This is a genomic window from Qipengyuania algicida, assembly GCF_009828025.1.
Lineage (GTDB): Bacteria > Pseudomonadota > Alphaproteobacteria > Sphingomonadales > Sphingomonadaceae > Qipengyuania > Qipengyuania algicida.
In genome coordinates this window covers 1-54091 of record NZ_WTYA01000001.1, presented here as the reverse complement: position 1 = coordinate 54091, position 54091 = coordinate 1, and the positions used below count along the sequence as shown (strand labels likewise).

Here is a 54091-nt window from a genome sequence, read left to right as displayed (position 1 = left end):
TTGCCGCGCGGACGATCCTGCCCGGACGGACGCGCGCGGACCTTGTCGCCCCCGTGTTGTTGGCCTCCGTGTTTCCGGCGATTTTCGCGCGCTTCGATTCTCGGCCCCTCGGGTGCAGCCTCGATTGCGATTGCATCCTGCTCATCGTCGCCCGATGTTGGCTGTGCCAGAGCGGCGGCAAAGCGCTTGGCAACACCACGGGGTATCTGGAACCAGCTTTCATGCTGCCCGATGCGAATGGCGCCGATCTCGTTACGGGTAATCTGCCCGCGGCGGCACAACAGCGGCAACAGCCAGCGCGGCTCTGCATTCTGGCGACGACCGATGGCGATGCGGTACCAGGTCACGTCTTCGAAGCCAGGGCGATGCATCGCCTTCTGCATGGCCTTGTGGCCTTCCGGTGTATTGGGCAGCAATTCTTCAGGTTGCGGCAATCTTGCGCGATGCGCGTGCACCAGTGCGGCGGCGATGTCGTCCGCCGACATCCTACCCATCAAATCGGATGCGAGGGCGCGGTCGTCGTCTTCAAACTCGACCGGGGCGGTGAGTTGCTCCATCAATCGTTCGCGGTCCCGCTCGGCAATGGCTTCGGCGCTGGGGGCGTCGATCCAGTCGGCGGAGATGTTCGCGCTGCGCAGCAGGGTTTCGACGCGGCGACGGCGATTGAAGGGGACGATGATTGCCGCCGTTCCCTTCTTGCCGGCACGGCCGGTACGGCCCGAGCGGTGCTGCAACGCCTCGGCATCGCGCGGGATTTCCACATGGATGACGAGGCTCAGCGAGGGCAAATCGATCCCGCGCGCGGCGACGTCCGTGGCGACACACACCCGAACACGCCGGTCACGCAATGCCTGCAGAGCCTGATTGCGTTCGGATTGCGAATGCTCGCCGGAAAGTGCGACGACGCCGAAGCCGCGTTCCTGCAGCGTCGCATGGAGGTGGCGCACGTTATCACGCGTGGCGCAAAACAGGATTGCCGTCTCGGCTTCGTGAAACCGCAGGAGGTTGACGACCGCCTTTTCTATTTCGGCCGGGGCGACGGTGATCGCCTGATAGGCGATATCGCCATGGCCGCGCTTTTCGCCAGCCAGCGCCAGCCGCAAGGCATCGGTCTGGTAACGCTGCGCCAGCGCGACGATGGGCCGCGGCATGGTGGCGGAGAACAGCAACGTACGACGAGTCTCAGGCGTCGCGTCGAGGATCGCTTCGAGGTCTTCGCGGAAGCCCATGTCGAGCATCTCGTCCGCTTCGTCGAGCACTACGCCGGCAAGCTGCGACAAGTCGAGCGCGCCGCGTTCGAGATGGTCGCGCAAGCGACCGGGCGTGCCCACGACTATCGCCGGACCACTCCGCAAAGCGCGGCGTTCTTTGCTCGCATCCATGCCCCCGACGCAAGTCGCGATCTTGAGGCCGACGCCTGCGTAAAGCCAACCAAGCTCGCGGCTCACCTGCAAGGCCAGTTCGCGCGTGGGCGCAACGATCAGTGCGAGCGGATGGCTCACCAGCGGCAGCTTCGTGGTTTCGTCCAGCAGTTGTTCTGACAGCGCCAGCCCGAACGCGACCGTCTTGCCCGAGCCGGTTTGCGCCGAAACGATAAGATCGCGACCTTTGGCCTCAGGCGAAGTGACGGACGCCTGCACGGCGGTAAGGGCGGAATAGCCGCGCTCGGCCAGAGCCTGACCGAGTACGGGCGGAAGATTTTCGAACGTCATAGCACTCACGGATAATCGCGGCGCTCGCACGCGGCGGTGGGGGGCAGGAGAGGCGGTGCGACCGATTTGCCGGACGAAGTCCGGTGAGGGGGCGAGGTCGGTCGTATACCGCGCTGGAACCGCCCATAGCGCAATTTCGTGGCCAGCGCTTCAATTATTTTTTGCGAGTGCGAAATGACCGGGCTTAGGAGCCGGAAGCCTCGCTTTTCCGTAAGCGCTGTCGCATCATGCCTTCCTGCGCGACGCTGGCTACAAGTTCGCCCTCACGATTGAAGATCTGACCCCGGTTGAAGCCACGCCCGCCGCCTGACCACGGACTGTCGGTGACATAGAGCAACCATTCGTCGGCGCGCGGTTGTTTGCCCTTGGGCGAGTGGAACCAGATTGCATGGTCAAGGCTCGCGCCGACCAGTTCGCCTCGCATCCATGACAGGCCGTGGGGCAGGGCAGCGGTGCCGAGCAGGGTGTAGTCGCTGGCATAGGCGATCACCGCGCGGTGTAGCGCAGGATCGTCTGGCAGTGGCGCGACGGTCCGGAACCAGCTTTGCGCGCATGGCGGCGCGGGCTCGCGGTTCATCCAGTGGAGCGGACCGACCGAGCGCATTTCGATTGGGCGGGGCCGCAGGACAAGCGCGCGCTGCGCCTCGGTCATGCGATCACCTGCGCGCTGTACGACCTTGTGGCGTTCGGCCATGTCGCTTTCCAGCTCTTCGGGCGGCGGCACGTCGGGCGTGGCCGCGTCCTGATGCTCCAGCCCGCTTTCAGGACGTTGGAAGCTGGCCGTAAGGTTAAGGATGGCGGTGCCGTCCTGTCGCGCGACCACGCGGCGATTGGTAAAGCTGCGCCCTTCGAAATCGCAGGCGGTCGCGTACTCGGTCGCCAGCCCTTCGGTGCCGCCACGCAGGAAATAGGCATGCAAGGAATGGGCGGTAAAGCCGTCGGGCGCGTCGGCCTGAGCAGCCTGCAGCGCCTGCGCCACGATCTGGCCGCCGAAGACACGGCCCTTGCCGCCTGGCTGAGGAATACCGGTGAACAGATCATTGCCTGCAGGCACGACCGTCAAAAGGCGAACCAGTCCATCGACAAGGGCTTGTGGGCTTGGCTGTTCAATCATGGCCACAGGCTTAGCGAAATGGAGGCAAAGAAAAAGCCCCGCCCGGCGAACCGGACGGGGCGTGCCTGCAATTCAAGGTTCGATCAGCCGACGGCGTGACCCGCCAAAGCCGCGAGCAGCAGCAGCGCGACGATATTGGTGATCTTGATCATCGGATTGACCGCCGGACCGGCGGTGTCCTTGTACGGATCACCCACCGTGTCACCCGTCACCGCAGCCTTATGAGCTTCGGAGCCCTTGCCACCGTGATTGCCGTCCTCGATGTATTTCTTGGCGTTGTCCCACGCGCCGCCACCGGCGGTCATGGACAGCGCCACAAACAGCCCGCCGACGATCACGCCAAGCAGAAGCGCGCCGAGTGCGGCAAAGCCGTTTTCCTGACCCGCGATCAGTGTGACCACGAAATAGACCACGATCGGGGCGAGCACCGGCAGGAGGCTCGGCACGATCATTTCCTTGATCGCCGCCTTGGTAACGAGGTCCACCGTGCGGGCATAGTTGGGCCGCGAAGTCCCCGCCATGATCCCCGGATCGGCGGCGAACTGATCGCGCACGTCCTTGACCACATCGCCCGCCGCACGGCCGACGGCGGTCATGCCCATCGCACCGAACAGATAAGGCAGCAATGCGCCCAGCAGCAGCCCGACGATGACGTAGGGGTTCTGCAAGCCGAAATCGACCGTTAGGTTCGGGAAGAACTCTTTCAGGTCGGTGGTGTAGGCGGCGAACAGCACCAGCGCGGCAAGCCCCGCCGATCCGATCGCATAGCCCTTGGTCACGGCCTTGGTGGTGTTGCCCACGGCGTCGAGCAGGTCGGTCTTCTCACGCACGCTGTCGTCGAGACCAGCCATTTCGGCAATGCCGCCGGCATTGTCGGTCACTGGGCCATAAGCATCGAGCGCCACGACCATTCCGGCGAGCGCGAGCATTGCGGTCGCGCCGTAAGCGATGCCGATAAGACCGGCGAGCTTGTAGGCGACAATGATACCCGCAACGATCACCAGCGTGGGCAGCGCGGTCGATTCAAGGCTGATCGCCAGACCCTGGATCACGTTGGTGCCGTGGCCCGTCTCCGAAGCCTTGGCGATCGAGCGGACCGGTCTGAAATTGGTGCCGGTGTAATATTCGGTAATCCAGATGATGAGGCCGGTGATGACCAGACCCACCATCGAGCACCAGAACAGGTCCATCCCGGTGAAGGCACCGAGGCTGGTCTCACCGGTGCCGATAACCGCACCCATGTCGCCAAGAGCGGTGTTGATCGCGAAATAGATCAGCGGGATCGACAGGACCGCGGTGACAAGGAAGCCCTTGTACATAGCGCCCATGACATTCGTGCCACCGCCCAGACGCACGAAATAGGTGCCGATGATGCTGGTAACGATGCAGGCGCCACCGATCAGCAGCGGCAATGCCATCATTGGCAGCAGCAGCGCGCCGAGGCCTTTGAGCAGCAATGCCGTCAGCACCATGGTAGCGCCCACGGTCACGACATAGGTTTCGAACAAATCGGCGGCCATGCCTGCGCAGTCGCCGACGTTATCGCCGACATTGTCCGCGATCACTGCAGGGTTGCGTGGATCGTCCTCAGGAATGCCCGCTTCGACCTTGCCGACGAGGTCGGCGCCGACGTCGGCTGCCTTGGTGAAGATGCCGCCGCCCAGACGCGCGAAGATCGAAATCAGCGATGCGCCGAATGCGAGCGCGGTCAGCGCCTCGATCACGGTGCGGCTGTTCGGGGCCAGCGCCATCGGGCCGATCAGAACGTAAAAGAACACCGCAATTGCCAGCAACGCGAGCCCGGCCACCAGCATCCCGGTGATCGCACCGGCACGAAAGGCGAGGGTCAGGCCCTGTTGCAGGCCCTTCTGTGCCGCCGCTGCAGTCCGCACGTTCGACCGCACCGATATGTTCATGCCGATAAAGCCCGCTACGCCCGACAGTATCGCGCCGATCACGAAGCCGACTGCGCTGATAGGCGCGAGGAAGATTGCGACGAGGATCGCGACCACGACGCCCACAATCCCGATCGTGGTGTACTGGCGCTTGAGGTAGGCCTGTGCCCCCTCCTGAATTGCCCCGGCGATTTCTTGCATTTTTTCGTTGCCGGCGCTTTGGCTGAGCACCTGGCGGCTGGTCACGAAGCCGTAGATCACGGCGAGCAGCCCCAGCGCTATGGATATAAGGACTAGATTCACGGAGTTCTCCCCCTGGGTTTTATCGTTGAGTTTATCTCTTCGGCGCAGGATGCGCCGCTCCCAAGGGGTGCAGGGTATAATGACAGCAAGAGGGCTGACAAGGGCCGAAACGTCGCGATTCCTGGCTCTGTTGAAAGATTCTAACCGTGAACGTAGCCAAGACTGTGCTTGGAGGTCAGAAATTCACCGTCCAGCGAAATGGCTGAACCGCCTTTGGCAACAACCGCGCCGATTCGATGGGCCGGGACGGGCGGTTGCCGATCCGGCGGGAAGGTGAACAGCAACTCATAGTCATCGCCCCAGCTCAGGCATTCGCGCCGTCGGTTGGGCTCCGCAACCGGAATGGCCTGCGCATCCAGCGCCAGCGTAACGCCGCTTGCCTCGCCCATGCGCCAGCCATCCAGCAGCAAGCCATCCGAGATATCCATCATCGCGGTTGCCTCAACGGCCAGCGCCTGACCTTCGGCAAGGCGCGGGCGCGGGCGACTGTACGCGGTGTGGTCGGCTCCGTTCCTGTCTCTGAGCGCTTCGAAGCCGAGCAGGGCCTTGCCCAGTGTGCCCGTCACGAAGATGTGATCGCCGACCCTTGCGCCGCTGCGAGAGGGAACCGGGCGATGGGTTGCGCGACCGATGGCGGTGCAGCCCCAGCTGCGCGGCCCTTGCGCAGCGATGGTGTCGCCGCCGAGCAGTGGGACGCCATATTCCGCGAGCACCTCGCCAAGACCGGCAAGGAAGCGTTCGTCGCCTGCGCCGAGCGTATGGCCCAGCAGCACACCGAGCGGTTCTGCGCCCTTGGCGGCGAGGTCCGACAAGTTCACCGCCACCAGCTTCCACGCAATATCAGCCGGGTCCTGCTCGGGCAGAACGTGGACACCCTCGGCCAGCACATCGTGGGTCAGGACGAGTGCTTCGCCGCCGAATTGGAGAACCGCGGCATCGTCCGACAAGCCGCGTGCAGCCGGATTCGTGGCCAGCGCGCGCAGGGCGGCGATGAAGGCAGGTTCGTCTATCGCCCTTTCTCCGTCGCCACCGCGTCGAGGATGCCGTTGACGAATTTGGCTTCGCGGTCGTCGAAGAAGGCCTTGGCGACATCGACATATTCGCTGATTGCCGAGGCCTTCGGCACGTCGGCGCGCGCGATCAGCTCATAAGTCCCGGCGCGCAGGATCTGCAGCATAGTCTTATCGAGCCGGGCGATGGTCCAGCCCTGCGCCAGTCGCCCGGTGAGAAGCACGTCGATCTCTTCGCGCCGCGCATCGACGCCGCGCACGATATCGTCGAAGAAATCGACTTCCGCATCGGCGAATTCGATATCCTCGATTGCGGTGCTGAGACGGTGCTGGTGGAATTCATCGAGCAAGCGCGTCAGCGCGGTCTTTTCCATCTGCTGCTGGTAGAGCGCCTGGACGGCGGCGAGCCGCGCGACGGATCGGGCTTGGGAACGGGTGCTTTTGGTCACTTCAGTCTCAATTTCACGGAAAGGGCATGGGCGGGCAATCCCTCGGCTTCGGCAAGGGCGACTGCGGCGGGGCCGATCGCGGCCATCGCGCCAGCGCTCGCATCGATGAAGCTGGTGCGCTTCATGAAATCGAGCACCGACAACCCGCTGGCAAAGCGCGCGCGACGCCCGGTGGGCAAGACGTGGTTGGGCCCAGCGACATAATCGCCCACCGCTTCGGGAGTATGCTGGCCGAGAAACACGCTGCCGGCATGATCGAGCAGGTCGAACAGTGCCTGTGGGTCTTTCACGGCCAGTTCGACGTGTTCGGCGGCGAGCCGGTTGGCGATGGGGATTGAGTCTTCGATCTGATCGACAATCACGATCATCCCGTGCTGTTCCCAGCTTGCCCGCGCGGTCTTGCCGGTGGCGAGCTGCATCAGCTGGAGATCGACGTGATCTTCCACTTGCCGCGCGAACGGCAGGCTGTCGGTGATGAGGATCGATTGACTGGTGGGATCGTGTTCGGCCTGGCTCAAAAGGTCGGCGGCGATCCATTCGGGATCGTTGTCCTTGTCGGCGATGACCAGAATTTCGCTGGGTCCGGCGACCATGTCGATTCCGACAACTCCATAAAGCTGGCGCTTGGCTTCCGCGACCCACGCATTGCCGGGGCCGGTCACCACATCGACCTTGGCGATGCGATTGGTGCCATAGGCCAGCGCCCCGATAGCCTGCGCGCCGCCGATCTGCCAGATTTCCTCGATCCCGCAGAGATGCGCGGCGGCAAGCACCAGCGGATTGGCCTCGCCCTTGCGCGTGGGCGTGGTGACGACCAGCCGCTTCACTCCGGCAACCTTGGCCGGAATCGCGTTCATCAAAAGGGAGGAGGGATAGGCCGCGCGTCCGCCCGGAACATACAGGCCCGCCGCATCGACCGGACGCCAGCGCGCGCCCAGCCGCATTCCGATATCATCGGTCCAGTCGCGGTCGCGGGGCAATTGGTCCTCGTGATAGGCGCGGATGCGATCGGCGGCGAGCTGGAGTGCATCGCGCGGGCCTGCGTCGAGCGCGTCATAGGCCGCGCTGCAGGTTTCGGGCGATATCCGCCAGTCGCGGTCATCGGTCAGCGCGTGGTCGTCGAACCGCATGGTGTATTCCACCAGCGCGTCATCGCCGCGCTCGCGCACTTCGTTGAGGATCGCGGACACGTCGCGTCCGATGCCGGGATCGCTCTCGCGCCGGTCGCGCACGACGCGGCGGAAGGTTGTCTCGAAGCCTTCGTCCGATGCCTTGAGGAACTGCATCAGGCCGCCGTTTCGCTGTCGGCATTGCGCCGGAAGGCTTCGACCAGCGCGGCGACACGCGGGTCGGTCTTCATCGCGGCGCGATTGGCGATCAGCCGCGCGGAAACCTGCATGATGGTGCTGGTTTCGATCAGCCCGTTTTCAGCCAGCGTGCGCCCGCTCGACACCAGATCGACGATGCGACCCGCCAGCCCCAGTGCGGGGGCTATTTCCATCGCACCGTTCAGCTTGACGCATTCGGCCTGGATGCCGCGCGCTTCGAAATGGCGACGGGTGATGTTGGGATATTTGGTCGCGACGCGCAAATGGCTAGCCCGTGAGGGCGTGGCTGCGCCAGATTCAGGTTCGGCCACGCAAAGGCGGCAATGGCCGATCGAAAGGTCGACCGGGGCGTACAGATCGGGGTAGTCGAATTCCTCGATCACGTCCGATCCGACGATGCCGAGCTGGGCCGCGCCATGCGCGACGAAGGTCGCGACATCGAAGGCGCGCACCCGGATCAGTCGCAAGTCTTCGCGCTCACAAGCGAACGTCAGCGAACGGTTGTCCTTGTCGTGGAAGGCCGCTTCGGGCACGACGCCCGCGCGAGCCATTACGGGCAGGGCTTCGTCGAGAATCCGGCCCTTGGGAATGGCGAAGGTCAGTGGCGCGTTCATATTGGCGTGCGAGATAGCAGCAGGAGGACAAAGGGCAATGGCCGTTGCGGATGTAAAATATAACGCGATCGATCCATTGGCCACGGGCGCTGATGCCATCGTGACGGCGTTCGAGAACCAGGTCGCCTATTGCCGCGACAACGGCGCACCCAATACTGCATTGATCTGTCAGGCCTTGGCCGAGATCGTTCCGGGCGAGCGCGGCGGCACGGTGATGCTGCGGATCCGTAAATGGGCCGGCCAGCCGCTGGCCGACGCGCTGCCGCTGAGGATCGCGGGCGGCCTGCACGCGATTTACCTCAAGGGGCTGGAGCCCGAGCTCAGTCCGATTTACGAAGGCCATGCGCCGACCGATGCAGCCGAGCGCGTGGCGGACGCGCTCGAACGGCACGAAGCTTTCCTGATGCCGTGGCTCGACGGGCCGCCGCAGACCAATGAGGCGGGGCGGTCATGGGGCTTTGCTGCGGCGATGCTGTGGCTGGGCGCGAAGGGTCTGCCCCGTCAGTTCGCATTGTGGGAGCTGGGATCGAGCGCAGGCATCAATCTGATGATGCGGCGCTATAAATTCGATCTCGGCGGGGTCGAGGTCGGCCCTGAAACCTCGCGGATGCGGATTACCCCCGAATGGCATGGCGATGCACCGCCTGCGGGCGATTTCGATATCGTCGAGGCGACCGGCTGCGACGTGGCTCCGGTCGACCTGACCGATGAGGCGCAGGCGCTGCGACTCAAGGCCTATATCTGGCCCGAACTGACCGAGCGTTTCGCGCGTTTTGATGCCGCGGTAGAGGCGGTCAACCGCTTTCCGCCGGAGATCGAGCGTTGTCGCGCGGGTGACTTTGTCGAGCGCGTGCTGGCACGCGAGCCGCAGCCCGGCGTGACGCGGATGATCATGCATTCGGTCGTGTGGCAATATATCCCGCAGGAAGAGCGCGAGCGGATTACCGCGATGATCGAGGATGCCGGCAAGCAAGCGACGGCGGAGGCTCCGCTGGCATGGGTATCGCTGGAAGCCAATCGCGACACCCACCGGCACGAGCTGATGGTGCGGTACTGGCCAGGTGGTGACGAGGCGGTGAAGCTTGCCACCGCCCATCCGCATGGGAGCAAGGTGAGTTGGGAGCGATGATTTCCCGAAGCATGAGTCCGTTCGTGCTCGACAAGCTCAGCACGAACGGGCTTGGAAATCAGGCGGTGCGATCCAGAAATGAATCCATCGCCGCATTGACCTTATCCGGCGCTTCCCACGGAACGAAGTGCCCGCAGTCACGCACTTCGACGAGGGTATAGTCTCGGATGATCTGATCGAGCCCTTCGAGATTCTCGGGCGGCAGCGCGAGGTCGTCCATCGCCCAGATCACCAGCGTGGGAATCGTCAACGGGGGTAGGGCGGGCTGCTCCCACCCGTCGGGCAATTCGAACGGCGCGTCCATCGGTGGGATGTCGATGGGGCTGGCACGATACCAGTTGAGCATCGCGAAGGCGGCGTCACGGTCCTGCCATTCCTCCATCAGAGCGGCGCGTTCCTCCGGCTCCATCACATCGCCGCTGTCCCAGCTCACTTCCTGCCGAAGTATTCCGATCAGTCCTTCTTCGCGGACGAGTGCGTCGTTGGCAGGATCGCGGAAGCCGCGCATATACTGGCTCGCCTCGCGCTGGACGCGGTTTGTGTACAGCAGCTTCTGGAAAATCGCCGGATGGGGAGCGTTGGCGACGATCGCGCGCGTGACGCGACCGTTCATTTGTCCGCCCAGCGCCACACCCCAGGCGATTGCGCCGCCCCAGTCGTGGCCGACGATGGTGAAGTTTTCCACGCCCAGCGCGTCGGCGAGCAGGAAGATGTCGCCGATCAGCTTGTCTGGCGTGTAGTCCTCCAAAGCAGGCGGTTTGGACGATCCGCGATAGCCGCGCTGGTCCGGTGCGATACAGCGGAAGCGGTCTGAGAAATGAGCGATCTGGTGGCGCCAGGTGCGATGGCTTTCGGGAAAGCCGTGGAGGAAGATCAGCGCGGGTGCATCGCGCGGCCCCTCATCCACCACATCGAGTTCAATCCCGTTCGCCAGCGTAACCCGCTTCTGCTCGCCCATATCAATCCTCCGCTTGCATTTTTTCCATGTAGCCGGACGCGACCATGGCCGCGACCTGATCCAGCAATTGATCGGGCGTACGGCGCATTTCGCCCATTGCCTCTTCCATGCCGCGCGCCACCACGATCTCACGCTGGTTGAGGGCAATGGCGTCGACGATGGCCTTGGCGGCATCGGCGGGCGGAATGCCGTTGTCGATTGCCTTGTCGCTGCGCCCGCGCGCGGTGCCATCGGCGGTCAGGGCGTTGCGGCTGACCTCGGTCGCGACCGAGCCGGGGCACACGACATGCACCTCGACTCCACTCTGCGACAGCTCTGCGCGCAGCGCATCGGCATAGCCGATCAGCCCGAATTTCGCGGCGCAATAGGCGGTGCGCATCGGTACGCCGACTTTGCCCGCGATGGAGGAGATGAACACCAGTCGCCCGCTGCCGCGCGTCGCCATGTGCCCGATCAACGCCTGGCTCGCGGCGATCTGCGCGGTGAGATCGACGTCGATGATGTCGCGATAAACGTGCATCGACGTTTCGAGGGCCGGACTGCGCTGGGAAATCCCGGCATTGGCAACGAATACATCGACGCCGCCGTGCCATGCGAGTGCTTTGGATGCGGCATCCTGCAACGCATCCTCGTCCCGCACGTCGAAGGGCAGGATCAAGGTTTCCGTGTTGAGATCCCTGGCCACTTCGGCCAGTCGCTCCTCGCTGCGGCCCGAAAGGATGATCCGCGCTCCACGCGATGCCCATTCGCGGGCCAAAGCCGCGCCGATGCCGCTGGAAGCGCCCGTGATCCAGACTGTCTTTTGCTCGAAACTCATGGGTAGCTCACCGTTTTTGGAACTTCAGGAAGGGGGATGAATTCGTCGTCGCCCGGGACCATGTCAAACCGGCCTTCGCGCCAGTCGCGTTTGGCCTGATTGATCCGCTCTCTGTCCGAACTGACGAAGTTCCACCACACATGGCGCTTGGTGGCGAAGGCTTCACCGCCCATCAGCATGACCCGTCCGCCATTTTCGGAAGTCAGCGTCATGGCATCGCCGGGCTTGAGCAGGGTCAGTTCGTACAGACCGAGCGGTGTGCCATCGATAGTCGCTTCGCCGCCCACCAGCATAACCGCGCGCTCGTCCGCCTCGGCGTCGACCGGAATCGCGCCGCCTGCGGCCAGCATGATCTCAGCATAGATCGTGTCGGCATAGGTAGTAGTGGGTGCGCGGTGGCCCCATAGTTCCCCCATGATCACCCTGGCCTTAGCGCAGCCATCCTCGACTATCGGTAGATCATCCACTGCCTCGAACGCGGGGTCGATCTCTTCGCGTCCGTCGGGCAGCGCCAGCCATGTCTGCATTCCATAAAGCTTCGGACCGGTAACGCGCTCGGTCTGGGGGCTGCGCTCCGAATGCACGATGCCGCTCCCGGCGGTCATCAGATTGACCTGTCCGGGACGGATGGTGGCGAAGCTTCCGATACTGTCGCGATGGTCTATCGCCCCTTCGAACAGCCATGTGACTGTTGCGAGATTGATATGAGGATGCGGCCGCACATCCATCCCCTTACCCAAATCGAGCTGCGCAGGGCCGAATTGGTCGACGAAAATAAACGGCCCGACCATCGCCAGATCGCGAGATGGGATCGCTCGGCGGACCTGAAACTGGCCGAGGTCATGGGTAACGGGGGTAACGGTCAGTTCGATGCTCATGTGTTTTCGAGCTCCGGATAGTGGCGGAAAATCCCATCGGTGTTGAACGCGATCCGTCGGTCGGATGCGCAATAGGCCTTGATCCCGTCAAGCTCGGCCACGGCATCATGGCACGCGACAAGCGACGGATAATCGCCTTCAACCTCGGCCATGCGCTGCGGAAACATATAGCGCAAACCTTCAACCAGCTGGAACAGAGAGGTATCGACGTGGCTCCATTTTGCGCCCAGCACGAACGGCCCCGAATTGGCGGACAGGGCATCCTCGAAATAGCCAAGAAACTTCGGGATGCGCTCTTCTCGAAAATGCCTCGCCGCGTCGGCGGCAGCGTGCTTCTGATCATCGTAGTAGAGACTGCCCGCAAGCGGATGATGCACGTTGTGGACCTCGGCTGCGACATCGCTGACGGTCAATTGCAGCATGATCAGCTCAAGGTCGCGATCCAAGTCGCCGGCGCCAAAGCCATGACGCTCGCCCAGCCATGCGAGGATGTGAGCGACCTGCCCAAGCGTCAGGCTGCCATCGTCGACATAGGGCGGGGCGAAAGGCCTGATGCCGGGCCGCTTGTCCATATCGGCAAGCAGTGCTTCCACACCGTCTTCTCGGGCGCGGTCACGATAGGGCACGCCCGCGGCTTCCAGCGCCAGTCGCACGAATTCGCCGCGACCTTGAATATTCGGCCAATACCAGAGGTGGTATGGTTTCTTGCTCATGGTGTTGGTGCCGAAGCCTGAATGGCCAGCGCATGGACGCGCTCACCCGGGATGTCGCCCAGCGCCTTGTTGACCATGCGCTGGCGCTCCAGACGGTTCTTGTCGGCGAAGGCGGGCGCTTCGATGACCACGGTGAAGTGCGATTCGCCGCTGCCATCGTCGCCGGCATGGCCGTGATGGCGCGCGCTGTCGTTGATGACTTCCAGTCGCGTGGGGGAAAATGCATCGGCCAACAGCCGCTCCATTTCCTGCTGGACGGGTCCTGTCATGCGGTCATTCTCCTTCTTTGCCCTTCACTAACGCGGTTTCCCTCCCCATCCTAATGCGAATGCGCCCGACAAAGTTTCATGGCCGGTATGAATCCCAAGGCAGACGATGCATGCACCCCAGTTGCAACGAACCGGGAGAATTCCGTGCTCCGGGCAGCAATGGCAGCAGCTTCGACGGACCGGGCGACTGGCGCTGGTTTTGCCTGGAACATGTGCGCGAATTCAATTCCGGCTACGATTGGTTCGAGGGTATGAGCGCCGAGGAAATCTATCACGCGCAGGCGCCCGGAGCGGGCTGGCGCACCGAAAGTCCCAGCTTCCGGTCCACGGCAGGCGTGGACGGCATGCCGCGTTGGGCCGACTTCGACGATCCGCTCGACGCGATTTCCGCTCGTGCTCGCGGGATCAAGAACCGCACCCAGCGCGAAGCAGAAATAGCGATGGAAGGCCGCTTCAGCCGAGAGGAGGCCAGCGCGCTGGAAGTCATGGGGCTGGGCAGCGATACCGACCGCAGGAAGCTGCGGCGGCGCTACTCTGAGCTGGTGCGACGCTACCACCCCGATCGCAATGGCGGGGACCGCAGCCATGAGGCGCGGCTGACGCGCGTGGTCGAAGCGTACCAACTGCTGCGCAAGAGCAACGCGATCGGGTAATCCTTTCGCATTGCCGCAGCCCAATTTCCTTCCTGCTCAACCGCCCATCATGGCTTGCCAGCGGGCACCGCTTTCGGCTCCATAGATCCTCGCGGCATCCTCACCTGAATAGAACGTATCGAACGCCTCCGCGCCTTCCGGCAGGACGACCCACGATTGCTTGGTGGCGGTGAAGATATGCACGTCGGGCGGGCAGGCGTCGGGATTGTCGAGGGTCCCGACCCGGATGAAACCAGCCTTTTCGCCAGCGCCGCCAAAATGGCTCCACAAGGCGACCTTGCAACTGGGGCAGTGCAGCACCGTCTGACCTTTGCCGCTGGCAGAGGGTAGATCGGTCCGCTCGGGCGCTTCGCCCAGCAGTTCGATCCGGTCTGTTTCGATCACGGCGTTGAGCGCGAAGGCCGCACCACTCTCGCGCTGACACCAGCTGCAATGGCAACAGTGTACGATGATCGGATCGGTTTGCAGCCGATAGCGAACCTTGCCGCAGTCGCAGCCGCCCTCATGTGTCGTCATGTTATGTTCCTGTTTAAATAGGGTCGGAACAATACAGGAACAAATTGTGAGGTCAATCGCGATCGGGTGCGCCCAGAGGGAAATAGTGGCGATAGGGTCGAGCATCGTCGACACACCGCGCAACGGCTGGCAGCGCGAGAATTTCCGCGCGCAACGAGGCGACACGGAGACAGTCCGCGGGAATGCGCTCGATCCAGTCGGCGTAGAAAAGTGACGGCGCCGCCGCGCAGGTTACGAGGCTGACATGCGGTGGCAGGCTGTTGTTCGACAGCCAATTTTCAAGCCAGCCATAGCTGCGCAAAAGGCCGTCCTTGCCCGCTTTGACCTGCATTGGATCGGGCGATTGAGCGTCGGCGATATAGGCGTTCACCACCAGCTGGCCAACATTCATCACGTAATTGTCGAAGAACCGATCCATCATCCGTGCGACCACGGCTTCGCCCGGATCGGCGGGGATCAGCGCTGCCGTGCCGGGATGATGGACAGCGAGATATTCGACGATTGCGGTCGCCTCGAAGACTTCAGTCTTGCCATCGATCAGCACCGGGAACTTGCCTGCCGGATGGGCCTTGGCGATGAACTCGTCTCCCGGCATGATTTCTCGGAATTCGAACTCTGTCCCATTGGCATAGAGCGGGATCAGTGCCTTCCATGTGTAAGAAGAGAACGGATGTCCGTAGAGTGTGAGCATCACCATGTGCCTACTGTCATCTTGCGCTGCCGCTCCATTTCTCTCGCGCTGGTGGCAGGGGCGGGCGCGAAATCGGGTAGCGGTGGTATGGCACCTCCCCGTTCATAGGTTGCGATGATCGTGCCCTTCCCGGTTACGCGATGAAATGTCATTCGCAACGCTGCGGGCACGGTTCCGTCGCCAAACAGCCGTTTGCCCTTGCCGATAATGACCGGATAGATCAGCAGCGTCAGCTCGTCGATCAGACCTTCGGCGAGCAGGGCGGGGTACAGCGTGCTGGATCCCTGGATGATGAGATCCGGGCCATCGCCCTGCCTGAGTTTCGCGACATCCTCGATATTCGACAGGCGATGGGTGTTCTCCCAATCGAGCGAGGACCCGCCGCGCGTCAGGACATATTTGCTGGCCTTGGTGAAAGCCTCGCCCATCGCCGCTTCCTCGCCTTCGACATAGGGCCAGTAGGCGGCGAAGATGTCATATGTTCGGCGGCCGAGCAGCAGATCGTACTCGCGCCCGAACAGCGCGCCGAGCGTGTCTTCCACGCCGTCGTCCCACATGCGGAAGAGCCAGCCGCCTTCGTCGAAGCCGACGGTTGTGTCTTCGCTTGGCCCGCCGGGTGCTTGAACCACCCCGTCGAGCGAGATGAAAGAAGCGGCGATGATCTTGCGTGTCATATCAGCGCCTTTCGTGCTGCGTTTTGTCAGCTTCGCCGTCGAACCACAGCAAGGTGGCGAGCTTGCCGTCAGTCATCCTGCTTCTCCGCGATCAGCTGCATGTCGATTGCCTTGGCCGCCTTGTAGGCATCGCGGGTGCGAACGCGCTCGGCATAAGCGGTGAAGCTGGCGCGTTCGGGCATCGAACCGAAACTCAGACCCCAGTCGACCTGGCTGCCGACATAGACGTCCGCCATGGTGAAGCGGTCGCCGCAGACGAAATCGCGGTTCGAGAGCATCCCGTCGAAAACGTCCATCGCTCGTTCGTAACTGCCGAAGCCGAGCATTCCCTGCTTCTGCGGATCGTCGACGCTCCAGCCCATCGCACGGCTGGTAACGGCCTGCTCGACTGGCCCTGCGGCGAAGAACAGGTAGCGGAAATAATCCGCCTTCTCCTCCTTGCGCGGGAGCAGGTCGTTCGCGGTCATTTCCGCGAGGTAATGGCAGATCGCGGCGCATTCGGTGATGGTGTGGTCATGGCCGCCGTGGTGGTGGACCAGCGTGGGCACCTTGGCCATCGGATTGGTAGCGACGAATTCGGAGGGTTTGTCCGCCCAATCGACCAGCACGGTATCGTAATCCGCACCTGCTTCATGCAGCGCCCAGCGCACGATCTGCCCGCGGCTCATCGGATTGGTGTAGAACGTGTATTCCGCCATTGCTTGTCCCCTCACTTGCGCGGGCCGACGAGGCCGATCGACGCGCCTTGCGGATCATGCGCGTAAACACTGTATTCGCCGCCCGGAATTTGCTGCGGTTCGCCGAGCAGCTGACCGCCGCTATCGGTCACTGCCTTGCAGGCGCGATCGATATCATCGACTCCGACGAAATACTGCCAGCGCGATCCTTCGCCGCCCGGTTGCGCCTTGCCGATGGCGCCGATCCCGCCGCCGTTTTGCTGGATAAACAGATAATCGCCCATCGCCCCCATCGGCATTGCACCCTCCTGCGTCCAGCCGAAGAGGCCGGTATAGAGTGAAACGGCGGCATCCTGATCGGTGGTCCACAGCTCGTTCCAGCGGAAATGCTGCGCCTTTTCGTAGTCGAACACGTCGCTTTTCGCGTCCGGATCGTCCGGCGGTGGAGAGGGGGCCATGAGATAGAATACCGCGCCTTGCGGATCGGCGACCATCGCCATCCGCCCGACGCCCTCCATATCGACCGGCGGCATTTGCACCGATCCGCCCGCCTTGCCCAGCGTAGCTATCGCGGCATCGACATCCGGCACATGGATATAGCCCAGCCAGCCAGCCCGTGCGCCGTTGTCGCACATCTCGCGCGTCAGGTTCAGCACCCCACCGGCAAAGCCTCCGTCGGAGCGGGTGATCATGCGATAATCCATATCGGAATCGCCGCTTGGCTGTGCGGCGATGTCCCAACCCACCACGGATTTGTAGAACGCGCTCGCGCCGTCGGCATCGGTGGTCATCAGCTCGTACCAGATGAACGCACCGCGATCGTCATTGTCCGCCATGTCACGCCTCTTTCTGAACGATGACTTCGAAGCCGCCCATGATCATACGCTTGCCATCGAATGGCATATCGCTGCCATCGGGCGCGCCGAATGTTTCCATGCGCGGGTCGGTCATCATTTTTTCGTGCGCCGCGTCGGCAGTGGCCTTGTCGGGCCAGCTCATCCAGCTGAACACGACCTTTTCGCCGGCCTTGAGATCGACAGCGCGACGAAAATCGGTGTGCTTGCCATCCTTCACGTCCGCTTCCCAAGCTTCGACGTGTCCGATGCAGCCATAGTCGCGCGCAATCGGCCAGAATTTCTCCGCCACCTCACGGTAGGCATCCTTGTTTTCAGCCGGGACGGGTACGATGAAACCATTCACATACATGGCAAGTCTCCCTCAATCCTTGTTGTCTGGCCTTGTTGTCCGGATGGCAGTCGAACGCGCCGAGCTGGTCGGTCAAGGCGCATCTTATACCAAACTCGCGACTCGCCGCGTGCCCTCAGCCTTGATTGTGATGACAGCTTGAGTTACCAAAGGCAACAATGAAGTTACTAAAAGAAACTAAAGCATCCAATCTCCATGGTCGCTGGTACGCCGATGCTTGTGGGACGGCTTTTGCGATGGAGCTTGTGGGCGAGCGTTGGTCGCTGCTTATCGTGAGGGAGCTGATGCTCGGTGCGCGGCGGTTTTCCGACCTTCGGGCAAGCCTGCCCGGAATTTCCGCCAAGGTGCTGACCGAAAGGCTGGGTACTCTGGCGGAGGCGGGCGTGCTGATCCGCAAGACCTTGCCGCCACCAGCGGCCTCGCGCGTCTACGAACTGACCGAGTGGGGCTATGCCGCTGAGCCTGCGATCCAGGAACTGGGGCGATGGGCGGCGCAATCGGCTGGGCATAATCCGATGCTACCGCTCTCGCCGGTTTCGTTGATGCTGTCGCTGCGGACGATGTTCGATCCCGCCAAGGCTGCCGGTATGCGTGCGCGGATCGGTTTCGTTCTCGCCGGAGAGGCCTTCCTCGCTGAGATGGCGGACGGAAAGCTGCCAATTCGGCGTGTTGACGAACCAAAGGGTGAGGCGATCTTCCATGCGCCAGAGGCACCCGTTCTGGCCGGGATATTCTACGCCAAATTGCCGATGGAGGAACTGGAAGATGAGGGCGCGCTGCGCATTGAGGGCGACCGGGACCTTGCGCTGCGCTTTGCCGATATTTTCGAACTGCCCGCCAAGCTGATCCGCATTTGATGGCTTTGCAACGCCGCAGATATTTCCCGTTTTTATAACGATTCAGCCAGAATTTCCGGTTATTCTCGAAGTTGGAGGTCGCCTTCCCGTACCATCCCGGACAGGGATTGGGCTGGGGGTGTTAAGGACGTTGGATCTACTGATGGCGAGTACAATGAACGAAGGTCAGGCTGCGCTGTCTTTCCTCAAGAAAAACAGTCTCGAACCGACTCCAGCGAATTATCGTCTCGCTTATCATTATGTGACCGAGACGAATCCTGCCGTGGTGCGCGCTGTCGATGAATTTGCCGCTGACGGAATGCGGCTGACTCAGGAAGAGGCGGATAGAATCGCAGAGAGTACGGGCTACCGTTCGCGTGGCGATCAGGCGCTGGAAGCGTCGCGCCATCAGGAACGGGAAACGGCCCGCGTCGTCGCCTCTATCGTTGAAGCGGCCATGGCAACCTCACGCATCACGCAGGACTTCGGGCGCGATCTGGCGCAACAAGGCGCAGCTATCCGAGAAAATCCGACCGCCGATCAGCTTGCGGAGAGCCTGCGTACCATTCTCATGCGTACCGACCAGGCCGAGCGCGATCTCAATGCGGCGAGCGCAGATGTGGCCAAGCTGCGCGAGGAGCTCGAACTGACGAAGCGCAAAGCCGAAACCGACGATCTGACCGGGCTCAGCAACCGCCGGGCGATCCGCAACGTCCTCGATGCCCTCGATTCCCAAGGCGCGGACTATTCCGTCGCGATCATCGATATCGACCATTTCAAGGCCATCAACGACGATTACGGTCACGATGTCGGCGATCGCGCCTTGCGGCACGTGGCGCGCTGCCTTTCGGAAACACTGGCAAATTGCGACGTTGCTCGCTGGGGTGGGGAAGAGTTTCTCGTTCTCTCGCAGGATCCAGCGGCCGAGGCGCTGGGCAAGATCGTCGACAACGCGCGGCTAGCGCTGGCCAAGTCCCAATTCACCCTGCGTGCCAATGATCCGCCGATGCGCGCGATGACGTTCTCCGCAGGTGTCAGCGGCAAATCGGACAACGCCGACAGTACGATCCGTATCGCGGATTTGCGTGCCTATGACGCCAAGCGCGCGGGGCGCAACATGGTGATTGTCGACGCGGGATAGTGCAGATTGACGACCGGCAATCGCATATGAACAGTCGAACCGACCAGCCGCGCTGTCCGGCCCTTTCGGGGCCTGAGCACGTCCGGTCTGGAGTGATCCGCTGTCCGCAGCGGCGGCTTGGCTAACCGCCAGCGTTCAGTTCATGCCGATCAGAACTTGATCTGCGACCAGATTCCGAATTCGTCGTAGGTGCCGTGATTGACGCCGCCGATCACTCCGTTGGATGTCGGGACATACGCGTTGTCGGCAGCATCGCGCTTGTAGACCAGCGCCAGATCGACGCCATCGACCACCGCATAGCTGAGCCCGGCGTTGAAGTAATTCTCCTTCGCGGCTGGGTTCGTATACTGGTTGGGGTTCACCCAGTCGTAGCGCCCGAAAGCGCTGATCCGGGGCGTAAAGGCATAAGACCCGAACACCGACCAGCCAGACGATTTGTCGGCCGCTGTCGAAGTTACATTGTTCCAGTTGTGCGCTTCGAAATATTCCGCGCCAAGGCGTATGCGCGAGCCGGTGTAGGCCGCCAGAGCATCGAAGCGGGTTGCCTGATGCAGCGTGTCGGGCTGGCCGCCGACGCTCTTGCCGAGCTTGCCGGTGTAACCGCCGACCGCGAGCACGACATTTTTGACCGGCTCCACGCTGATGCGGCCCGACAGATCGAGCGTATCGGAATTGCGACTGCGGGTCTTGTATCCCAGGCCATCGATGGCGGACACGGCGTAAGACACCAGCCCATTGCCAAAGGTTCCGCCGATATGGACGCCATAGTCGGAAGATGTGCCGTATTTCGTCCGGTCGATCATGACGTTTTCGACGTAGCGATAGCCATAGATGCCTTCGACGAAGGGCACCCAAGGCAGGTCTGCCGCACCGACCCGGACGACAAATGCAGGTGACAGCTTGGCCTGAAGATAAGCTTTTTTCACGTAAACGAGGGTATCGTTCGAGACTCCGTGGCTGCCGTAGCGGACGTCGGTCGTGAGATTGGCCGAGAACACTTTGTCGAACTGGTGATCGACCGACAGGTAGAAGCGCTTGAGATCGACCTGCGTGCCGTTCTGCGCGGTATCGAGCCCATCCGACTTCTGGTTGATCGAACTCAGGTTGAGATAGGCCTTGCCGCTGATCTTGGTGTTCCTGATCCATGCGGGGGTGTCGGAGCTTTTCCGCGCTTGGGAGGCGCTGGCAACCATCGGTGCGGCGGGCGCCGTTGCAACCGGTGAAGCCGTCGCCAGTTGCGGCGATTCGCTTGCCGGAGCCTGCGCCTGGGCCGCCACCGCATCGCGTTGCTTCTGGGCTTCCTCGAGCTGCTGGAGGCGAGCCTGCATCGCTTGCAATTGCTCCTGCAGCTTCCTGATTTCGGCCTGGGTCGAAGTCTCGCCCGTATCCTGTGCGAAAGCCGGACCAGAAGCCGCTGTCGACACCAATAGTGCAGCAAGAAAAATAGATCGCTTCACAATACACCCCGTCAATCAGTGGTTGCTTGGTCGAGGGGTCAGCTAAGCAAGTAATATGACGTTTCTGCGACTCCTATATGACGAAAATGAAAGGCTGGTTCGTTTCCGGTGATTGTCATTCAAACGTCACATAATAGTCATTAAACCGTCCCGGATCGCTCGTAGGGCACCGCTTGCCTTTCAATGGAGGAAAATTTGAAAAAGCTTGCTGTCGTAGCCGCCATGGCTGCTCTCACACTCGCCGGGTGCCAGAAGGCCAACGATACGGGTGCTACATCTCAACCTACTGCCGGAAGCACGCAGAAGGTGACCGGGGCAGGGTCCACTTTCGTCTATCCCGTGCTGTCCGCATGGGCGGCGGATTACTCGAAGTCGGAAAGCGTCCAGATCAACTACCAGTCGATCGGTTCGGGTGGCGGTATCGCCCAGATCAAGGCCGGGACCGTCGATTTCGGCGCGACCGACAAGCCGCTTCAGCCCGATGAGCTGGCCCAGGCCGGCCTTGCACAGTTCCCGGTTGTCATCGGCGGCGTGGTTCCGGTGGTGAACATCGCAGGTATCTCCAAGGGCCAGATCAAGCTTCCCGCAGCGCTGCTTGCCGACATCTTTGCCGGCAAGATCAAGAAGTGGAACGATCCTGCGCTCGAGAAAGCCAACCCTGGACTGACGCTTCCCGATGCCACGATCAACGTGGTCCATCGTTCGGACGCCTCCGGCACCACCTTCAACTTCACCCATTACCTGAGCCAGGTCAGCCCGAGCTGGAAAGCCGGTCCAGGCGAGGGCACTTCGGTTTCATGGCCGAGCGGCGTTGGCGGCAAGGGCAATGAAGGCGTCGCCGCCTACGTCAACCAGATCAAGAATTCGATCGGCTATGTCGAGTTCGCCTATGTCGTCCAGAACAACATGTCTTGGGTTTATGTGCAGAACGCTGCGGGCAACTATGTCGCGCCTAGCATCGCCAGCTTCCAGGCTGCGGCGGCCAGCGCTCAGTGGGATCCGTCAAAGGATTTCGCACTGGTCATGACCAACGCTCCGGGTGCTCAGGCGTACCCGATCACCGCCTCGACTTTCGTGCTGATGTACAAGCAGCCGAAGAAGGAAGCGGCGAGCAAGGCGGCGCTCAAGTTCTTCCGCTGGGCGTTCGAAAACGGTCAGAAGAAAGCACAGGATCTGGATTACGTGCCGCTGCCCGATGATCTGGTGAAGAAGATCGAAACCTATATGGACGCCAACATCAAGTAAGTTGCGCGGGATTTAATGACGATGGCATTCCGGCGGACGGGTTCCTGTTCGCCGGAATGCCACTTTTTCAATGCGCCGCCGGAAAGCCCTGGCGAAGGTTGGTGGAACGCTCGACGATGAAGGGGCAGCCCGCCATGTGGCGAGCGGCCCTTTCAACCCTGTCACCTCGCGTGTCGGTGGACAGGCGTGGTGCCCTTAGGCGTAGGATGGGGTCAGATTGGCCTTTGCGCGACGACGCATGCCATAACCCAGCATTCCGATCCCAACCAGCATCATCGCCCAGGTGGCCGGTTCCGGCACCGCACCTGCCGTAACCATCGAGGAATTGGCCTTCACGAATCCTGACTGGAATGGATTGACTGTGTTCACCCGGTACTGGTCCAGCACAGTGGCAAACAGATTGCCGTTTGTCCCGGCGGCGGTGTTGAAGCCCAGACCGTTTCCGCTGACAAACTGTCCGGTGAGATAATAGAAATTGTCCGCACCGAAAATCGTCGGATTAAGGCCAGTAATAGCTGACCCATTATAAGTCCCGGTGATGCCGATGATCTTTTGCGCATCGCGCCCGTTGCGCTGTACGGTCATGTCGTCAGTTGTCAGCGTTCCCGATCCGGAAAGGGGCTGACCGCCAAATAAATTGGTGCCGGAGAAATCGAAGGCGTAGTCCGCTGCTGCTGCAGGCGATCCAGCCAAAATCATTGCTATTCCGACGCTAAGTGCGAACTTCTTCATACCCATCTCCTGTTTCAAACGCTTAATCATCGAAAATCAATGACCTATTGTCGTACGGAGTGGGCAGGCAAAAAGACGCAGGTATAGTAAACATATAATTAAACCGCCCCATAATGGGACGTTATTTTCAAAAAGAGAACTGGATATTGTTGTCAGGATACTTGGTCGATCGCACCAATTTTGTGTGGGCGATCAACTTTGGCGGAATGCCCAGCGCAGGCTTTTGCCCATTCCCCAGGTGGCGGCTCTCGCGGGCAATGCGCCGAAGCGCGGTCGTTCCAGCCCGAGCATGGCGCGCGCGAAAGAGGGCAGGGCGGTTACCGCCTCCGCGCCCAGCACAGCCTGCGCCACGCCAGCTGGTCCGGCTGGGCGCTGATCGAGCACCAGCCGGGCGACTTCACGCGCTTCGGGCCGGGCGCTGAGATCCTTGCGCAATTCGCGAAAGATCGACTCCGCCTCGCGCCGGTCGAGCGGAACCGGATTGGCCCCCAGCGCCTGAGCGATTACCGCGAACTGCCGATAATATTCGTCTTGCTCGTGACCGGGCATATCGGGCCGGACATGACGCAGATAGGCGGCAAGGAAGCTGGTCGCCTCGACCACATGGACCCACGCGAGCACGCGCGGGTCGCGCGCGGAATAGGGTGTGCCATCGGGCAATGTGCCGGTGACAGCGCCATGGATACGATTGACCCTTTCGATAGCGGCCTCGGCGTCGTCGCGATGGCCAAATGTCGTCACCGAAATGAACTTGGCGGTGCGTCGCAACCGCCCCTGCATATCCTCGCGGAAATTGGAATGATCGAGCACGCCTTGCAGCGCGTGTGGGTGGAGCATCTGCAACAGCAGGCTCCGAACCCCGCCAACCATCATGCTGACGACATCGGCGTGGACCATGCGGATCGGCGAATCGCGCTCGAACAAGGCCTCGTCCGAAGGCGGGATCGGTTGCTCGCCGCTCTCGAGATCGTTGAACACTCCGCGCACGCGGTGGACCAGCATCTGCCTGATCGATTCGACAGGGTCGGTTGGTGGCATGAAAGCCAATATAGGCTTGGCGCGCGCCGGAGAAACCCTTAGGCCCACAGGCAATATGACTGATATGACCGACAAGACCTTCGAAGCCTCCGCCAAAACCGTTCTCCCTGCTCCCGATATCGAGGTATCGGTTCGCGAGGTTTTCGGCATCGACGTGGACTGGAAAGTGCCAGCCTTCTCCAAGGCTGACCAGCGCGTGCCCGATCTCGACGAATCCTACGTCTTCGATCCGGACACCACGCTCGCGATCCTCGCCGGATTTGCGCATGACCGACGGGTGATGATCCAGGGGTATCATGGCACCGGCAAGTCGACCCATATCGAACAGGTGGCCGCTCGCCTGAACTGGCCGTGCATCCGCATCAATCTCGATGCTCATATCAGCCGTATCGATCTGGTCGGGCGCGATGCGATCGTGCTGCGCGACGGCTTGCAGGTGACCGAATTCCGCGAAGGCTTGCTGCCCTGGGCGCTCCAGCATCCCGTCGCCTTGGTGTTCGACGAATATGATGCGGGTCGACCGGACGTGATGTTCGTGATCCAGCGCGTGCTCGAACAGCAAGGCAAGCTGACCCTGCTTGACCAGAACCGCGTGATCCGCCCCGATCCGAATTTCCGCCTGTTCGCGACCGCAAATACGGTTGGCTTGGGTGACACCAGCGGGCTCTATCACGGCACACAGGCTATCAACCAGGGCCAGATGGACCGCTGGAATATCGTTGTTGGCCTGAACTATCTGCCAGCCGAGACCGAACAGTCGATCGTGGAAGCGAAGAACCCCGACACCGACACGGCAGTGATTGCCAATATGATCAAGGTGGCCGATCTCTCGCGGCAGGGCTTCATCAACGGCGACATCTCGACTGTGATGAGCCCGCGTACCGTCATCACCTGGGCGCAGAACTATGCCATCTTCAACGACGTCGGCTTCGCGTTCCGACTCAGCTTCCTCAACAAGTGCGACGAGGAAGAGAGGATGCTGGTGGCCGAATATTACCAGCGTGTTTTCGGGACAGATTTGCCTGAGAGCGTTGTTAGTAAGAAATAGATTTTGTTAACTGTAATAACGACTGTCTATTATTGAAACAGTTGTAAATACAGAGAATCTGTTCATCCCTTTTTAACCATCCTTCCAGCGCATATGCTTTGCTACAGTCCTGTGCCTGGCGCATTTCTTTAGCAATCGGATCGCCGCAAAAAAGTCTCGACCGGGAATAGCAAGCGCTTTTCCCCGCAATTACTCTTGTGCGGAAGATTTATCATGCAGCCAATCGTAAAACTCGCCTGCGCCGCAGGCTTGCTGAGTGCAGCCTTGCCTGCTGCGGCAGCGACCAATGTCATAGCCGGAAACATCAGTTCGGTTACGGTCACGGGCAATTCGGGCACATTGCGCGCCGGGTCGCCTTGGGGACCGGGCTCATCCATCTCGAACGTGAACGCCCCGATCGATGGAAGTTTCGAGGCGGAGAGCCAGCAGTGGAACAATGGGAGCTTCTGGTGGGACGAAGACCCGAGCGTCAACGCATCGCCAGTCAGCTACGTAATCGACTTGCTCAGCGCGGTGGTTGTCGACCAGTTCAAGGTGCAGGCGGACAACAATGACAGCTATCTGCTCGAATACTGGGACGGATCAGCGTGGCAGAATGCCTTCGCGATCGGTGCAGTGGGTGGCTTCGGCTTGACCACTCGTGACAGCGGGATGCTCGCACCGATCACCACCAGCCGGTTCCGCTTCACGGCAACCGGCGGGGACAATTACTATTCGGTGTCGGAGATTCAGGCATTCACCGCCGTCCCTGAACTCGGGGTGTGGGCGATGATGATCATCGGCTTCGGGGCGATGGGTGGCTTGCTGCGCGGATCGCGTCGCGCTCGGCCCAGCTTCGTCTGAAACTGCGAAGAGCGCGGTTCCTCCGGCCTCCACCTCCCGCGCTCTTCGCAACCCGGACTGACAGCTGCAATTCATCTTCAGGGCTCTATGCAAGGCTGTGTTGGTACGTTAATACAGTCTTGCATGGGCATCCCGTTTTTCAACTCTTCGCGTCGCAAGCGCGATTCCGAAAGTGACGGCGCAGGCGGTCACTCCGGATATTTTGCGCTGCACGACCGGTTCGAAGGGCCGGATTACGACGAATGGGACGCGCGGCTCGATGCGGTGGACCGGCATCTTGATCGCGATCAGCGCGCAAGGCAGCGCTGGTGGCATCGGTCATACTGGCGCGGCCGCGGCAAGCTGTGGTGGACCGTTCGCGTCGTCGCCGCGATGCTGGCGCTGTTCATCATGCTCGTCGGCTGGCTGGCGATGACTGCGCCGCTCAGCAAGTCGCTGCAGCCGATCGTCCCGCCCCAGATCACGCTGACCGCTGCCGATGGCACCCCAATCGCGCGCAACGGTGCGATCACCGATTCGCCGGTGCGGATCGCGACCTTGCCCGCCTATGTCCCCGAAGCCTTCATCGCGATCGAGGACCGGCGGTTCTATCATCACTGGGGCATCGACCCGAGAGGCATAGCGCGCGCCGCATTCTCCAACGCCACCGGCGGGATGGAGCAGGGCGGCAGCACGATAACCCAGCAGCTCGCGAAGTTTACATTCCTGACGCCCGAACGCAGCCTGACGCGCAAGGGCCGCGAGATGCTGATTGCCTTCTGGCTGGAGGCGTGGCTGACCAAGAACCAGATTCTCGAACGCTATCTCTCCAACGCCTATTTCGGCGACAACGTCTATGGCTTGCGGGCAGCCAGCGAACACTATTTCAGTCGCCCTCCCGAGCGGCTGACGAGAACGCAGGCGGCAATGCTGGCAGGGCTGGTCCAGGCACCATCGCGGCTCAACCCGGCGCGCCATTACGGCAGGGCCGCCGCGCGGATGCGGCTGGTGCTCAAAGCCATGGCCGAGCAGGGTTATATCACCAAGGTACAGTCTCGCGCTCCTGATCCAAAGCTCGACCTTCACGAGCAGCGCGATCTGCCGAGCGGGTCTTATTTCGCCGACTGGGCGATGCCGCAGGCGCGGTCCCAGACAGAGGGCAATCCTTACACTCGGCAAACGATCACCACGACGCTCGACAGCAGGCTCCAGTCGATCGCGCGTGATGTGACGCGCAGCGCCCCGCTCAAGGGCGCTCAGGTGGCGCTGGTGGCGATGCGGCCCAACGGGGATGTGGTGGCGATGATCGGCGGCACCGATTACGACAAGACGCCTTACAATCGCGCGGTGCAGGCGATGCGCCAGCCGGGATCGACCTTCAAGCTGTTCGTCTATCTCGCCGCGCTGCGCAACGGGTGGTCGCCCGACGATACTATATCCAATGAGCCGATCACCACGGGGAGCTATCAGCCCAAGAACGCCGACGGGCACTATTCCAAGTCCATTACCCTGAAACAGGCGCTGACTGTTTCGAGCAACGTCGCTGCGGTCCGCCTGATGGGCAAGGTCGGCGACGATGCGGTGATCCGCACCGCGCGCGACCTCGGCATCACCACGCCGCTGGCCAAGGGCGATCCGAGCCTCGCGCTGGGCACCTCCACGATGAATTTGCTGGAGCTGACTGCCGCCTATGCCGGGGTCGCGGGCAACCAGTTCCCGGTCCACCCCCACGCTATTTCGCAGCCCGAGAAAGGTTTCTGGCAGCGGATGTGGAATGGCCCGAAAAGCCTTTCGACCCGCACGCATGACGAGATGCAGGAGATGCTCCGCAATGTCGTGAATTCCGGCACTGGGCGTGCGGCGACGCTGCCGATCGCCAATTACGGCAAGACCGGCACCACGCAGGACAACCGCGACGCACTGTTTGTGGGCTATGCCGGAGGGCTGGTGGTAGGCGTGTGGGTCGGGCGCGACGACAACACCCCGCTGGGCCGGGTTTCCGGCGGCACGATCCCGGCGCGTATCTGGCACAATTTCATGATGCGCGCCCTTCGCCTTCAGCGCGCTGCGCCGCCTCCACTCGAATTGCCGGACAATGTCGATCCCGATCTCGGCACGCCTTCGGACGCTGAATCCGGACACGTCATCGATCTTGGCGACAGGACGCATGTGCGTGTCGATGATAATGGGGCGACGCTCAACCTGCCGGGCGGCGAAATCCGTCTCGATCGCGATACGCTGGGTGTCGACGGAAAGAATCTCAAACAGCTGCGCGACCAGATCAATTCGGCGCGGCAAAAGATCGAACAACAGTTGCAGCAGCGTAGCGGACAGACTTCCGACCAACCGCAGAATTAGGGCTCTTCGTCCTTCACCATGACGTTCATCACTGCGCTCGCAATCGGCCGGTCGCGATTGACCTGCCAGGCCTCGACCACCAGATTGGCGGTGCGGCGTCCCAGCTTGGTGATGCGGGCCTTGGAGAAAGTCTGGCGTGGTTTGCCCGCGCTCAGGAATTCGACCGTGATATTGATCGGTTTCAACCGGGCCTTGCGTTCGATCCGGTCAAGCTCGCCGCGTAAGGCCGCATAGCCTGCGGTTTCCAGCAACCCGCTGATCGCGCCGCCGTGCAGCGCTCCGGGACGTCCCTCGACGGCGTTGCTGAAATCCACGACCAGTACCGGCACGCCGCCTTCCACCCGGTCGACCGCAATGCCAAGCGAATGGGCGTAAGGCGTCAGTTGTCCGCTCGCCGCGTTGATTTCAGCCACGGGCAAAGTTCCTCGGGTCGGTGGCGATAGTCATGAACACGCCCTGCATATGCGCGACCGGATCATCGGCGTCCCCGTCATGCGCGATACCGCGCACGAACGCCGCAGAATGACCAAGGTGATAGCACTGCACTCGTCCGAACACGCTCGCTCGGGGTTTTGAGCCACGCAGGTAATCGACCCTGAGGTCCAGCGTCGCGATCGGCTGGAAAAGCTTCTTGCGGGTCCAGATCGATAACCCGCTGGCCATGTCCATCAGGCTGATGATCGGGCCGGAGGCGAGCACTTCCTCTTCCTCTTCGCCCAGCAAGTCCGCGCGCCAGGGCAACTCCAGCTCGACCCAGTCTTCGCCATGATCGCGATATCGCAAACCAAGCCAGCCGTTGTGCGAACCCTTGCCCAGCAAAGGTGCGGCGAGTGCAGGATCGAAAGGGATGGGTTCATCGGGCATCAGGGCAAAGCTTTGCCGAGCCATTTCCGCGATGACAATGTTTTAATTTCAATCCGTGGTTTCCCTCAGCCAATTGGGGTGGGCGGGAGACGCAAGGGTCAAACGCGGATCGTAACACCAACATGCAAATCCAATGCAGCGGGAATTCAATGCAACTGCCATCCATCGTTCTCGACAGCCTTCCCGGCCTCGATACAGCACAAGGCCTGTTCGGAAGCCTGTCGCAAGCGGTCGGAGCATCGCTGTACGATCGCGTGCTCGTGGTCATGACCTACCTTTACGAAGTTTCGTAAGCCTATCCGGATGCCACGCATCATGCGCAGGGATCGCGCTCCGGCTCGGTCGCAGGCCGACGCAATCGACTCTGCGCAAGCTGTGGTGGAGCAGCTGCGTGACCAATGGCGAAAATCGCCTCAGGTCGCGCAGCTGCTCGCTGAATTGCATGACTATGGACGGGGAGCCGATCTTCGGGATTGTGCCGCTCTGGCAGAATGCCTGACTTCGACCACAGCTGCGACGCGTGTGTTGGCACCTTTGTTCGTCACGATGGGTCAGGCCTTGCGCGGCCATCCGCTCGCCCATGTTCCGTTGCGCCACCAGTTTGCACATGGCGTTTGTGTGCTGGAGCTGATGCGCGCGGGACAGGCATCGCTGTCTCTGATGGATTAATATGGTGCTGCGTTTTGAGGCCGGGCGGCATCGTCCAGCATTGCCTTCTCCGATGAGGAGCGCCATGAAATTTGTCTTGCCGGATCGGGCAGGGGGCGCGTCGCGACGATGTCTGGCGAACGGCACGACGGGGCGGTCCTGCACATGCGGGAAATGGTCTTCGAGCAGGATCGCCCAATGGAGTTCGATCACGCGAGTTCCCGGCTGATCGATGGGGTCGACGGGTATCTGGCGATGCTCCGGCTGACGCGTTCACCGCAATGCCCTGGGCCAACGCGAGAATTTGCCCTTGCCGACGGGCGCCTGCTTCACCGTGCGAGCGGCAATCGCCGTGACAGCAGGGATGAAATGGCGATGGCCTTGCTCGGCAGGATGGGGCGTCGCGATGCCGCCGGACCTTTGGCACAGATCGCGAGCGGGGAGGGCAATGAGCATTTGCGCTGGCAGGCGCTGCGCAATGCGCTTGCGCTCGACAGCGCGGTGGGCTTGGCGGCGCTGGAGGAGCTGTCGGGCAGGGTCGGCGATGCCCTGGCGATGCCTGCAGCAAAGCTTCATCGGCAATTGGTCGTTGAGCATCCCGGCCGGACACGTCGCGAGTGGCAGCCATGCCTCGCTTGATCGATTGCGCCGATAGCGGTGTTGCCGATGTCGCGGAAACTGTGGCGATGCTTGGCGGGGAGGGCTTCGATCCGGCGGACGAGCGCAGCCACGCCACTGCGGCACTGGCGCTAAGGCGGCTCGGCAACAATCGGGCGTTTCTTGGCGATATGCTTGTCGAGGGACTGCGCGAGCGCCACCGGGAAATCGGCGAAACGAGTGCCTATGGAGCGCAGGCGATCATGCTGGCGCGTTTACCCGGCGGGCACCTCATCCGCGCCAACATCTGGCCCAGCGAGAACGACGCCTGCTTTCAGGTCAGCGGCGCGCGCAGCTTCGTTTACGGGCTGCCGCATGACCACAATTTCAGCTTCCTGACAGTGGGTTATTTCGGGCCAGGGTATGAAAGCGATTATTACGAATATGACCACGCTGAGACCATCGGCTATCGCGGAGAGCGACCGGCGCTGCGCTTCATCGAGCGCTGCGCGCTCAGTGAAGGCAAGCTGATGCTTTATCGCGCGCATGTGGATGTCCATGCGCAATTGCCCGCGTTCCATGTCGGTCTCGCTCATCATCGTGCGCAGCGATCCGAGGGAGGCGTGGATCGACCAATATGGCTTCGATCTGGGCACCGGCGCGATTACGGGGGTGCTCAATCCTACCTCGACCGAAACCTTCCTGCGCTGTGCCGTGGGGCTGGGCGGGGATGAGGCGCTCGACCTGGCTCAGCATTTCGGTCGGCACCACCCGAGCGATCGCCTGCGCCTGGCCAGTCTCGAAGCGCGGGCGATACTGCTCGATGAAGCGGGGCGTGACGAACTGTGGCGTAAGGCGGAGCGTTCGGGAAGTCGGCTGGTAGCGGCAGAAGCCCGGCTCAAGCGGAGCAAGGCGGCCTGAACGCCCACCGTCGCAGGATCAGAAGGCCGAGCCCGCCAGCCGGTCGATTGCCGCTTGCAGGATCACCGCAGCGGCGTGGCTGTCGATCCGTTCGGCGCGTTTGGCGCGGCTCATGTCCTGCCCGATCATTGCGCTTTCCGCGCTGAGCGTCGACCAGCGTTCGTCCCACAGCAGCACCGGCAATTTTAGCGCTTCGGCACAATTGCGGGCATAGGCGCGGCTGGCCTGCGCGCGCGGACCTTCGCTGCCGTCCATGTTGCGCGGCAGGCCGATGACCAGTCCCGTGATCCCCCGCGCCCGGACCAGTTCGCCCAGCTTCGCGCGGTCGGCCCCGAACTTGCCGCGTGGCAGGGTCGTTCCCGCCGTCGCAAAGCGCCAGCCAGCATCGCAAGTCGCAATACCGATCGTCTTGGTGCCGACGTCCAGCGCCAGCAAGGCTCCGCCATCGGGCAAAGCTTCGCCAAAGGCGCGCGCGTCGTCGGTTACGATTGCGCGTTCGTCCATGCCTTGGCCCGGCGCACGACATCCTGTTGCAGGTTCCGCCAGAACAGTGGGATATCGTAAACGTGGTAATTGTTACCCGGCAGGACCCCCTGGCCCATTTCTGGCGGTGATCCGATCATCAACAGGCCCTGCGCGTTGCATTGGGCGGGCACGGCACCTGCCACCAGCTTTCCGCTCGAAAGATCAGCACTGGGAACGAGGGTGCCGAGATTGGCACTCGCCGGGGCGGAGCCGTTGACGCTGCCGGTCAGTGGATTGACGCAAAGGATCGGACCGTCGCCGCGCGGTTTGCCATCGAAGCCGGGGGTGGCGGCGTAGCGCGTCATCAACATCGTCGGATCGGCATCCTCGGCAAAGCTCGACCATGTGACAACGCAACCCGTTTGCGAAGGCGCAGCACAAGCGGGCATCGGGAGCGCGGGCAAATCGTGCTCGACCGAGATTGGCCAGCCGATCGCATAAACGGCGATGATGCGTTTCTGGAGCGGTGCCCCTGCGATTTCGCTGCGCAGCAGATGCAGGATGTGCAGTGCGCCCTGGCTGTGTCCGGCGAGCACGATCGGCTCATCCTTGGGTACGCTCGCGACGAAATAGCGAAACGCCTCGCGCACGTCGCCATAGGCGGCGTCGATGGCTTTTTGTGCTTCGGGCTTGTCGGTCAGGAATGCACCGACAGCGGCTTGCCTGTATTTCGGTGCCCAGATCTCGTCGGCGCGGTTGAATGCGCTGGCCATGCCCCTGAGATAAAGCCGCGCCCGCGCTTCGGACACTGGATCGTTCAGCGTGTCGTTCCAGTTGGCTTTTTCCGACAGCGCGAGCGGTAGATAGCTGGTCGGGTGGACAAAGAACACGGCGAAGCGCGGTGTGCTGGAAGGATCGGCCGGCTGGCCGGGATGGATGGTGCCATCCTTGGCCTCGATCGCCGGTTCGTAGCGTGCGGGATCATTGGTTCCCATGCCGGGGCGCGAGTACCACATTGCCGGATCGGAATAGGCGTTGTTGGCCAGCGGCGTCTGCTCGACGAAGGGCGTGCGGGGCACGAATGCAATCTCGGTCGCTTGCCGTGACCAGATCGCCAGCGAGATGGCACCGATCAGGATGAGAACGGTGATCCCGGCAATAATGTAGAGAAACTTACGCGCCATGGCCTGCCGCTGCGCGTGCTTCATCCTCGCTCTGGTTGTGCTCCGCACGCCGTTCAAGCGCGACCTTGAGCATCGCCACCGCCGGATCGGCCAGGAAAAGCCCGAGCACGCCGAACAGCAGGCCCATGATGAGCTGCATCGCAAGCACCAGCGCTGGGGCGAGATCGACCGTCTTCTTGGCGATCATCGGGATCACCACATAGCCATCGAAATTCTGCACCAGCAGGTAGACGCCGATGGTGTAGAGGCCGGTGTCGACGCCGACTGAAAAGCCCACCAGCGCCATTAACGCGCCCGAGATGATCGCGCCTAGATTGGGAATGAACGCGAACAATCCGGTAAGGATCGCCAGCAGGGCAGCCATTGGCACGCCGATGATGACCAGCAGGACGTAAGTGAACAGCGCCTCGACCGCCATGCCCACCAGTCGTCCGGCCATCAACCGCCGCAGCGTATAGGCCATGTCGCTGGCGGTCTTGTAGAATTCCTCGCGCTGACCCTGCGGCAGGATCCACGCGATCCCACGCTCGTAAAGTTGCGGCTCCAAAGCCACATAGACCCCGATGATCGCGATCAGGACCACCGTTGTGATCGCCCCCACCGCACCGGTCAGCGCGCGCGTCACCGTGCCTATGCCACTCGTGATGCCACCGGCATACTTCGACAATTGTGCCTGACTGATGTCGAAGCCCTGAGTCTGCGCCCAATCGACGAGGCGGTTCAACTGTGTTTCGATGACCGAGGGAAATTGCGCGGCTTGCTGCGATACGGTGGAACCGGCGAAATAGCCGAGCCAGGCGAAGAACAGCACCGTGAGAACAAGCACGATGGCAACGCGCCATCCGCGCGCGATCGGCAGGATACGGCCGAGCAGGCGCGCACCGCCATCGATCATCGCGGCGAAGACCATGCCCCCGAAGATCACCAGCAGGGGGCGTGCAATCGTGACTGCGAGCACCACCGCACCAACGGTGGCAGTCCAGATCATCGCGCGGGCGAATTCGTACCGCAGGCGCGGATCGGAGATCATCGACGGACTGTACCCCAGAGGGCGCGATCCCGGTCCGGCGTCCGCCGAATGATCGTCAGGTTTGTCTTCGTCCTGCTTGCTCATCCACGCTCCCCTTCATGGCCGATCAGTTGGCCGGTGCAGCCTGCCCTACAACCGGTTTGGGCTGCGGCACGATTGCCGGTCGCAGCGACGTAAACGCGCGGCCTGGGCGCAACGAAGTGAACCAGCTGATCGGGTTCCAGTTGGTCGACCCGTCGAGCGAGAAGGTGATGAATTCAGCGCGGCCGCTGATGTTCGAAAGCGGTACTGGTCCGCCCAGACCCTTGCCCTCGATCGGCACGCGGCTGTCGGCGGAATGGTCGCGGTTATCGCCCATCACGAACACGCTGCCCTTGGGCACCGTGATCTGCGGGAAATCGAGCGGCGTCGCCGAATGGGTGATAACCAGATAGCTCGCGCCATTGGGCATGGTTTCGCGCACGACCGGCATCCGGCAAACCTGCGTTCCGTCGGGCTTGGTCACTTTCATACCGGGGTATTGATACTCGTCGCAGGGCTCGTTGAGGTCGACCGGGATCTCGATCGGCGGTTCGACCTGTTGCGGGACGGGCTTGCCGTTGAGGATGATCTGGTCGTTCTTCACCGCGATCGTGTCACCGGGGAGCGCAACGACGCGCTTGATGTAATCCTCTTTGTCGTTTGGCGGGATCGGGATCACGATATCGCCGTATTGCGGAGTGCCGGGGAACAACCGCCAGGTCGAGCGCGGCAGCGGGTGGAAGCTCAGCGAGGACCAGTTGTAGCCATAGGGATACTTGCTCACCACCAGCCGATCACCCACGAGCAGGTTGGGCATCATCGATTCAGACGGGATGTAGAACGGCTTGGCCACGAAACTGTGAAAGGCGAGCACCGCCAGCAGCATCAGCAGCAGGCCGCGGATTTCGGCAAACCAGTTGACCGGTTTCTTGGCCTCGTTGCTATTCTTGGCCGGCGTGTCCTTGGTGTGTGCGGTCTTGCTCAATTTGCTGGTTTCGCTGTTCATAGGGGGAAGGCCTCGATGATCACGAAGGCTTGTGCCCATGGGTGATCGTCGGTGAGAGTAAGATGAATGCGCGCGTCATGCCCCTGCGGAAGCATTTCCGCAAGCCGCTTCGCTGCGCCATTGGTGAGCGCGAGGGTAGGTGCGCCCGACGGAGCATTGACCACGCCGATATCGCGCATGAACACGCCGCGCTTGAAACCGGTGCCGACCGCCTTTGAGAATGCCTCCTTGGCGGCGAAGCGTTTGGCGTAGGTCCCGGCGCGAGTGAAGGGGCGGCGGGCCGCCTTGGCGCGCTCGATCTCGGTAAAGCAGCGCTGCTCGAAACGGTCGCCGAACCGGTCGAGTGAATTCTGGATTCGCTCGATATTGCACAGGTCTGAACCGAGGCCGATGATCACCGCGCCTCGTCCATCAATTCACGCATCTGGCGCACCGCCTGCTTGAGTCCGACGAACACCGCCTCACCCACGAGATAATGCCCGATGTTGAGCTCGGCGAGCTGCGGGATGGCTGCGATCGGCTGGACGTTTTCGTAGGTCAGCCCATGTCCGGCGTGCGGTTCGATGCCGTTCTTGGCGGCCAGCGCGGCCATATTGGCGATCCGTTTCAACTCGCGCGAAAGTTCCTCGCCCGCCGCATGGGCATATTCGCCGGTGTGGAATTCGACCACGGGCACGCCGAGCCGCAGTGCGGCGTCGAGCTGGCGCTCGCTCGGCTCGATGAACAGGCTGACGCGGATGCCAGCATCGGCCAGCCGGGTCACGATCGGCGCGAGCTGGTTGTGCAGTCCTGCCGCGTCCAGCCCGCCCTCGGTGGTGCGCTCCTCGCGCTTTTCTGGGACGATACAGGCGGCGTGGGGATTGTGGGCGAGGGCAATGGCGAGCATCTCCTCGGTCGCTGCCATCTCCAGGTTGAGCGGCAAGTCGGTCGCGTCCTGGATCCGGCGCAGATCGTCGTCGCGAATATGGCGGCGGTCCTCGCGCAGATGTGCGGTGATGCCGTCGCCGCCGACTTCAGCCACGATCTGCGCCGCGCGCACGGGATCGGGATGATCGCCGCCGCGCGCGTTGCGAATGGTCGCGACGTGATCGATGTTGACGCCGAGGCGCAGCCGCCCGACGCGCGCCGATGAACCGGGGGGCGGGGGCGTGCTCAGGATTTGCGACTCCCCGGCTTGGTCAATTCGATGGCGGCTAGGTCGTCGGGCACGTCTTCCTCGGCATAGGTCGGGAAGTTGATGGCGATCAGCGGGAAGAACGGCACGCCCAGATCGGCAGATCCGTTGGAACGATCGACCAGCGACGCTTCGGCAATGACTTCGCCGCCCTCGCGCACCACCGCCGCGATCGCCTCGCGGCTGGACAGGCCCGTGGTGACGACATCCTCGACCATAAGCACTTTCTGACCCGGTTCGAGCCGGAACCCGCGACGCAGTTCGAAAATTCCCTCCGGTCTTTCGAGGAAGATCGCGTCCTTGCCCAGCGCGCGGCCCATTTCGTGACCGATGATGAGTCCGCCCATCGCCGGGCTGACCACCACATCGATTGCGGCGCGCATCTCGCGCGGGATCGTCTGCGCTAGCGCACGAGCGAGGCTTCCGGCGCGCTCGGCATTCATCAGCACGCGGGCGCACTGCAGGTAATGCGCTGAGTGCCGCCCGGAGGACAGTTTGAAATGGCCTTCGAGCAGCGCCTCGCTCGCTCGAAATTCGGAGAGGATTTCATCTTCGGTCATAATCGGATGGCAGCCAAAGCCTCTCCGTCGCCGTGGCGCAAGGGGATAAAGCCTTAGCAGCGCAAAAAATACACCTGTGGCTTGAGGCTTGCGCAATCGCGCCGTATAGGCGGCACGTTCGATTTGAATTGGGGGATTATCGATCGCCCGGTTCGACTCGGCATGAGAGGGGGTGGCATTGCTGCCCGTAACAGCGAGAATACGGGACCGCATGTTTACAATCACTCCGCATCAAAGCTTTTCATGGGCCGTAAGGTTCCTGATTGTTTCCCTGTTTGCGCTGGCGATGATCGTCGCCGTGAAGCCGGTGATGGCGCAGGACGCTGCGCCCGCAGCCAAGGCCCAGCCTACCGTTTCGGCCCCTGCGGCCCCTGCGGCGGCCACGCCTGCTGCTGCGAAAGACGCCGGACCGGGCAATCCGGACGAGGGCGGTTGGGTGCCGATGACGCCGACACCGGGCAAGGGTATGCCCAAGCCGGCGGGAATCGACGTTCAGCAGCAATATTCGCCGGTCGGCCGGATGGCCTATCCTTTCCATGTCGCGATGATGTGGATCATGGGAATCATCTGCGTATTCGTTGCCGCACTGCTGCTGTGGGTGATGATTCGCTATCGCGCTGGCCGCAATCCCGTGCCCAGCAAGACCACGCACAACACCATGCTGGAAGTCGTGTGGACCCTGTTGCCGGTCCTGATCCTGGTCGGCATCGCGATCCCGTCGATCAAGCTGTTGGCGAAACAGTACGAATCGCCGCCCAAGGATGCTATCACCATCAAGGCGACAGGCTATCAGTGGTATTGGGACTACACCTATCCCGACAACGGGGTGGAGGTCGTCTCCAAGATGCTCAATGTTCCCGGTGAACCTGAAATCAACGCCGGGACGCGCTATGATGGCACAAAGCCGTGGGATGGCCCTAACCATCTCGAGGTCGATAATCGCCTTGTGGTGCCGGTAGGCGTTCCGCTGCGCATCCAGACGACCGGCGCGGACGTGATCCATTCCTTCGCCGTGCCAAGCCTGTGGTTCAAGCTCGACGCCATTCCGGGCCGCCTCAACGAGCGAATGCTCCAGATCGACGAGCCCGGCGTCTATTACGGCCAGTGCTCCGAACTTTGCGGCGCCAAGCATGGATTCATGCCGATCGCGATCGAGGCGGTCCCGATGGACAAGTGGCGTCAATGGGTTGCCCTGCAAGGCGGTCATATGAAGAAGACTGGCGGTTCCGATGCATCGGCGCAACCTGCCGACGCGGCTGCTGCTCCTGAAGCAACGCCATCAGACAAGCCCGCCGAGGGTGCTGCACCCGTCGCACCGGTGACGCCGACCCCGGCAACCACCGCCTGATTTCCCGCTTAGCGTAGGAAGAGACCGAAACATGGCCACCACCGCCGACCATTTCCAGGCCCATGACGCTGCTGGCGCCGATCACGGGCATGAACACGACGCCGACCACAAGCCGGGCTTCTTCGCTCGCTGGTTCATGTCGACCAATCACAAGGATATCGGAACGCTCTATCTGATCTTCGCTATCTGCGCGGGTCTGATCGGTGGCGGGATTTCCGGCATCATGCGCATGGAGCTGATGCATCCGGGGATCCAGTACCTCGGTTTCTGGGTAAATCTGATGGGCGGCGAGGCCAATTTCGTCACCAACATGCATATGTGGAACGTTCTGATCACCGCCCACGGCATGATCATGGTGTTCTTCCTCGTCATGCCAGCGATGATCGGCGGCTTCGGCAACTGGTTCGTCCCGATCATGATCGGCGCGCCAGACATGGCCTTCCCGCGGATGAACAATGTGTCGTTCTGGTTGACTGTGGCGGGTTTCTGCAGCCTGATGGCCTCGATGTTCTTCCCCGGCGGAACGGGCGATGGCGCGGGTACCGGCTGGACCGTTTACGCACCGCTCTCGACCTCGGGATCGCCCGGACCGGCGGTCGACTTCGCCATCTTCTCGCTCCACCTTGCGGGTGCTGCATCGATCCTTGGTGCGATCAACTTCATCACCACCATCTTCAACATGCGCGCGCCTGGCATGACGCTGCACAAGATGCCGCTGTTCGTGTGGTCGATCCTCGTCACCGCTTTCCTGCTGCTGCTGGCGCTGCCAGTGCTCGCTGCGGCAATCACCATGCTGATCACCGACCGTAACTTCGGCACGACTTTCTTCGAAGCGGCTGGCGGCGGCGATCCGGTGCTCTATCAGCACCTGTTCTGGTTCTTCGGTCACCCTGAAGTCTACATCATGATCCTACCGGGCTTCGGCATGATCAGCCAGATCGTCGCGACATTCTCCAAGAAGCCGGTGTTTGGTTATCTCGGCATGGCTTATGCGATGGTCGCGATCGGCGTGGTGGGCTTCATCGTGTGGGCGCACCACATGTACACCACCGGCCTGAGCGTCGACGTGAAGATGTATTTTACCGCCGCGACGATGGTCATTGCGGTCCCGACAGGCGTCAAGATCTTCAGCTGGATCGCCACAATGTGGGGCGGCTCGATCGAGTTCAAGAGCCCGATGGTCTGGGCGATCGGCATGATCTTCCTGTTCACCGTGGGCGGCGTCACCGGCGTCTATCTCGCCAATGGCGGGCTCGATGACTACATGCAGGACACCTATTTCGTCGTCGCGCACTTCCACTACGTGCTGTCGATGGGCGCGGTGTTCTCACTGTTCGCCGGTTTCTACTACTGGTTCCCGAAGATGAGCGGGAAGATGCACTCCGAATTCCTCGCCCACGCACATTTCTGGGTGTTCTTCGTCGGCGTGAACATGATCTTCTTCCCGATGCACTTCCTCGGCATGGACGGAATGCCGCGCCGTATCCCGGACTACACCCCGGCGTTTGAATACTGGAACCACTTCGCCTCGATCGGCTACATGGTCATGGCGTCCTCGATGGGTATCTGGGTCGTCAACATGATTTATGCCTTTACCGCGGGCAAGAAGGCTCCGGCCAACCCCTGGGGTCCGGGTGCGACAACGCTCGAATGGACGCTATCGAGCCCGCCGCCGTACCATCAGTTCGAAACGCTGCCGGTGATCGACGAGGATCAGGACTACCACGATCATCGTCCAGCTGCCGATCGCGCAGCGACGGCCTGACCGGGCGGACCGGGACTTCATTGGCTCGGCGGTTTAAAACACAAGCTCAAGACCGGTTCCTGCGAAGGAGCCGGTCTTTTGCTTGAGAATGGGAGGGGAATACAATGCCCGAAATGGAGCGGGTCGACTGTGGCGAGATAACGCTCAATTGCGCGATCGAACGACCAGCCAGCGGCGACGGCGAACTCGTGATTCTCGTCCACGGGTTTCCCGAGAGCTGGTACAGCTGGCGCCACCAGCTGGGCCCGCTGGCTGATGCCGGATACACCGCCTGTGCCATCGACGTGCGCGGCTACGGCCAATCGGACAAACCCCATCCGGTCGATGCCTATGCGATGGAGCATATTGTCGGCGATCTGGTCGAACTGGCCAAACAGTTGCAGCCCGATGCCCCGGCAATTCTTGTCGGGCATGACTGGGGGGCGCCGATCGTGTGGAATTCGGCGCTGACTAACCCAGACCGGTTCCGCGCCGTCGCGGGGCTCTCAGTGCCTTTCGCCGGTGTGCCGAGCCGCCCGTTCACCGAGACCTTCCGCGAACATTTCACGGCGAAGGGCCGGTTCTTCTATCAGGAATATTTCCAGGAACCCGGCGTGGCGGAGGCCGAAGCCGAGCCCGATCCGCGCCGCTTCGTCGAAACGATGATGTATTCGATTTCGGGCGATGTGCCGCAAGGCAATTACTGGGACAAGCCACTGGGCGCGACGTTTCTAGAAGGGCTGCCTGAGCCGGTCTCGATGCCATGGCTCACCGAGGCCGACCTCGATTTCTACGAGGCTGAGTTTAAGGTGTCCGGCTTTCGTGGCCCATTGAACCGCTATCGTAACCACGAACGCGATTTCAAATGGTTGCGAAATTTCGCGGGCAAGTTGATCCAACAGCCTAGCCTGTTCATCGGCGGCGATCGCGATCCGGCGACGACCTTGTTCGGTGCCGTAGAGGACCCCGTCGGCATGATGCGACTGTTCGCGCCGCAGGTCGAAGGGCATATATTGCCCGGATGCGGACACTGGACGCAGCAGGAAAGGCCAGAGGCGGTCAATCGCCTGCTGCTCGACTGGGTGGCGGGTTTGTGAGCGCCGCCCTTCCGCCGATGACCCGGGCCGCCTATACCCCATGTGATTCGATGAGTGACACGCAACCCCTCCAGCTCCCGGCGGACTGGCGCGACTTCTACGCGCTGACCAAGCCGCGCGTGATGAGCCTGGTGATCTTCAGCGGGCTGTGCGGCCTGTTGGCGGCGCCGGGCCATATCCATCCTGTGCTCGGATTCGCCGCGATCCTGTGCATCGCCATGGGCGCGGGTGGGGCGGCTGCGCTGAACATGTGGTGGGAAGCCGATATCGACGCGAACATGCGCCGCACCGCCTCGCGTCCGCTGCCAAGCGGCCGGTTGAAGCGGCAGGACGCGCGCGATTTCGGGATCGCGCTGTCTTGCGCCTCGGTCGGCGTGATGGGGCTGGCGGTGCACTGGTTGGCTGCGGGACTGCTGGCGATTTCGATCATTTATTATGCTGTCGTCTACACCATCTGGCTCAAGCCGCGCACGCCACAGAATATCGTCATTGGTGGGGGTGCGGGGGCGTTTCCCCCGCTGATCGGCTGGGTCGCGGTGACCGGGCACATAACGGCCATGCCGCTGTTGCTGTTCGCGATCATCTTCTTCTGGACCCCGCCGCATTTCTGGGCGCTGGCTCTGTTCGTGAAAACCGACTACGCCAAGGCAGGCATACCGATGATGCCGGTGGTGCGCGGCGAAGCGTCAACCCGCCGCCAGATCCTCGCCTACTGCATCCTGCTGCTGCCGATCGCAGCTGCGCCGTGGGTGATTGGTGGGACGGGTTGGTTCTACGGCGCCAGCGCAATCGCGCTTTCGCTGGCCTTCCTCGTACTGTCGGTGCCCGTGGCGTTTCGCAGGTCGACGGACGGCGATGCGATGAAACCGGAGAAGCGGCTGTTCGCCTTCAGCATCCTGTATCTCTTCGCTCTTTTCGGCGCGCTGGTGGTCGACCACGTCCTGACTGTAAATGGAATTATCGCATGACGCCTGAAGAAGAAGCGGAAATCCGGCGACGTCAAAAGGCGCGCAATCTGGCGCTTGCGCTGGTGCTCTTGTTCTTTGTCGCGCTGTTTTACGTCATCACGCTGGTGAAGACCCACGGATGACGCTGAAGGCAATCTCTGGTCTTGGCAAGAACCAGCGTATTGCCTTTCTGGCGGCATTGGCGTCGCTGGCGATGCTCGCGCTCGGTTTTGCGGCGGTGCCACTTTACCGCATGTTCTGTCAGGTGACCGGGTTTGCCGGGACGACCCAGCGCGCCACAAGCGCGGATGCAGACCTTGCTGCCCGGATGGCCGAGAGCGCGGGGGCGGGCACGATGTCGATCCGTTTCGATGCCAGCAAGGACAGGGGAATGCCTTGGACGTTCAAGCCGCTGCAATCGACGCAGACGGTGGCGATCGGAGAACGGTCGATGGCGTTCTTCACCGCGCGCAATGATTCGGACAAGCCGGTCACGGGCCGTGCGACTTATAACGTCGAGCCAGACCAGGCTGGCGCCTATTTCAACAAAATTCAGTGCTTCTGTTTTACCGAGCAAACACTCCAGCCGCATCAGGAAGTGCGGATGCCTGTGCTCTATTACGTCGATCCCAAGGCGCTGAAGGACCCGGATATGAAGGGGGTTCAGCAGATCACCCTGTCCTATACCTTCCACGTAGCCAAAAACGGGGCCGAATAAACGATTGAGGTGCGGGGGCAACGCGGATGGGAATTGATCGCACTAGTGCCTAGACCCGCAAGGCTGTGCCCATTAAAGGGCAGACTGAGGATTTTTGAGGGAAAGCATAATGTCTGGCGCCAAGAACCACGATTATCACATTCTCGCACCTGATATCTGGCCGCTGGTCGCGGCCTTTTCCGCATTGATGTTCACCAGCGGCATGGCGCTGAGCTTCCACGGATTGTCGGGCGCGCATATTTTCCTGGGTATCGGTATCGCCGGCCTGATCGCGACCTTCTTCGCTTGGTTTTCCAAGATCGTGCACGAAGCACAGCAGGGCGATCACACGCCTGTCGTGCAACTTCACCTGCGCTACGGCATGATCCTGTTCATCGCGTCCGAAGTGATGTTCTTCGTTGGCTGGTTCTGGAGCTGGTTCGATTTTGCGCTGTTCCCCTCGCAACTGTCGGATGTCATCGGCGGGCAATGGCCACCCAAGGCGATCGAGGCGGTCATGGACCCGTTCGCCCTGCCGCTGCTCAACACGTTGATCCTGCTGTGTTCGGGCACAACCGTCACCTGGGCGCATCACTGCCTCATCCATGGCGATCGTGAAGGGCTCAAGAAGGGCCTGTGGCTCACGATTATCCTCGGCCTCTTTTTCTCCTTCTTCCAGGCCTATGAATACATGCACGCGCCGTTCGCCTTCGGGCAGAACACCTATGGCTCGGCGTTCTACATGGCGACCGGCTTCCACGGCTTCCACGTGATCGTCGGTACGATTTTCCTGATCGTGTGCCTGCGTCGGGTCTATCTCGGCCACTTCACCCCGCGCCATCATTTCGGTTTCGAAGCGGCGGCGTGGTACTGGCACTTCGTCGACGTGGTGTGGCTGTTCCTGTTCGTGGTCGTCTATGTCTGGGGCGGCTGGGGCGCGCATTACCACTGATGAGTTCCGAAGCGCCGGAACCAGACAAGGGTCAGCCTGCCATCGGGGAGGCTGCCCTTTTGGGTCTGTGCCCCAAATGCGGATCGCGCACGCTGTTCAATGGTATCGTGCGTTTCGCCCCACGTTGCCGGGTTTGCGGCCTCGACTTCGCGCGCTTCAATGTCGGTGACGGGCCGGCTGCATTCCTGATCCTGATCGTCGGCGCGATCGTGGTCGGACTGGCCGTCTGGCTGCAGGTTTCTGCCGATCCGCCATTCTGGGTGCATATATTGCTGTGGGTGCCGATCAGCACGGCAATGGTGCTGGCTGGGCTGCGCTTCGCCAAGGGCGCGCTGCTGGCCAGTGAATATCAGAACAAAGCGCGCGAGGCAGGCCAGCGCGAGGAATGACAAGACGCATACCGATCATACCGACGCTGCTGGTGGGCATCGCCGCAGCGATCATGGTCGCGCTCGGTTTCTGGCAGTGGGGCCGGGCTGAGGAGCGCGACGCAATGAAACGTCAGATGATCGCGCGCGAGCACCTTCCGCCCCTCGCTTACCCCTATGCCCATCCCGCCGATGCGAGCCTGTTATACCGCAAGGTCAAGGCACAATGCGCGCGCGTTGTGGGATGGACAACCCGCGTTGGTCGTTCGGTCGATGACCGAACCGGATGGCGCCATATCGCGACCTGTGCCGAACCCACCGGAAGCGCGACCTTCAAGGTGGACATGGGGATGACTTTCGCACCTGACGATGCGGTTGACTGGAGCGGCGGTGCGGTCACAGGTCATACTCTGCGGCAGCCCGATACACGCGGCGTGTGGGAGAAGCTGGCGTTCAGACCCGCCAGCCAGAAACTGATGATCGTGGCGGAAATCCCCGCGCCAGGCCTCACCGCCTCGCGCCAGCCCGATCCGGGCGACGAGCCGAATAGTTCCTGGTCTTATATGGTCCAATGGTTCGGTTTTGCACTCACAGCGGTGGTGATCTACGTGCTGGCTCTCCGCAAGCGATGGAGATCGGCTTCACTGCAGTGAAGCCGCGCTAGCTTGCCGCATCGTGCGCGCGCGGCTAACCGCCACAGCCTATGCGCTACGTTTCAACCCGTGGAAGCGCCCCGGCGCTCGATTTCGCTGGCGTCACGCTTGCTGGTCTCGCACCCGATGGCGGCCTGTTCGTGCCCGAACAGTGGCCGCGCTTCTCGCATGAGGAGATAGCAGCGCTCCGTGGCCTGCCCTATGCGACGCTGGCCGCGCGCATCATGCAGCCGTTTGTGGGCGACTGCCTTACGCCCGAGCGGTTGCAGGAATTGTGCGAGGAAGCCTATGGCCGGTTCGCCCATGTCGCGGTGACACCGCTGACCCAGCTCGACGAGCGCAACTGGCTGCTCGAACTGTTCCATGGGCCGACGCTGGCGTTCAAGGACGTTGCTCTGCAATTGCTCGGGCTGCTGTTCGAGGAATTCCTCGCGCTAGAGGACAGAGCGCTGACTGTGGTCGGCGCGACCAGCGGCGATACGGGTTCCGCGGCGATCGACGCGCTGGCCAACCGCGACCGGGTCGAGATTTTCATGCTTCATCCCGCGGGCCGCGTCAGCGACGTGCAGCGCGTGCAAATGACCACCGTACTTGCTCCCAACGTCCACAATGTCGCGATCGATGGTGATTTCGACACTGCACAGGCAATGGTGAAGCGGCTTTTCTCGGATCGCGACGTTACATCGGCAATCAACATCGGCGCAGTCAATTCGATCAATTGGGCGCGACTGATGGCGCAGGTCGTCTACTACTTCGCTGCCGCGCTGCAATTGGGCGCGCCCGAGCGCAAAATTGCCTTCAGCGTGCCGACCGGCAATTTCGGCGACGTATTTGCGGGCTATGTCGCCGCGCAGATGGGATTGCCGATCGAGCGGCTGGTGGTGGCGACCAATATCAACGACATCCTGTTCCGCGCGCTGTCGGATGGCGATTATTCCGCCGGGACGGTAACGCCCACTGCAGCGCCTTCGATGGATATCCAGGTCAGTTCCAATTTCGAACGCCTGCTGTTTGATCTCGGCGACCGCGACGGCGCGGCGCTTGCCGCGCAGATGGCAGGATTCGAACAGACGAGAGCGATGCGGCTCACCAACGCCCAGCGCGATGGCGCATCCGCATTGTTCTGCACGGCGAGGGCCGATGCCGACGACATGGCGCAGGCCATGCGATGGGCATGGGAGGAGTGCGATTGCGAGGCGATCGACCCGCATACTGCAGTCGGCCTCCACGCCGCGCGTATGCTCGAATGGTCCAATGATGTGCCGGTGGTGACGCTTGCCACTGCTCATCCCGCGAAGTTTCGCGATGCGGTTGAACGCGCGACCGGATATCGCCCGTCGCTGCCGCCGCGTGTTGGCGATATTTTCGCTCGCGAAGAGCGCTTCACATCCCTGTCCGGTGGTTATGAAGACGTGCGCAAATTCGTGCTCGATACCGCAATCTATCGCGCCTGATGGCTGAGTTTCGTCCCGAACCGCGGCTGATGGTCGGCGATGGCTGGTCCGACTATGGTTTGCTCGACAGTGGCCATGGTCGCAAGCTCGAACGCTATGGCTCCCACTGCTTCATCCGCCCCGAAGCGCAAGCGCTGTGGACGCCGCGCGAGGCCGAGTGGGAGGCGGATGGCGAATTCGTCCCCGCGTCGGACGAGGACGGCGGCGGTCGCTGGCAATTCACGCGACCCGTGCCTGAGGAAGGCTGGGAGCTGGGTTGGCAGCACACGCGCTTTACCGCCCAATGCACGCCCTTCCGCCATCTGGCGTTCTTTCCCGACATGGCGCCGGTGTGGGAGTGGATGGGTGAACAACTTGCGGGACGTACAGAAGCCGAAGCGCTCAACCTGTTCGGCTATACCGGCGTCGGTTCGCTCGCGCTAAGTCCGTTCGGGCGGGTTACCCATGTCGATGCCTCGAAGAAATCAGTGGCGCAGGCGCGCGACAATGCCGCGCTGTCGGGTCTTGGGGATGCGCCGATCCGCTGGCTGACCGACGATGCGGCGAAATTCGCCGCGCGCGAGGTGCGGCGTGAGCGGCGCTATGACGGGATCATCCTGGACCCGCCCAAGTTCGGCCGCGGGCCGAAGGGTGAATTCTGGCGGATCGAGGAAGGGCTGGCACCGCTGGTCTCCGATTGCCGCCAGCTGCTCGATGCCGACAGTCGCTTCCTGTTCCTCACCGTCTATGCCGTGCGCATGAGCAGCCTCGCGCTGGGCGGATTGCTGGCCGAACTGTTCGAAGGCTTGCCGGGTGTTGTCGAACACGGCGATCTGGCGGTGCGCGAGGAGGGCGGTGGGCGGATCCTTCCAACCGCGATCTTCGCCAGATGGAGAAACCCATGAAAACATCGCGGCTCGAGGCGTTCAGCGATGGGGTGCTGGCGATCATCATCACCATCATGGTGCTTGAGCTTAAGGTCCCGCATGAGCCGGCCCCTACGGCACTGGCGGCTCTTTGGCCGATATTCTTCAGCTATGTCCTGAGCTTCGTCTATGTCGGTATTTACTGGAACAATCATCATCACATGATGGCCGTGACCGAACACGCGAACGGTGCAATCCTATGGGCTAATCTGCATCTGCTCTTCTGGCTGTCATTGCTTCCATTCACCACTGGTTGGATGGGCGAAAACCACTTCGCCCGGCTGCCGACCGTACTTTACGGTGTTAATCTGCTGGCTTGCGCGGTCGCTTACTACATCCTGCAGCTGAGCATTATTCATCTGCAGGGTAGCGATGGCTTGCTGGCAAAGGCAATTGGACGAGATCGCAAAGGCAAGCTGTCGCCAATATTCTACACCCTTGGCATGGTCGGCGCATGGTTTGCTGCGCCTTGGGTCGGGATGATGTTCTTCGTTGCGGTGGCGGCCATCTGGGTCGTGCCCGATCGTCGAATCGAGCGAGTCGTGGGCCAACAGCAGAAATCGCGCTAGGGACGGGACATGGACGATTCGCTGATCCTCGAAGTTGCCGATTTCGAACATGATGTTCTGACCGGAATCTATTCCGAAGAAACCGGCGAGCCGCAGCCGCTGCGCATCTCCGTGCAGGCGCGGATGAAGCCGCTGCGGCGCTATGACCCTGACACCACTCTGGACGCGTCGAAGAACTACATGGACCTGAAATTCGCCGCGTCGGGCGCTTTGCCCGAAGGCGTGCATTTCAAGCTGATTGAGGCGGTTGCGGATCATATCTGCGAAACATTGCTCGTTCAGGACCGGCGCGTCGAGGCGGTGACGGTCAAGATCGTGAAGCTTGCGATTTCCGAAAAGGGCGAAAAGATCGGCGTGACGCTGCACCGCGAGCGCGACGAATGAAACGCGTGACGGTGGACGATCTGCCTCCTGAGCCGCTGGCGGCGGCGGGAGTGTTCCACCAGCATTGGTTACCGCATGTCGAAACCATATTGGCGGGCGGTGAGGATGTGCTGGTGGCCTTCGCTCCGGCAGATCACACCCACCGACAGTGGCGTTTGGCGGCGATTGCGGGTCTCGCGCGCGAGTATGCGCCGCGCAGGGCGGTCGCGGTGTCGGGTAAAGGCGCGGTGATCGACGCGTTTGAGCGTTATCTCAGCGATGCCGAGGCGATTACCGGACAATATCTCGAAGGCGACGATGAGGGCGCGGGCGATCCGGTGGACCAGCCGTCGTGAGCGCGCGGATCGTGTTTCTTGGGCCTTTGCGCGATCTGGTAGGCGTGGATGATTTGGACGTGCCCGCACCGCTCGACTGGAGCGGGTTACTCGAAGCAGTGCCGCCATCTGTTGCCGACCAGCTCAAGCTCGAGCGGGTGAATATCGCCTGCGCGGGCCGCGTGTTATCCGACAAGACCGCTCTGTGCGCGCAGGACGGCGAGGAAGTCGCGCTGCTCCCGCCCGTCAGCGGGGGCTGATTCGATGCGCGATGTGCGCCTGCTGGCCAAGGGCTTCTCGCCCGCGCCGCCGCTCGCCGCTTTGGCCCGTGCGTGCCCCGATGCAGGCGGGATCGCCAGCTATACCGGCAAGGTGCGCGCCGGCGGGGTGAAAGTGCTCGAATTGCAGCACTACGAACCACTGACGTTGCCAGGGATGGAGGCGCTGGCCGATCGCGCAATGCAACGCTTCGAACTCGACGGTGTGGTAGTGTGGCATCGCACAGGCCATATCCGTGCGGGCGCGCCGATCGTGCTGGTCGCTGCCGCCTCACGCCATCGCCGCCAGTCGATCGAGGCAGTCGATTTCCTGATGGATCACCTGAAAAGCGCAGCATGGTTCTGGAAGCGCGAAAAGCGCGAGGACGGCTGGCATTGGATCGAACCGCGCGCCGTAGATCATACCGACCTCGCGCGCTGGAAGGAAAATTCCGCTAGGGTTTGATGTCGATCAACGCATTCTGCTGCGCATAGGTCATGACCGTGCGGTAACGCAGGAGGCGCATCATGATCGGTCAGGCCAACAGGTATAACGCAAAACAAGAATCCCATTCCGATTGGAAGAGCGGTTCGACCAACAGTTTCCTCTGGCGAACTGCGTTGGCCTATCTGGCGTTTCTCTCCCTTCTTGCGCTTGGGCTTGGAGAACAGGTTGCGCTGGTTCCACTGGCCTTATTCGCCCTGTTTGCCGTTGTGGGCTTCGGAATGCCTGCATTGAAGGCGCTTCCCCTAACTGTGGGCGCTTCGGTCGAGCGACATTCCCGGCTGGGCACTACGCTGCAATTGGTGTTCCCAGCAATTATCCTGTGCTGGGGGTTAATCGTCGTGACGGTCGTCGTGCTGGCTTAGCGCAGTTTTGCGCGCAACTCGGCCAATGTAACGTCTTCCTGCTCGACCAGCTCGAGCACTTGCGCGCGCACCGCATCGACCGCCGCCGTGTTCTCGGAGGTGGTGACGCGCGATATCTGGATCGTATCGAGATCGGCAAGGCTGATCGCCGTATTGCTGCGCGCCGAATCGAGTGAGGCGAGGGCCACCTGCGCCGAAGCCCAGGCGTCGCTGCCGATCGCGCTCCCTCTGGCCGCATCAGCCAGTCGTGACGCGGCAGGAACCTGCTTGAGAAACGCCTGATGCGATGCCTGCGCCTGCTGGCCGAGTGTCGCCAACTGCTCCGCCAGCGTACCGGAAATCGTCACCGGCACCGGCGGCACATCGAGCGGTGCGGCAGGCGTCGGGGTGAACTGACCTTGCGCACGTTCGACGTCGCGAATCTGGAGCGAGGGATATTCGTCCTTCGCCGCCGCACAACCGGCGAGCGCGAACAACATGGTAAGTGTGGTAAGGCGGCGCATCGCCAATGCAGATAGCACGCCAAATACTTTGTGCCAGCCCGACTGCGACCTAGCACGATCCGGCGTTGACTTCGCGCCGTTCATCCCCTAACGGCACGCTTCTTTCCGGGCCTGCTATTCGGTGGGTCGACGGGTGCGCCGGTAATTCGCAAGGTTCCGGCATAGCAAATTGAACGAGAGACAAGCACCATGTTCGCAGTAGTGCGCACAGGCGGCAAGCAGTACCGGGTTGCCGCCGGAGACAAGATCGCGGTTGAGAAGCTCGCTGGTGAAGCGGGTGATACCATCAATTTGGGCGACGTCCTGCTCGCAGGCGATGGCGACAAGCTCGCCGACGCAGCGAAGACGGTCGTCTCGGCCGAGATCATCGCTCAGGCCAAGAGCGAGAAGGTGCTCGTCTTCAAGAAGCGCCGTCGTCACAACTATCGCCGCAAGAATGGCCATCGCCAGCAGATGACGCTCCTGCGCATCACGGCTGTGGGCGATTCGAAGGCCGAAAAGAAGGCTGCGCCCAAGAAGGAAGCTGCGCCGAAGGCTGAGGAAGCCAAGAAGCCCGCCACCAAGGCCGCGCCCAAGAGGGACGAATCGGAAGCCAAGGCTGCTCCAGCTGCCAAGAAGGCTGCGCCGAAGAAGGACGCAGCGGCCAAGGCAGCTCCGGCCAAGAAGCCGGCCGCCAAGAAGGCTCCGGCCAAGAAGTCCGAAGACAAGTAAGGAGACCGAACGATGGCACATAAAAAAGCAGGCGGTTCATCGCGTAACGGTCGTGATTCGGCCGGTCGTCGTCTCGGCGTGAAGAAGTTCGGCAGCCAGGGCGTGCTCGCCGGAAACATTATCGTGCGCCAGCGCGGGACCAAGTTCTATCCCGGCACGAATGTCGGCATGGGCAAGGATCACACGCTTTTCGCGCTTACCGAAGGCGTGGTGCGATTCCACAAGGGCAAGCTTGGCCGCAAATATGTCTCCGTGGACATGATGCAAGAAGCAGCCGAATAGCCGGACGCTCCGATAACGGGATCGTCCAACGGAGACGGTCCCAGCCGGCCACATGAACCGGCAAGCCAAAGAGGGAGATGGGACCTGACCCGTCTCCCTCTTGTCGTTTCTCCCTCTCCATCCGGCGAAATACTGATTTCGCCACCACGCAATTGTCACGTAGCCGGACTAGGAGCCCGGTGCGTCGGCCAAGGGGAGAAATACGATGTTCCACCGCACTGAACGGCTGCTGCTGCGGCCCGCATGGATCGAAGACGCCGAAGGCATTTATGCCGGGATCGGCGAGCATGCGGTGATCCGCAACCTCGCGCGTGCACCATGGCCCTATACGATCGACAATGCGCGCGAATTCCTCGCGCTCGAACATGGCGACAATCTGCCGCGCTTCCTCGTGACCCTGCCGGGTGAGGACGGATCGACCATTCTTGGTATGACCGGACTTAACTACCGGGATGATGAGGTCGAGCTGGGATACTGGATTGCAAAGCCTTTCTGGGGGCAGGGCATCGCCACTGAGGCGGCGCGCGGTCTGATCGAAGTCGCCCGCAACATCGGCATCACGCGGATTATGGCGAGCCATTTCGTTGATAACCCGGCATCGGGCCGGGTGTTGCGAAAGGCGGGCTTCGTTCCGACAGGCGAAACGCGCCAGCTCTATTCGCTCGGCCGGGATGAGACTGCGCCCAGCGTACGCTACGCGCTCGACCTCGACGAATGCGATTATCCTCCGATGCAAGTCGCGGCCTGACGTCTCTTTCTTGGATGCGTCGGGCAGGGGAACCTCGGCTTGTCATACTTGTGCCATGGCGCGGATCGGGTAACGATCCGCGCCATGAGGACCAGAAAGAGATTGCCGCCCGAAGAATCGCGGCTGATCGCGCTTGAGGCGGCGCGTGGCTTGCTGATCGAGGCGGGGCCGCAAGCGGTGACGCTGAAGGCTGTCGCTTCGCGGATCGGGCGCACCCATGCCAATCTGCTGCATCATTTCGGCTCGGCAGCGGGCCTCCAGCGCGATCTTGCAGCGCATCTTGCGAGCACAGTGTGTGCTACGATCGCCGAGGCAGTACGCGCTAGCCGTGCGGGGTTGGGATCCCCGCGCGAGGTCGTCGATCTGGCGTTCGACGCGTTCGACAAGGAAGGCGCTGGTGCGCTCGCAAGCTGGATGATCCTCACCGGCAACGAGGACGCGCTGACCCCGATCGTCGAGACGATTCACGCGCTGGTGGATGAAATCGCCGCCGAGGAAGCGGGCGGGCGTGGCGTGGCCGTCGTGCATGAAGATACGTTGGCCCTTGTCCTCATGGCGATGGGCGACGCGCTCATCGGCAAAGCCCTGGCGCGCTCGCTCGGGCTGGAAGACACAGCAGCACGAGACCGGGCGCAGCGGATGCTCGAAGGTTCGATAGAACAGGTTAGAGGGTGATGCGCGATTCGTAACTCGCGCATCGAGTTCTGTATCCTGGTGGTCGTATCGCTAGCTGCGGGAAACAATGCACACTTTGCCGTGCGATAGTCTGAGCTGGGTGGACAAATTCCGTGCTGAATGACCGACCGCTCTCAGGAAACTCAGCACAGAGGCCGAATGGCTGAAATGTTGGGGGAAGCTGACGTTGGCTTAGGTGTCGAAAGCTGACTCGAGTCGCAACAGCAAATAGCGATGCAACTGGATGAGAGCCCATTGTAATACGACCCCAATGCAAATGACCGCGGCGAGCCCGAACCATGCCGGATGCTCTGGCGGAAGACTTGAAGTGAAGCCGCCCGTTCCGCCAACTGCAATCAACGAAGCGAACCCACTCAGGCTTAGAAGTGCGAGGGTTGCAGCGCCAGTAAAGACATAGACAGCACCGCGCAAAGCCAACTCCAATGAAAGCTTCCAATCGTCGCTTGTGAAGTTACCCATTGTGGCAGTATCGTCAGTTAATTGAGTTACTGCAACTGTGTCGTGTCCTGACAGGCCATAATGGCGGGATTGTTGGGGAAGCGGATGTTGAGCATGTGGCTGTACCAAGGTATGTATTCTCGATGTGTTTGATCCATAATCGTCCGCATCCTCGCGTGGCAATTACGTTGCTTTCGATAGGTGTGATGTTGGGGGCAATATCATTTTTAGTTAATCTCGTGGCGTCGCCACATTATGGCTGGTTACTTCACCGCTGGGCGGTTTTTTTCTTCCTCGCCGTGGTGAGCACGACTTTGGGCATCCGATTTGCAGGCCGCCGAACACGTTGGGTTGCTCTTCTCATGCTGGTGATCTTAGCGATCAGCGCGATTGACCCGCTGCGGCGCATATTGATCTATGGTGCATGGTGGGACGCTTAACATCCAGCGTCTGTAAAGCTTTGCAAGGTCCGCAATTGGTCGCTAGCTGCTGGTCCGGTTTTGGGCTCGAAGAGATCGAAGCTGCCAGTCCGCTTGTGGAGCGACCACCGAACGACGGGAGCGTCTGCAATGTTGGGGGAAGCGGACATTCGTAGAGCTTGGCATTAGTCGCTCAGTGCCGCTCGCGTCTCCGCTTTGCCAAGAGGGCGTCCTCAGAGTCACGATACTCTGGCGGTAAAGCATATCGGCCTTGGCGCTCAAAAAAACGCGCCGATTTGAGGTTCATCGCACGTGTAACTCGTGAGAGCCGCCAACCCACGAACATAAGCCACACCAAACTGAGCGTTCCGCAAAAACACAAGGACAAGGACGACAGTCCGCCGCGTGGAAAGCGCTCGAACAAAGCTCCCAAGAAAAACGGAACGAAGGCTACCAACAGGCTAGCACCCGGTCGCCCCGTATATCCGACAAAGGGCCTATCCCCAGACGGCCGTACAATACGACTCCCTCTGGACAGGTCCTTATCGACCCACTTTCTAATACGGAGATAGGCAGTCATCACAAACGAATGGTAGCCCTTCTCAATTGGAACACAACGTCCGCAATTGGGTCGGTTTTAGTCAAGCTGGATCTAGCCTCCAGCAGGCTGCTCCTCTGTAAGTATCTTAACAATAGGCATGATGAGGTAAGTTATACAAAGCATACCAAAGGCGAGGGTTTCAAAACCATGCAGCCCCTTCCAGCCAGCATAATTCAGAGCGACCATTGTCAGATAGCTTCCCGCTATCGCACTTCTAACGGATTCAAGGGCTCGCCTCCAGGCCATAAACCTCTCCCGGGATAAACCTCTATAGCAATGCGGGTGCCACCTATTCGCAATGTCGGCAATTGATATCGTGGACGGCTCTCCACCTCTGCGGGATAATTTTCTGCAGGAGAGTCGGAGAGGAGAGTGACGATG

The 54091-nt window shown here is 61.7% G+C and carries 66 protein-coding genes and 1 pseudogene (1 of these 67 cut by a window edge); 35 read left to right on the top strand and 32 right to left on the bottom strand.

The genetic code is table 11. From position 1 onward, the window contains the following. The 7 genes from GRI58_RS00325 to hisG form a co-directional block, all read right to left on the bottom strand. Positions 1–1712: the 5' portion of a DEAD/DEAH box helicase gene (locus GRI58_RS00325; protein WP_160751953.1), read on the bottom strand. The gene continues 103 nt to the left of window position 1, outside the view; the window shows 1712 of its 1815 coding nt (coding positions 1–1712); its start codon is at positions 1710–1712; the stop codon falls past the left edge of the window. A 184-nt stretch (positions 1713–1896) separates the two neighbouring features. Continuing rightward, a complete protein-coding gene (locus tag GRI58_RS00320; protein WP_160751575.1) occupies positions 1897–2826 on the bottom strand; it encodes an acyl-CoA thioesterase in 930 nt (309 codons plus the stop codon). 83 nt (positions 2827–2909) lie between these two features. Then, on the bottom strand, positions 2910–5024 hold the full coding sequence (locus GRI58_RS00315; RefSeq protein ID WP_160751574.1) for a sodium-translocating pyrophosphatase: 2115 nt from the start codon (positions 5022–5024) through the stop codon (positions 2910–2912). A gap of 140 nt (positions 5025–5164) precedes the next feature. Beyond that, positions 5165–6034, bottom strand: coding sequence for a thiamine-phosphate kinase (gene thiL / locus GRI58_RS00310; RefSeq protein ID WP_419957012.1), 870 nt, complete (start codon positions 6032–6034; stop codon positions 5165–5167). After that, positions 6031–6483 carry a transcription antitermination factor NusB gene (gene nusB, locus GRI58_RS00305; protein WP_160751573.1) on the bottom strand — a complete coding sequence of 151 codons (453 nt, stop codon included), beginning with the start codon at positions 6481–6483 and terminating at the stop codon, positions 6031–6033. Before nusB ends, thiL begins: the two co-directional genes overlap by 4 nt. Continuing rightward, a complete protein-coding gene (gene hisD / locus GRI58_RS00300; RefSeq protein ID WP_160751572.1) occupies positions 6480–7769 on the bottom strand; it encodes a histidinol dehydrogenase in 1290 nt (429 codons plus the stop codon). Before hisD ends, nusB begins: the two co-directional genes overlap by 4 nt. After that, a complete protein-coding gene (gene hisG, locus GRI58_RS00295) occupies positions 7769–8425 on the bottom strand; it encodes an ATP phosphoribosyltransferase (RefSeq protein ID WP_160751571.1) in 657 nt (218 codons plus the stop codon). The genes hisD and hisG overlap by 1 nt, the downstream gene beginning before the upstream one ends. A 37-nt stretch (positions 8426–8462) precedes the next feature. Between hisG and GRI58_RS00290 the strand changes: the two genes are divergently transcribed. Continuing rightward, a complete protein-coding gene (locus GRI58_RS00290; protein WP_160751570.1) occupies positions 8463–9554 on the top strand; it encodes a DUF2332 domain-containing protein in 1092 nt (363 codons plus the stop codon). 58 nt (positions 9555–9612) lie between these two features. Here the strand turns inward: GRI58_RS00290 and GRI58_RS00285 are convergent, their stop codons facing one another. From GRI58_RS00285 to GRI58_RS00265, 5 genes are read right to left on the bottom strand one after another with little or no spacing between them, the layout of a single operon-like run. Continuing rightward, positions 9613–10512, bottom strand: coding sequence for an alpha/beta fold hydrolase (locus GRI58_RS00285; RefSeq protein ID WP_160751569.1), 900 nt, complete (start codon positions 10510–10512; stop codon positions 9613–9615). 1 nt (position 10513) lies between these two features. Beyond that, positions 10514–11329: an SDR family NAD(P)-dependent oxidoreductase gene (locus GRI58_RS00280; RefSeq protein ID WP_160751568.1), complete on the bottom strand. Its 816-nt coding sequence runs from the start codon at positions 11327–11329 to the stop codon at positions 10514–10516. Further along, the gene (locus GRI58_RS00275) at positions 11326–12207 is read right to left on the bottom strand and encodes a pirin family protein (protein WP_160751567.1); all 882 of its coding nucleotides are present in this window, start codon (positions 12205–12207) and stop codon (positions 11326–11328) included. The genes GRI58_RS00280 and GRI58_RS00275 overlap by 4 nt, the downstream gene beginning before the upstream one ends. Next, positions 12204–12920 (bottom strand): glutathione S-transferase, encoded by a 717-nt coding sequence (locus GRI58_RS00270; RefSeq protein WP_160751566.1) that lies wholly within the window; start codon positions 12918–12920, stop codon positions 12204–12206. The genes GRI58_RS00275 and GRI58_RS00270 overlap by 4 nt, the downstream gene beginning before the upstream one ends. Continuing rightward, positions 12917–13189, bottom strand: coding sequence for a BolA family protein (locus tag GRI58_RS00265; protein ID WP_160751565.1), 273 nt, complete (start codon positions 13187–13189; stop codon positions 12917–12919). The genes GRI58_RS00270 and GRI58_RS00265 overlap by 4 nt, the downstream gene beginning before the upstream one ends. A 59-nt stretch (positions 13190–13248) precedes the next feature. Here GRI58_RS00265 and GRI58_RS00260 point away from each other — a divergent pair, with 59 nt between their 5' ends. Next, positions 13249–13842, top strand: a complete 594-nt coding sequence (locus GRI58_RS00260; RefSeq protein ID WP_160751951.1) for a J domain-containing protein — start codon at positions 13249–13251, stop codon at positions 13840–13842. Between the two features lie 36 nt (positions 13843–13878). Here GRI58_RS00260 and GRI58_RS00255 read toward each other — a convergent pair whose 3' ends face one another. The 6 genes from GRI58_RS00255 to GRI58_RS00230 all read right to left on the bottom strand — a co-directional run bounded on the left by GRI58_RS00255 (position 13879) and on the right by GRI58_RS00230 (position 17606). Beyond that, a complete protein-coding gene (locus tag GRI58_RS00255) occupies positions 13879–14358 on the bottom strand; it encodes a GFA family protein (RefSeq protein WP_160751564.1) in 480 nt (159 codons plus the stop codon). Between the two features lie 52 nt (positions 14359–14410). Beyond that, positions 14411–15049 carry a glutathione S-transferase family protein gene (locus GRI58_RS00250; RefSeq protein ID WP_202386719.1) on the bottom strand — a complete coding sequence of 213 codons (639 nt, stop codon included), beginning with the start codon at positions 15047–15049 and terminating at the stop codon, positions 14411–14413. Next, positions 15049–15723, bottom strand: coding sequence for a dihydrofolate reductase family protein (locus GRI58_RS00245; RefSeq protein WP_160751563.1), 675 nt, complete (start codon positions 15721–15723; stop codon positions 15049–15051). The genes GRI58_RS00250 and GRI58_RS00245 overlap by 1 nt, the downstream gene beginning before the upstream one ends. A gap of 68 nt (positions 15724–15791) precedes the next feature. Beyond that, positions 15792–16421, bottom strand: a complete 630-nt coding sequence (locus GRI58_RS00240) for a glutathione S-transferase family protein (RefSeq protein ID WP_160751562.1) — start codon at positions 16419–16421, stop codon at positions 15792–15794. 11 nt (positions 16422–16432) lie between these two features. Continuing rightward, positions 16433–17236 carry a VOC family protein gene (locus tag GRI58_RS00235; protein ID WP_160751561.1) on the bottom strand — a complete coding sequence of 268 codons (804 nt, stop codon included), beginning with the start codon at positions 17234–17236 and terminating at the stop codon, positions 16433–16435. A 1-nt stretch (position 17237) separates the two neighbouring features. Beyond that, positions 17238–17606: a DUF1428 domain-containing protein gene (locus GRI58_RS00230; RefSeq protein WP_160751560.1), complete on the bottom strand. Its 369-nt coding sequence runs from the start codon at positions 17604–17606 to the stop codon at positions 17238–17240. 158 nt (positions 17607–17764) lie between these two features. Here GRI58_RS00230 and GRI58_RS00225 point away from each other — a divergent pair, with 158 nt between their 5' ends. Both GRI58_RS00225 and GRI58_RS00220 read left to right on the top strand, forming a co-directional pair. Beyond that, positions 17765–18463: a winged helix-turn-helix transcriptional regulator gene (locus GRI58_RS00225; RefSeq protein WP_160751559.1), complete on the top strand. Its 699-nt coding sequence runs from the start codon at positions 17765–17767 to the stop codon at positions 18461–18463. Between the two features lie 154 nt (positions 18464–18617). Next, on the top strand, positions 18618–19583 hold the full coding sequence (locus tag GRI58_RS00220; protein WP_160751558.1) for a GGDEF domain-containing protein: 966 nt from the start codon (positions 18618–18620) through the stop codon (positions 19581–19583). Positions 19584–19732: 149 nt separating this feature from the next. On the opposite strand, the gene GRI58_RS00215 is transcribed toward GRI58_RS00220, so the two are convergent. Continuing rightward, a complete protein-coding gene (locus tag GRI58_RS00215) occupies positions 19733–21007 on the bottom strand; it encodes a hypothetical protein (protein WP_160751557.1) in 1275 nt (424 codons plus the stop codon). A gap of 255 nt (positions 21008–21262) precedes the next feature. Between GRI58_RS00215 and pstS the strand changes: the two genes are divergently transcribed. After that, positions 21263–22285, top strand: a complete 1023-nt coding sequence (gene pstS / locus GRI58_RS00210; protein ID WP_202386718.1) for a phosphate ABC transporter substrate-binding protein PstS — start codon at positions 21263–21265, stop codon at positions 22283–22285. Between the two features lie 195 nt (positions 22286–22480). On the opposite strand, the pseudogene GRI58_RS15890 reads toward pstS, so the two are convergent. Further along, positions 22481–22591, bottom strand: a pseudogene (locus GRI58_RS15890) (PEPxxWA-CTERM sorting domain-containing protein); the annotation flags it as partial. A gap of 618 nt (positions 22592–23209) precedes the next feature. After that, the gene (locus tag GRI58_RS00200) at positions 23210–24055 is read right to left on the bottom strand and encodes an oxygenase MpaB family protein (RefSeq protein WP_160751555.1); all 846 of its coding nucleotides are present in this window, start codon (positions 24053–24055) and stop codon (positions 23210–23212) included. A 55-nt stretch (positions 24056–24110) separates the two neighbouring features. Here GRI58_RS00200 and cobS point away from each other — a divergent pair, with 55 nt between their 5' ends. The 3 genes from cobS to GRI58_RS00185 all read left to right on the top strand — a co-directional run bounded on the left by cobS (position 24111) and on the right by GRI58_RS00185 (position 28283). Continuing rightward, on the top strand, positions 24111–25103 hold the full coding sequence (gene cobS / locus GRI58_RS00195; protein ID WP_160751554.1) for a cobaltochelatase subunit CobS: 993 nt from the start codon (positions 24111–24113) through the stop codon (positions 25101–25103). A gap of 213 nt (positions 25104–25316) precedes the next feature. Next, entirely contained in the window at positions 25317–25946 is a 630-nt protein-coding gene (locus GRI58_RS00190; RefSeq protein ID WP_160751553.1) for a hypothetical protein, read from the top strand. 123 nt (positions 25947–26069) lie between these two features. Then, positions 26070–28283, top strand: a complete 2214-nt coding sequence (locus GRI58_RS00185; protein WP_160751552.1) for a transglycosylase domain-containing protein — start codon at positions 26070–26072, stop codon at positions 28281–28283. On the opposite strand, the gene GRI58_RS00180 is transcribed toward GRI58_RS00185, so the two are convergent. Continuing rightward, positions 28280–28696 carry a PaaI family thioesterase gene (locus tag GRI58_RS00180; protein WP_337190852.1) on the bottom strand — a complete coding sequence of 139 codons (417 nt, stop codon included), beginning with the start codon at positions 28694–28696 and terminating at the stop codon, positions 28280–28282. The two genes, GRI58_RS00185 and GRI58_RS00180, sit on opposite strands and share 4 nt — an antisense overlap. Continuing rightward, positions 28689–29147: a PaaI family thioesterase gene (locus GRI58_RS00175; RefSeq protein ID WP_160751551.1), complete on the bottom strand. Its 459-nt coding sequence runs from the start codon at positions 29145–29147 to the stop codon at positions 28689–28691. Before GRI58_RS00175 ends, GRI58_RS00180 begins: the two co-directional genes overlap by 8 nt. Positions 29148–29296: 149 nt before the next feature. Between GRI58_RS00175 and GRI58_RS15370 the strand changes: the two genes are divergently transcribed. The 5 genes from GRI58_RS15370 (at position 29297) to GRI58_RS00155 (ending at position 31313) form a co-directional block, all read left to right on the top strand. Next, complete coding sequence (locus GRI58_RS15370; RefSeq protein WP_202386716.1) at positions 29297–29440, top strand: hypothetical protein; 144 nt, start codon at positions 29297–29299, stop codon at positions 29438–29440. A gap of 10 nt (positions 29441–29450) precedes the next feature. Then, positions 29451–29816: a hypothetical protein gene (locus tag GRI58_RS00170; protein ID WP_160751550.1), complete on the top strand. Its 366-nt coding sequence runs from the start codon at positions 29451–29453 to the stop codon at positions 29814–29816. A gap of 108 nt (positions 29817–29924) precedes the next feature. Next, a complete protein-coding gene (locus GRI58_RS00165; protein WP_160751549.1) occupies positions 29925–30434 on the top strand; it encodes a hypothetical protein in 510 nt (169 codons plus the stop codon). Next, entirely contained in the window at positions 30422–31126 is a 705-nt protein-coding gene (locus tag GRI58_RS00160; RefSeq protein WP_160751548.1) for a transposase, read from the top strand. Before GRI58_RS00165 ends, GRI58_RS00160 begins: the two co-directional genes overlap by 13 nt. Next, positions 31107–31313: a hypothetical protein gene (locus GRI58_RS00155; RefSeq protein ID WP_160751547.1), complete on the top strand. Its 207-nt coding sequence runs from the start codon at positions 31107–31109 to the stop codon at positions 31311–31313. The genes GRI58_RS00160 and GRI58_RS00155 overlap by 20 nt, the downstream gene beginning before the upstream one ends. 18 nt (positions 31314–31331) lie before the next feature. Here GRI58_RS00155 and ruvX read toward each other — a convergent pair whose 3' ends face one another. From ruvX to pyrE, 7 genes are read right to left on the bottom strand one after another with little or no spacing between them, the layout of a single operon-like run. Beyond that, a complete protein-coding gene (ruvX, locus tag GRI58_RS00150; protein WP_160751546.1) occupies positions 31332–31817 on the bottom strand; it encodes a Holliday junction resolvase RuvX in 486 nt (161 codons plus the stop codon). Next, the gene (locus GRI58_RS00145; RefSeq protein WP_337190851.1) at positions 31796–32986 is read right to left on the bottom strand and encodes a DUF3089 domain-containing protein; all 1191 of its coding nucleotides are present in this window, start codon (positions 32984–32986) and stop codon (positions 31796–31798) included. Before GRI58_RS00145 ends, ruvX begins: the two co-directional genes overlap by 22 nt. After that, positions 32952–34076, bottom strand: coding sequence for an AI-2E family transporter (locus GRI58_RS00140; protein ID WP_160751545.1), 1125 nt, complete (start codon positions 34074–34076; stop codon positions 32952–32954). Before GRI58_RS00140 ends, GRI58_RS00145 begins: the two co-directional genes overlap by 35 nt. A 22-nt stretch (positions 34077–34098) precedes the next feature. After that, entirely contained in the window at positions 34099–35019 is a 921-nt protein-coding gene (gene lepB / locus GRI58_RS00135; RefSeq protein WP_160751544.1) for a signal peptidase I, read from the bottom strand. Further along, positions 35016–35417, bottom strand: a complete 402-nt coding sequence (gene acpS / locus GRI58_RS00130) for a holo-ACP synthase (RefSeq protein ID WP_160751543.1) — start codon at positions 35415–35417, stop codon at positions 35016–35018. The genes lepB and acpS overlap by 4 nt, the downstream gene beginning before the upstream one ends. Next, positions 35414–36175 (bottom strand): pyridoxine 5'-phosphate synthase, encoded by a 762-nt coding sequence (locus tag GRI58_RS00125; RefSeq protein ID WP_160751946.1) that lies wholly within the window; start codon positions 36173–36175, stop codon positions 35414–35416. The genes acpS and GRI58_RS00125 overlap by 4 nt, the downstream gene beginning before the upstream one ends. After that, positions 36172–36753: an orotate phosphoribosyltransferase gene (gene pyrE / locus GRI58_RS00120; RefSeq protein ID WP_160751542.1), complete on the bottom strand. Its 582-nt coding sequence runs from the start codon at positions 36751–36753 to the stop codon at positions 36172–36174. The genes GRI58_RS00125 and pyrE overlap by 4 nt, the downstream gene beginning before the upstream one ends. 211 nt (positions 36754–36964) lie before the next feature. On the opposite strand from pyrE, the gene coxB reads away from it, so the two are divergent. The 17 genes from coxB (at position 36965) to GRI58_RS00040 (ending at position 49312) form a co-directional block, all read left to right on the top strand. Continuing rightward, positions 36965–38101 (top strand): cytochrome c oxidase subunit II, encoded by a 1137-nt coding sequence (gene coxB / locus GRI58_RS00115; protein ID WP_237451989.1) that lies wholly within the window; start codon positions 36965–36967, stop codon positions 38099–38101. A gap of 31 nt (positions 38102–38132) precedes the next feature. Continuing rightward, the gene (ctaD, locus tag GRI58_RS00110) at positions 38133–39866 is read left to right on the top strand and encodes a cytochrome c oxidase subunit I (protein WP_160751541.1); all 1734 of its coding nucleotides are present in this window, start codon (positions 38133–38135) and stop codon (positions 39864–39866) included. Positions 39867–39970: 104 nt separating this feature from the next. Beyond that, positions 39971–40942: an alpha/beta fold hydrolase gene (locus tag GRI58_RS00105; protein ID WP_237451988.1), complete on the top strand. Its 972-nt coding sequence runs from the start codon at positions 39971–39973 to the stop codon at positions 40940–40942. A 50-nt stretch (positions 40943–40992) separates the two neighbouring features. Further along, entirely contained in the window at positions 40993–41910 is a 918-nt protein-coding gene (locus GRI58_RS00100; protein WP_160751540.1) for a heme o synthase, read from the top strand. Beyond that, positions 41907–42032, top strand: coding sequence for a hypothetical protein (locus GRI58_RS15760; RefSeq protein WP_272916318.1), 126 nt, complete (start codon positions 41907–41909; stop codon positions 42030–42032). The genes GRI58_RS00100 and GRI58_RS15760 overlap by 4 nt, the downstream gene beginning before the upstream one ends. After that, positions 42029–42607, top strand: a complete 579-nt coding sequence (locus GRI58_RS00095) for a cytochrome c oxidase assembly protein (protein ID WP_202386715.1) — start codon at positions 42029–42031, stop codon at positions 42605–42607. Before GRI58_RS15760 ends, GRI58_RS00095 begins: the two co-directional genes overlap by 4 nt. 109 nt (positions 42608–42716) lie before the next feature. Next, complete coding sequence (locus GRI58_RS00090) at positions 42717–43538, top strand: cytochrome c oxidase subunit 3 (RefSeq protein WP_160751539.1); 822 nt, start codon at positions 42717–42719, stop codon at positions 43536–43538. Then, a complete protein-coding gene (locus GRI58_RS00085; RefSeq protein ID WP_160751538.1) occupies positions 43538–43927 on the top strand; it encodes a DUF983 domain-containing protein in 390 nt (129 codons plus the stop codon). Before GRI58_RS00090 ends, GRI58_RS00085 begins: the two co-directional genes overlap by 1 nt. Then, complete coding sequence (locus GRI58_RS00080; RefSeq protein WP_160751537.1) at positions 43924–44559, top strand: SURF1 family protein; 636 nt, start codon at positions 43924–43926, stop codon at positions 44557–44559. Before GRI58_RS00085 ends, GRI58_RS00080 begins: the two co-directional genes overlap by 4 nt. A gap of 50 nt (positions 44560–44609) precedes the next feature. After that, positions 44610–46013, top strand: a complete 1404-nt coding sequence (gene thrC / locus GRI58_RS00075) for a threonine synthase (protein WP_160751536.1) — start codon at positions 44610–44612, stop codon at positions 46011–46013. Beyond that, positions 46013–46897 carry a class I SAM-dependent methyltransferase gene (locus GRI58_RS00070; protein WP_160751535.1) on the top strand — a complete coding sequence of 295 codons (885 nt, stop codon included), beginning with the start codon at positions 46013–46015 and terminating at the stop codon, positions 46895–46897. Before thrC ends, GRI58_RS00070 begins: the two co-directional genes overlap by 1 nt. After that, positions 46882–47487 (top strand): TMEM175 family protein, encoded by a 606-nt coding sequence (locus GRI58_RS00065; protein WP_337190850.1) that lies wholly within the window; start codon positions 46882–46884, stop codon positions 47485–47487. Before GRI58_RS00070 ends, GRI58_RS00065 begins: the two co-directional genes overlap by 16 nt. 9 nt (positions 47488–47496) lie before the next feature. Beyond that, on the top strand, positions 47497–47871 hold the full coding sequence (locus GRI58_RS00060) for a dihydroneopterin aldolase (RefSeq protein WP_160751533.1): 375 nt from the start codon (positions 47497–47499) through the stop codon (positions 47869–47871). Next, a complete protein-coding gene (locus GRI58_RS00055; RefSeq protein WP_160751532.1) occupies positions 47868–48206 on the top strand; it encodes a Rossmann fold domain-containing protein in 339 nt (112 codons plus the stop codon). The genes GRI58_RS00060 and GRI58_RS00055 overlap by 4 nt, the downstream gene beginning before the upstream one ends. Next, a complete protein-coding gene (locus GRI58_RS00050) occupies positions 48203–48445 on the top strand; it encodes a MoaD/ThiS family protein (RefSeq protein WP_160751531.1) in 243 nt (80 codons plus the stop codon). Before GRI58_RS00055 ends, GRI58_RS00050 begins: the two co-directional genes overlap by 4 nt. A 4-nt stretch (positions 48446–48449) precedes the next feature. Then, on the top strand, positions 48450–48908 hold the full coding sequence (locus tag GRI58_RS00045; protein WP_160751530.1) for a molybdenum cofactor biosynthesis protein MoaE: 459 nt from the start codon (positions 48450–48452) through the stop codon (positions 48906–48908). Between the two features lie 62 nt (positions 48909–48970). After that, on the top strand, positions 48971–49312 hold the full coding sequence (locus tag GRI58_RS00040; protein ID WP_160751529.1) for a hypothetical protein: 342 nt from the start codon (positions 48971–48973) through the stop codon (positions 49310–49312). On the opposite strand, the gene GRI58_RS00035 is transcribed toward GRI58_RS00040, so the two are convergent. Beyond that, the gene (locus GRI58_RS00035) at positions 49309–49815 is read right to left on the bottom strand and encodes a hypothetical protein (protein WP_160751528.1); all 507 of its coding nucleotides are present in this window, start codon (positions 49813–49815) and stop codon (positions 49309–49311) included. The genes GRI58_RS00040 and GRI58_RS00035 overlap by 4 nt on opposite strands. Before the next feature lie 189 nt (positions 49816–50004). Here GRI58_RS00035 and rplU point away from each other — a divergent pair, with 189 nt between their 5' ends. The 4 genes from rplU (at position 50005) to GRI58_RS00015 (ending at position 52231) form a co-directional block, all read left to right on the top strand. Then, a complete protein-coding gene (gene rplU, locus GRI58_RS00030; protein ID WP_160751527.1) occupies positions 50005–50526 on the top strand; it encodes a 50S ribosomal protein L21 in 522 nt (173 codons plus the stop codon). Between the two features lie 12 nt (positions 50527–50538). Next, positions 50539–50808, top strand: a complete 270-nt coding sequence (rpmA, locus tag GRI58_RS00025) for a 50S ribosomal protein L27 (RefSeq protein WP_160751526.1) — start codon at positions 50539–50541, stop codon at positions 50806–50808. 205 nt (positions 50809–51013) lie between these two features. Then, entirely contained in the window at positions 51014–51556 is a 543-nt protein-coding gene (locus tag GRI58_RS00020; protein ID WP_160751525.1) for a GNAT family N-acetyltransferase, read from the top strand. 84 nt (positions 51557–51640) lie between these two features. Next, complete coding sequence (locus GRI58_RS00015; protein WP_160751524.1) at positions 51641–52231, top strand: TetR/AcrR family transcriptional regulator; 591 nt, start codon at positions 51641–51643, stop codon at positions 52229–52231. Between the two features lie 192 nt (positions 52232–52423). Here the strand turns inward: GRI58_RS00015 and GRI58_RS00010 are convergent, their stop codons facing one another. Then, positions 52424–52711 (bottom strand): hypothetical protein, encoded by a 288-nt coding sequence (locus tag GRI58_RS00010; RefSeq protein ID WP_160751523.1) that lies wholly within the window; start codon positions 52709–52711, stop codon positions 52424–52426. Between GRI58_RS00010 and GRI58_RS00005 the strand changes: the two genes are divergently transcribed. Next, entirely contained in the window at positions 52711–53130 is a 420-nt protein-coding gene (locus tag GRI58_RS00005; RefSeq protein ID WP_160751522.1) for a hypothetical protein, read from the top strand. The genes GRI58_RS00010 and GRI58_RS00005 overlap by 1 nt on opposite strands. Positions 53131–54091 lie beyond the last annotated feature (961 nt).

Excerpts from the sequence above, each read along its gene's own strand:
- GRI58_RS00275 (WP_160751567.1), bottom strand. The coding sequence starts at position 12,207 with ATGAGCATCGAACTGACCGTTACCCCCGTTACCCATGACCTCGGCCAG.
- GRI58_RS00060 (WP_160751533.1), top strand. The coding sequence starts at position 47,497 with ATGGACGATTCGCTGATCCTCGAAGTTGCCGATTTCGAACATGATGTT.
- GRI58_RS00245 (WP_160751563.1), bottom strand. The coding sequence starts at position 15,723 with ATGACACGCAAGATCATCGCCGCTTCTTTCATCTCGCTCGACGGGGTG.
- GRI58_RS00290 (WP_160751570.1), top strand. The coding sequence starts at position 8,463 with ATGGCCGTTGCGGATGTAAAATATAACGCGATCGATCCATTGGCCACG.
- GRI58_RS00270 (WP_160751566.1), bottom strand. The coding sequence starts at position 12,920 with ATGAGCAAGAAACCATACCACCTCTGGTATTGGCCGAATATTCAAGGT.
- ruvX (WP_160751546.1), bottom strand. The coding sequence starts at position 31,817 with ATGGACGAACGCGCAATCGTAACCGACGACGCGCGCGCCTTTGGCGAA.
- GRI58_RS00065 (WP_337190850.1), top strand. The coding sequence starts at position 46,882 with ATGGAGAAACCCATGAAAACATCGCGGCTCGAGGCGTTCAGCGATGGG.
- GRI58_RS00265 (WP_160751565.1), bottom strand. The coding sequence starts at position 13,189 with ATGACAGGACCCGTCCAGCAGGAAATGGAGCGGCTGTTGGCCGATGCA.
- GRI58_RS00190 (WP_160751553.1), top strand. The coding sequence starts at position 25,317 with ATGCAGCCAATCGTAAAACTCGCCTGCGCCGCAGGCTTGCTGAGTGCA.
- GRI58_RS00170 (WP_160751550.1), top strand. The coding sequence starts at position 29,451 with ATGCCACGCATCATGCGCAGGGATCGCGCTCCGGCTCGGTCGCAGGCC.
- GRI58_RS00085 (WP_160751538.1), top strand. The coding sequence starts at position 43,538 with ATGAGTTCCGAAGCGCCGGAACCAGACAAGGGTCAGCCTGCCATCGGG.
- GRI58_RS00165 (WP_160751549.1), top strand. The coding sequence starts at position 29,925 with ATGTCTGGCGAACGGCACGACGGGGCGGTCCTGCACATGCGGGAAATG.
- GRI58_RS00015 (WP_160751524.1), top strand. The coding sequence starts at position 51,641 with ATGAGGACCAGAAAGAGATTGCCGCCCGAAGAATCGCGGCTGATCGCG.
- cobS (WP_160751554.1), top strand. The coding sequence starts at position 24,111 with ATGACTGATATGACCGACAAGACCTTCGAAGCCTCCGCCAAAACCGTT.
- GRI58_RS00230 (WP_160751560.1), bottom strand. The coding sequence starts at position 17,606 with ATGTATGTGAATGGTTTCATCGTACCCGTCCCGGCTGAAAACAAGGAT.
- GRI58_RS00160 (WP_160751548.1), top strand. The coding sequence starts at position 30,422 with ATGCCTCGCTTGATCGATTGCGCCGATAGCGGTGTTGCCGATGTCGCG.
- GRI58_RS00285 (WP_160751569.1), bottom strand. The coding sequence starts at position 10,512 with ATGGGCGAGCAGAAGCGGGTTACGCTGGCGAACGGGATTGAACTCGAT.
- GRI58_RS00320 (WP_160751575.1), bottom strand. The coding sequence starts at position 2,826 with ATGATTGAACAGCCAAGCCCACAAGCCCTTGTCGATGGACTGGTTCGC.
- GRI58_RS00045 (WP_160751530.1), top strand. The coding sequence starts at position 48,450 with ATGCGCGATGTGCGCCTGCTGGCCAAGGGCTTCTCGCCCGCGCCGCCG.
- ctaD (WP_160751541.1), top strand. The coding sequence starts at position 38,133 with ATGGCCACCACCGCCGACCATTTCCAGGCCCATGACGCTGCTGGCGCC.
- GRI58_RS00220 (WP_160751558.1), top strand. The coding sequence starts at position 18,618 with ATGAACGAAGGTCAGGCTGCGCTGTCTTTCCTCAAGAAAAACAGTCTC.
- GRI58_RS00175 (WP_160751551.1), bottom strand. The coding sequence starts at position 29,147 with ATGCCCGATGAACCCATCCCTTTCGATCCTGCACTCGCCGCACCTTTG.
- lepB (WP_160751544.1), bottom strand. The coding sequence starts at position 35,019 with ATGAACAGCGAAACCAGCAAATTGAGCAAGACCGCACACACCAAGGAC.
- hisD (WP_160751572.1), bottom strand. The coding sequence starts at position 7,769 with ATGCAGTTCCTCAAGGCATCGGACGAAGGCTTCGAGACAACCTTCCGC.
- GRI58_RS00255 (WP_160751564.1), bottom strand. The coding sequence starts at position 14,358 with ATGACGACACATGAGGGCGGCTGCGACTGCGGCAAGGTTCGCTATCGG.
- GRI58_RS00105 (WP_237451988.1), top strand. The coding sequence starts at position 39,971 with ATGCCCGAAATGGAGCGGGTCGACTGTGGCGAGATAACGCTCAATTGC.
- GRI58_RS00200 (WP_160751555.1), bottom strand. The coding sequence starts at position 24,055 with ATGCCACCAACCGACCCTGTCGAATCGATCAGGCAGATGCTGGTCCAC.
- GRI58_RS00145 (WP_337190851.1), bottom strand. The coding sequence starts at position 32,986 with ATGAAGCACGCGCAGCGGCAGGCCATGGCGCGTAAGTTTCTCTACATT.
- GRI58_RS00090 (WP_160751539.1), top strand. The coding sequence starts at position 42,717 with ATGTCTGGCGCCAAGAACCACGATTATCACATTCTCGCACCTGATATC.
- GRI58_RS00080 (WP_160751537.1), top strand. The coding sequence starts at position 43,924 with ATGACAAGACGCATACCGATCATACCGACGCTGCTGGTGGGCATCGCC.
- GRI58_RS00040 (WP_160751529.1), top strand. The coding sequence starts at position 48,971 with ATGATCGGTCAGGCCAACAGGTATAACGCAAAACAAGAATCCCATTCC.
- pyrE (WP_160751542.1), bottom strand. The coding sequence starts at position 36,753 with ATGACCGAAGATGAAATCCTCTCCGAATTTCGAGCGAGCGAGGCGCTG.
- GRI58_RS15370 (WP_202386716.1), top strand. The coding sequence starts at position 29,297 with ATGCAACTGCCATCCATCGTTCTCGACAGCCTTCCCGGCCTCGATACA.
- pstS (WP_202386718.1), top strand. The coding sequence starts at position 21,263 with ATGGCTGCTCTCACACTCGCCGGGTGCCAGAAGGCCAACGATACGGGT.
- GRI58_RS00185 (WP_160751552.1), top strand. The coding sequence starts at position 26,070 with ATGGGCATCCCGTTTTTCAACTCTTCGCGTCGCAAGCGCGATTCCGAA.
- rpmA (WP_160751526.1), top strand. The coding sequence starts at position 50,539 with ATGGCACATAAAAAAGCAGGCGGTTCATCGCGTAACGGTCGTGATTCG.
- GRI58_RS00250 (WP_202386719.1), bottom strand. The coding sequence starts at position 15,049 with ATGCTCACACTCTACGGACATCCGTTCTCTTCTTACACATGGAAGGCA.
- coxB (WP_237451989.1), top strand. The coding sequence starts at position 36,965 with ATGTTTACAATCACTCCGCATCAAAGCTTTTCATGGGCCGTAAGGTTC.
- GRI58_RS00225 (WP_160751559.1), top strand. The coding sequence starts at position 17,765 with ATGAAGTTACTAAAAGAAACTAAAGCATCCAATCTCCATGGTCGCTGG.
- thrC (WP_160751536.1), top strand. The coding sequence starts at position 44,610 with ATGCGCTACGTTTCAACCCGTGGAAGCGCCCCGGCGCTCGATTTCGCT.
- GRI58_RS00140 (WP_160751545.1), bottom strand. The coding sequence starts at position 34,076 with ATGAGCAAGCAGGACGAAGACAAACCTGACGATCATTCGGCGGACGCC.
- GRI58_RS00235 (WP_160751561.1), bottom strand. The coding sequence starts at position 17,236 with ATGGCGGACAATGACGATCGCGGTGCGTTCATCTGGTACGAGCTGATG.
- GRI58_RS00100 (WP_160751540.1), top strand. The coding sequence starts at position 40,993 with ATGAGTGACACGCAACCCCTCCAGCTCCCGGCGGACTGGCGCGACTTC.
- GRI58_RS00020 (WP_160751525.1), top strand. The coding sequence starts at position 51,014 with ATGTTCCACCGCACTGAACGGCTGCTGCTGCGGCCCGCATGGATCGAA.
- GRI58_RS00280 (WP_160751568.1), bottom strand. The coding sequence starts at position 11,329 with ATGAGTTTCGAGCAAAAGACAGTCTGGATCACGGGCGCTTCCAGCGGC.
- GRI58_RS00035 (WP_160751528.1), bottom strand. The coding sequence starts at position 49,815 with ATGCGCCGCCTTACCACACTTACCATGTTGTTCGCGCTCGCCGGTTGT.
- GRI58_RS00055 (WP_160751532.1), top strand. The coding sequence starts at position 47,868 with ATGAAACGCGTGACGGTGGACGATCTGCCTCCTGAGCCGCTGGCGGCG.
- GRI58_RS00070 (WP_160751535.1), top strand. The coding sequence starts at position 46,013 with ATGGCTGAGTTTCGTCCCGAACCGCGGCTGATGGTCGGCGATGGCTGG.
- GRI58_RS15760 (WP_272916318.1), top strand. The coding sequence starts at position 41,907 with ATGACGCCTGAAGAAGAAGCGGAAATCCGGCGACGTCAAAAGGCGCGC.
- GRI58_RS00010 (WP_160751523.1), bottom strand. The coding sequence starts at position 52,711 with ATGGGTAACTTCACAAGCGACGATTGGAAGCTTTCATTGGAGTTGGCT.
- GRI58_RS00260 (WP_160751951.1), top strand. The coding sequence starts at position 13,249 with ATGCGCCCGACAAAGTTTCATGGCCGGTATGAATCCCAAGGCAGACGA.
- rplU (WP_160751527.1), top strand. The coding sequence starts at position 50,005 with ATGTTCGCAGTAGTGCGCACAGGCGGCAAGCAGTACCGGGTTGCCGCC.
- hisG (WP_160751571.1), bottom strand. The coding sequence starts at position 8,425 with ATGAACGCGCCACTGACCTTCGCCATTCCCAAGGGCCGGATTCTCGAC.
- GRI58_RS00240 (WP_160751562.1), bottom strand. The coding sequence starts at position 16,421 with ATGGCGGAATACACGTTCTACACCAATCCGATGAGCCGCGGGCAGATC.
- GRI58_RS00095 (WP_202386715.1), top strand. The coding sequence starts at position 42,029 with ATGACGCTGAAGGCAATCTCTGGTCTTGGCAAGAACCAGCGTATTGCC.